The sequence below is a fragment of the Sphingomonas rustica genome, assembly GCF_039652585.1.
Classification (GTDB): domain Bacteria; phylum Pseudomonadota; class Alphaproteobacteria; order Sphingomonadales; family Sphingomonadaceae; genus Sphingomonas; species Sphingomonas rustica.
Window position 1 is genome coordinate 1 of sequence record NZ_JBDIZK010000017.1, and the last position, 57,671, is coordinate 57,671.

General features: G+C 67.5%; 50 protein-coding genes and 1 tRNA gene (1 of these 51 running past the window's edge). 25 read left to right on the forward strand and 26 right to left on the reverse strand.

What is annotated here, in order from left to right:
- Window positions 1–119 precede the first annotated feature (119 nt).
- From TPR58_RS21435 to TPR58_RS21450, 4 genes are read right to left on the reverse strand one after another with little or no spacing between them, the layout of a single operon-like run.
- Complete coding sequence (locus TPR58_RS21435; protein WP_346248815.1) at window positions 120–338, reverse strand: DUF2093 domain-containing protein; 219 nt, start codon at window positions 336–338, stop codon at window positions 120–122.
- Between the two features lies 1 nt (window position 339).
- Entirely contained in the window at window positions 340–525 is a 186-nt protein-coding gene (locus tag TPR58_RS21440) for a hypothetical protein (protein ID WP_346248816.1), read from the reverse strand.
- Window positions 522–695, reverse strand: a complete 174-nt coding sequence (locus TPR58_RS21445) for a hypothetical protein (RefSeq protein ID WP_346248817.1) — start codon at window positions 693–695, stop codon at window positions 522–524. Before TPR58_RS21445 ends, TPR58_RS21440 begins: the two co-directional genes overlap by 4 nt.
- A gap of 10 nt (window positions 696–705) precedes the next feature.
- Window positions 706–1,674, reverse strand: coding sequence for a threonine ammonia-lyase (locus TPR58_RS21450; protein ID WP_346248818.1), 969 nt, complete (start codon window positions 1,672–1,674; stop codon window positions 706–708).
- 152 nt (window positions 1,675–1,826) lie between these two features.
- Here TPR58_RS21450 and TPR58_RS21455 point away from each other — a divergent pair, with 152 nt between their 5' ends.
- Complete coding sequence (locus TPR58_RS21455; protein ID WP_346248819.1) at window positions 1,827–3,011, forward strand: type III PLP-dependent enzyme; 1,185 nt, start codon at window positions 1,827–1,829, stop codon at window positions 3,009–3,011.
- Window positions 3,012–3,154: 143 nt separating this feature from the next.
- Complete coding sequence (locus tag TPR58_RS21460) at window positions 3,155–4,207, forward strand: 1,9-bis(guanidino)-5-aza-nonane synthase (RefSeq protein WP_346248820.1); 1,053 nt, start codon at window positions 3,155–3,157, stop codon at window positions 4,205–4,207.
- A gap of 73 nt (window positions 4,208–4,280) precedes the next feature.
- Here TPR58_RS21460 and TPR58_RS21465 read toward each other — a convergent pair whose 3' ends face one another.
- From TPR58_RS21465 to TPR58_RS21475, 3 genes are read right to left on the reverse strand one after another with little or no spacing between them, the layout of a single operon-like run.
- Window positions 4,281–5,159, reverse strand: coding sequence for a DUF1444 domain-containing protein (locus TPR58_RS21465; RefSeq protein WP_346248821.1), 879 nt, complete (start codon window positions 5,157–5,159; stop codon window positions 4,281–4,283).
- Window positions 5,160–5,215: 56 nt separating this feature from the next.
- Entirely contained in the window at window positions 5,216–6,235 is a 1,020-nt protein-coding gene (locus TPR58_RS21470; RefSeq protein WP_346248822.1) for a glycosyltransferase family 2 protein, read from the reverse strand.
- Window positions 6,236–6,237: 2 nt separating this feature from the next.
- Window positions 6,238–8,751 carry a DegT/DnrJ/EryC1/StrS family aminotransferase gene (locus tag TPR58_RS21475; RefSeq protein WP_346248823.1) on the reverse strand — a complete coding sequence of 838 codons (2,514 nt, stop codon included), beginning with the start codon at window positions 8,749–8,751 and terminating at the stop codon, window positions 6,238–6,240.
- A 142-nt stretch (window positions 8,752–8,893) separates the two neighbouring features.
- Between TPR58_RS21475 and TPR58_RS21480 the strand changes: the two genes are divergently transcribed.
- Genes TPR58_RS21480 through TPR58_RS21495 form a run of 4 tightly spaced genes read left to right on the forward strand, consistent with a single transcriptional unit; the run spans window position 8,894 to window position 14,824 of the window.
- Window positions 8,894–10,597 (forward strand): Hsp70 family protein, encoded by a 1,704-nt coding sequence (locus TPR58_RS21480; RefSeq protein WP_346248824.1) that lies wholly within the window; start codon window positions 8,894–8,896, stop codon window positions 10,595–10,597.
- Complete coding sequence (locus tag TPR58_RS21485) at window positions 10,594–11,766, forward strand: hypothetical protein (protein WP_346248825.1); 1,173 nt, start codon at window positions 10,594–10,596, stop codon at window positions 11,764–11,766. The genes TPR58_RS21480 and TPR58_RS21485 overlap by 4 nt, the downstream gene beginning before the upstream one ends.
- The gene (locus TPR58_RS21490; protein ID WP_346248826.1) at window positions 11,763–12,707 is read left to right on the forward strand and encodes a hypothetical protein; all 945 of its coding nucleotides are present in this window, start codon (window positions 11,763–11,765) and stop codon (window positions 12,705–12,707) included. The genes TPR58_RS21485 and TPR58_RS21490 overlap by 4 nt, the downstream gene beginning before the upstream one ends.
- Window positions 12,695–14,824 (forward strand): hypothetical protein, encoded by a 2,130-nt coding sequence (locus TPR58_RS21495; RefSeq protein WP_346248827.1) that lies wholly within the window; start codon window positions 12,695–12,697, stop codon window positions 14,822–14,824. The genes TPR58_RS21490 and TPR58_RS21495 overlap by 13 nt, the downstream gene beginning before the upstream one ends.
- 31 nt (window positions 14,825–14,855) lie before the next feature.
- Here the strand turns inward: TPR58_RS21495 and lepA are convergent, their stop codons facing one another.
- Window positions 14,856–16,667, reverse strand: coding sequence for a translation elongation factor 4 (gene lepA, locus TPR58_RS21500; protein ID WP_346248828.1), 1,812 nt, complete (start codon window positions 16,665–16,667; stop codon window positions 14,856–14,858).
- 80 nt (window positions 16,668–16,747) lie between these two features.
- Here lepA and TPR58_RS21505 point away from each other — a divergent pair, with 80 nt between their 5' ends.
- Window positions 16,748–17,233, forward strand: a complete 486-nt coding sequence (locus tag TPR58_RS21505) for a SixA phosphatase family protein (protein WP_346248829.1) — start codon at window positions 16,748–16,750, stop codon at window positions 17,231–17,233.
- A 23-nt stretch (window positions 17,234–17,256) separates the two neighbouring features.
- Here the strand turns inward: TPR58_RS21505 and TPR58_RS21510 are convergent, their stop codons facing one another.
- The 3 genes from TPR58_RS21510 to pnuC are packed head-to-tail and all read right to left on the reverse strand — an operon-like array spanning window position 17,257 to window position 19,405.
- Window positions 17,257–17,826 (reverse strand): DUF4291 domain-containing protein, encoded by a 570-nt coding sequence (locus TPR58_RS21510; protein WP_346248830.1) that lies wholly within the window; start codon window positions 17,824–17,826, stop codon window positions 17,257–17,259.
- Window positions 17,823–18,821 carry an AAA family ATPase gene (locus TPR58_RS21515; protein ID WP_346248831.1) on the reverse strand — a complete coding sequence of 333 codons (999 nt, stop codon included), beginning with the start codon at window positions 18,819–18,821 and terminating at the stop codon, window positions 17,823–17,825. The genes TPR58_RS21510 and TPR58_RS21515 overlap by 4 nt, the downstream gene beginning before the upstream one ends.
- A complete protein-coding gene (gene pnuC / locus TPR58_RS21520; protein WP_346248832.1) occupies window positions 18,785–19,405 on the reverse strand; it encodes a nicotinamide riboside transporter PnuC in 621 nt (206 codons plus the stop codon). The genes TPR58_RS21515 and pnuC overlap by 37 nt, the downstream gene beginning before the upstream one ends.
- A 187-nt stretch (window positions 19,406–19,592) precedes the next feature.
- On the opposite strand from pnuC, the gene TPR58_RS21525 reads away from it, so the two are divergent.
- From TPR58_RS21525 to TPR58_RS21555, 7 genes are all read left to right on the forward strand, one after another.
- Window positions 19,593–20,570, forward strand: coding sequence for a beta-propeller fold lactonase family protein (locus tag TPR58_RS21525; protein ID WP_346248833.1), 978 nt, complete (start codon window positions 19,593–19,595; stop codon window positions 20,568–20,570).
- 16 nt (window positions 20,571–20,586) lie between these two features.
- A complete protein-coding gene (locus tag TPR58_RS21530; RefSeq protein WP_346248834.1) occupies window positions 20,587–21,891 on the forward strand; it encodes an FAD-dependent oxidoreductase in 1,305 nt (434 codons plus the stop codon).
- 101 nt (window positions 21,892–21,992) lie between these two features.
- Window positions 21,993–22,069 (forward strand) — tRNA-Pro (locus tag TPR58_RS21535).
- A gap of 504 nt (window positions 22,070–22,573) precedes the next feature.
- Window positions 22,574–25,222 (forward strand): hypothetical protein, encoded by a 2,649-nt coding sequence (locus tag TPR58_RS21540; RefSeq protein ID WP_346248835.1) that lies wholly within the window; start codon window positions 22,574–22,576, stop codon window positions 25,220–25,222.
- Window positions 25,223–25,860: 638 nt separating this feature from the next.
- Window positions 25,861–28,242: a hypothetical protein gene (locus TPR58_RS21545; RefSeq protein WP_346248836.1), complete on the forward strand. Its 2,382-nt coding sequence runs from the start codon at window positions 25,861–25,863 to the stop codon at window positions 28,240–28,242.
- A gap of 1 nt (window position 28,243) precedes the next feature.
- On the forward strand, window positions 28,244–30,640 hold the full coding sequence (locus TPR58_RS21550; protein ID WP_346248837.1) for a hypothetical protein: 2,397 nt from the start codon (window positions 28,244–28,246) through the stop codon (window positions 30,638–30,640).
- Window positions 30,641–30,702: 62 nt separating this feature from the next.
- Window positions 30,703–31,980: a serine hydrolase domain-containing protein gene (locus TPR58_RS21555; protein ID WP_346248838.1), complete on the forward strand. Its 1,278-nt coding sequence runs from the start codon at window positions 30,703–30,705 to the stop codon at window positions 31,978–31,980.
- Between the two features lie 16 nt (window positions 31,981–31,996).
- Here the strand turns inward: TPR58_RS21555 and TPR58_RS21560 are convergent, their stop codons facing one another.
- The gene (locus tag TPR58_RS21560; protein ID WP_346248839.1) at window positions 31,997–32,848 is read right to left on the reverse strand and encodes a DUF1444 family protein; all 852 of its coding nucleotides are present in this window, start codon (window positions 32,846–32,848) and stop codon (window positions 31,997–31,999) included.
- 202 nt (window positions 32,849–33,050) lie between these two features.
- Between TPR58_RS21560 and dinB the strand changes: the two genes are divergently transcribed.
- On the forward strand, window positions 33,051–34,139 hold the full coding sequence (gene dinB, locus TPR58_RS21565; RefSeq protein WP_346248840.1) for a DNA polymerase IV: 1,089 nt from the start codon (window positions 33,051–33,053) through the stop codon (window positions 34,137–34,139).
- A 45-nt stretch (window positions 34,140–34,184) separates the two neighbouring features.
- Here the strand turns inward: dinB and TPR58_RS21570 are convergent, their stop codons facing one another.
- From TPR58_RS21570 to TPR58_RS21580, 3 genes are read right to left on the reverse strand one after another with little or no spacing between them, the layout of a single operon-like run.
- Window positions 34,185–35,066: a type II secretion system minor pseudopilin gene (locus TPR58_RS21570; protein ID WP_346248841.1), complete on the reverse strand. Its 882-nt coding sequence runs from the start codon at window positions 35,064–35,066 to the stop codon at window positions 34,185–34,187.
- A complete protein-coding gene (locus TPR58_RS21575) occupies window positions 35,063–35,617 on the reverse strand; it encodes a type II secretion system protein GspJ (RefSeq protein WP_346248842.1) in 555 nt (184 codons plus the stop codon). The genes TPR58_RS21570 and TPR58_RS21575 overlap by 4 nt, the downstream gene beginning before the upstream one ends.
- The gene (locus TPR58_RS21580; protein ID WP_346248843.1) at window positions 35,614–36,672 is read right to left on the reverse strand and encodes an ABC transporter substrate-binding protein; all 1,059 of its coding nucleotides are present in this window, start codon (window positions 36,670–36,672) and stop codon (window positions 35,614–35,616) included. The genes TPR58_RS21575 and TPR58_RS21580 overlap by 4 nt, the downstream gene beginning before the upstream one ends.
- Window positions 36,673–36,755: 83 nt before the next feature.
- Between TPR58_RS21580 and gspN the strand changes: the two genes are divergently transcribed.
- Window positions 36,756–37,385 carry a type II secretion system protein N gene (gspN, locus tag TPR58_RS21585; RefSeq protein WP_346248844.1) on the forward strand — a complete coding sequence of 210 codons (630 nt, stop codon included), beginning with the start codon at window positions 36,756–36,758 and terminating at the stop codon, window positions 37,383–37,385.
- A 21-nt stretch (window positions 37,386–37,406) separates the two neighbouring features.
- Here the strand turns inward: gspN and TPR58_RS21590 are convergent, their stop codons facing one another.
- From TPR58_RS21590 to gspL, 4 genes are read right to left on the reverse strand one after another with little or no spacing between them, the layout of a single operon-like run.
- Window positions 37,407–38,630 carry a type II secretion system F family protein gene (locus tag TPR58_RS21590; RefSeq protein ID WP_346248845.1) on the reverse strand — a complete coding sequence of 408 codons (1,224 nt, stop codon included), beginning with the start codon at window positions 38,628–38,630 and terminating at the stop codon, window positions 37,407–37,409.
- Window positions 38,631–40,112 carry a type II secretion system ATPase GspE gene (gene gspE / locus TPR58_RS21595; RefSeq protein ID WP_346248846.1) on the reverse strand — a complete coding sequence of 494 codons (1,482 nt, stop codon included), beginning with the start codon at window positions 40,110–40,112 and terminating at the stop codon, window positions 38,631–38,633. It abuts the gene before it with no gap.
- Complete coding sequence (gene gspM, locus TPR58_RS21600) at window positions 40,109–40,603, reverse strand: type II secretion system protein GspM (protein ID WP_346248847.1); 495 nt, start codon at window positions 40,601–40,603, stop codon at window positions 40,109–40,111. The genes gspE and gspM overlap by 4 nt, the downstream gene beginning before the upstream one ends.
- Window positions 40,600–41,709 (reverse strand): type II secretion system protein GspL, encoded by a 1,110-nt coding sequence (gspL, locus tag TPR58_RS21605; protein WP_346248848.1) that lies wholly within the window; start codon window positions 41,707–41,709, stop codon window positions 40,600–40,602. Before gspL ends, gspM begins: the two co-directional genes overlap by 4 nt.
- A 9-nt stretch (window positions 41,710–41,718) precedes the next feature.
- On the opposite strand from gspL, the gene gspG reads away from it, so the two are divergent.
- From gspG to gspD, 5 genes are read left to right on the forward strand one after another with little or no spacing between them, the layout of a single operon-like run.
- Window positions 41,719–42,189 carry a type II secretion system major pseudopilin GspG gene (gspG, locus tag TPR58_RS21610; protein WP_346248849.1) on the forward strand — a complete coding sequence of 157 codons (471 nt, stop codon included), beginning with the start codon at window positions 41,719–41,721 and terminating at the stop codon, window positions 42,187–42,189.
- A 5-nt stretch (window positions 42,190–42,194) separates the two neighbouring features.
- Window positions 42,195–42,671, forward strand: coding sequence for a GspH/FimT family pseudopilin (locus TPR58_RS21615; protein WP_346248850.1), 477 nt, complete (start codon window positions 42,195–42,197; stop codon window positions 42,669–42,671).
- Window positions 42,668–43,027, forward strand: coding sequence for a type II secretion system minor pseudopilin GspI (gspI, locus tag TPR58_RS21620; RefSeq protein ID WP_346248851.1), 360 nt, complete (start codon window positions 42,668–42,670; stop codon window positions 43,025–43,027). The genes TPR58_RS21615 and gspI overlap by 4 nt, the downstream gene beginning before the upstream one ends.
- On the forward strand, window positions 43,024–43,857 hold the full coding sequence (locus tag TPR58_RS21625) for a type II secretion system protein N (protein ID WP_346248852.1): 834 nt from the start codon (window positions 43,024–43,026) through the stop codon (window positions 43,855–43,857). The genes gspI and TPR58_RS21625 overlap by 4 nt, the downstream gene beginning before the upstream one ends.
- Before the next feature lie 11 nt (window positions 43,858–43,868).
- On the forward strand, window positions 43,869–45,995 hold the full coding sequence (gene gspD / locus TPR58_RS21630) for a type II secretion system secretin GspD (protein ID WP_346248853.1): 2,127 nt from the start codon (window positions 43,869–43,871) through the stop codon (window positions 45,993–45,995).
- On the opposite strand, the gene TPR58_RS21635 is transcribed toward gspD, so the two are convergent.
- From TPR58_RS21635 to TPR58_RS21645, 3 genes are read right to left on the reverse strand one after another with little or no spacing between them, the layout of a single operon-like run.
- Window positions 45,989–46,447, reverse strand: coding sequence for a hypothetical protein (locus TPR58_RS21635; RefSeq protein ID WP_346248854.1), 459 nt, complete (start codon window positions 46,445–46,447; stop codon window positions 45,989–45,991). The two genes, gspD and TPR58_RS21635, sit on opposite strands and share 7 nt — an antisense overlap.
- A complete protein-coding gene (locus TPR58_RS21640) occupies window positions 46,444–46,890 on the reverse strand; it encodes a hypothetical protein (protein ID WP_346248855.1) in 447 nt (148 codons plus the stop codon). Before TPR58_RS21640 ends, TPR58_RS21635 begins: the two co-directional genes overlap by 4 nt.
- On the reverse strand, window positions 46,887–47,492 hold the full coding sequence (locus tag TPR58_RS21645) for a hypothetical protein (RefSeq protein WP_346248856.1): 606 nt from the start codon (window positions 47,490–47,492) through the stop codon (window positions 46,887–46,889). The genes TPR58_RS21640 and TPR58_RS21645 overlap by 4 nt, the downstream gene beginning before the upstream one ends.
- Before the next feature lie 122 nt (window positions 47,493–47,614).
- Between TPR58_RS21645 and TPR58_RS21650 the strand changes: the two genes are divergently transcribed.
- The gene (locus TPR58_RS21650) at window positions 47,615–50,083 is read left to right on the forward strand and encodes a PhoX family protein (protein WP_346248857.1); all 2,469 of its coding nucleotides are present in this window, start codon (window positions 47,615–47,617) and stop codon (window positions 50,081–50,083) included.
- 131 nt (window positions 50,084–50,214) lie between these two features.
- On the opposite strand, the gene TPR58_RS21655 is transcribed toward TPR58_RS21650, so the two are convergent.
- The 3 genes from TPR58_RS21655 to TPR58_RS21665 are packed head-to-tail and all read right to left on the reverse strand — an operon-like array spanning window position 50,215 to window position 53,385.
- Window positions 50,215–50,622 carry a hypothetical protein gene (locus TPR58_RS21655; RefSeq protein ID WP_346248858.1) on the reverse strand — a complete coding sequence of 136 codons (408 nt, stop codon included), beginning with the start codon at window positions 50,620–50,622 and terminating at the stop codon, window positions 50,215–50,217.
- Window positions 50,623–50,671: 49 nt separating this feature from the next.
- Entirely contained in the window at window positions 50,672–51,979 is a 1,308-nt protein-coding gene (locus TPR58_RS21660) for an amidohydrolase family protein (protein ID WP_346248875.1), read from the reverse strand.
- Window positions 51,979–53,385: an amidohydrolase gene (locus tag TPR58_RS21665; RefSeq protein WP_346248876.1), complete on the reverse strand. Its 1,407-nt coding sequence runs from the start codon at window positions 53,383–53,385 to the stop codon at window positions 51,979–51,981. Before TPR58_RS21665 ends, TPR58_RS21660 begins: the two co-directional genes overlap by 1 nt.
- A 185-nt stretch (window positions 53,386–53,570) precedes the next feature.
- On the opposite strand from TPR58_RS21665, the gene TPR58_RS21670 reads away from it, so the two are divergent.
- The gene (locus tag TPR58_RS21670) at window positions 53,571–55,961 is read left to right on the forward strand and encodes a PAS domain-containing sensor histidine kinase (RefSeq protein WP_346248859.1); all 2,391 of its coding nucleotides are present in this window, start codon (window positions 53,571–53,573) and stop codon (window positions 55,959–55,961) included.
- Complete coding sequence (locus tag TPR58_RS21675) at window positions 55,958–56,566, forward strand: response regulator transcription factor (protein ID WP_346248860.1); 609 nt, start codon at window positions 55,958–55,960, stop codon at window positions 56,564–56,566. Before TPR58_RS21670 ends, TPR58_RS21675 begins: the two co-directional genes overlap by 4 nt.
- A 15-nt stretch (window positions 56,567–56,581) precedes the next feature.
- Here TPR58_RS21675 and TPR58_RS21680 read toward each other — a convergent pair whose 3' ends face one another.
- The gene (locus tag TPR58_RS21680) at window positions 56,582–56,935 is read right to left on the reverse strand and encodes a hypothetical protein (RefSeq protein ID WP_346248861.1); all 354 of its coding nucleotides are present in this window, start codon (window positions 56,933–56,935) and stop codon (window positions 56,582–56,584) included.
- A gap of 294 nt (window positions 56,936–57,229) precedes the next feature.
- Between TPR58_RS21680 and TPR58_RS21685 the strand changes: the two genes are divergently transcribed.
- On the forward strand, window positions 57,230–57,671 hold the 5' portion of the coding sequence (locus tag TPR58_RS21685) for a nucleoside/nucleotide kinase family protein (RefSeq protein ID WP_346248862.1). It continues 227 nt past the right edge of the window; the window shows 442 of its 669 coding nt (coding positions 1–442); the start codon lies at window positions 57,230–57,232; its stop codon lies off the right edge, out of view.

Here is a 57,671-nt window from a genome sequence, read left to right on the forward strand (position 1 = left end):
CGCTCCAGATCGATCCGCCAGGTCTCGTTCACCGCCATCGCAAAGGATCCGTCAGCCTACACTGACACATCCGAATCAATGACGATTCCTGTCGGTTCCTTCAACCTGCCAAAGTAGTGCTAGGCCTTGTTCACATGCTTCGCGCCGCCCGCGATCAGCGCGGCGGTCGCCTCTTCCGCGCCGCGATAGGCTTCCTGGAACTCCGCACTCCAGTAGATCAGCGTGTCCAGCGGGATCGGCTGGCCGCTGACGGCGCACAGGACATAAGAGCCGCGCCGCACTACTTCGAAATCGGATGCGCCGTACAGGAGGTGCGCGGGACCTTGGTTGGAAAGCATTTCAGACCGTCCAGATCAGAACATTGACGAGAAGGACGAACGCGCAGGCAAGCATCAGGATGCCCTTTCGCCGATCGCCCTGGCGCGTGATCATCCGCCACCCGCCCCAGGCGAGGACGATCGCCGCGATCACCAGCACGCTCAGCAGCGTCGCGGCAAGCGCACCAAGCTGGCCCGTGCCGATCACAGGACCCACTCGACCAGCAGGACCAGCACCAGGATCGCGGCGGCGAACACCGCCATCATCCGCACATCGCGGTGATAGATCATGATCAGCAGGCCATAGATGACATGGGTGAACACCCAGGCCGCACCGCTCAACATGTTCGCCAGGATCGTTCCGGCCACCTTGTCCATCTTCCCGTCTTCAGTCCGTTCCGGCCAGCACCCGGGCATAGGCCGCGGGATCGGCATTGCCGCCGGAGAGGATCACTAGCGTCCCCGGCGTCACTTCGACCTTGCGCGCCAGCAGTGCCGCCAGTGCGGCGGCACCGCCCGGCTCCACCACCAGTCGCAGCGTGCGTGCGGCCCAGCGCTGGGCCTCGCGCACCTCCGCCTCGCTCACCGCCCGACCCGTCGCCCCGCGACGCGACAGCACGTCGAAGGTCAGCGGCGAGACGCGCGGCGTCTGCAATGCGTCGCAGGCGGTCGGCGGCGGACTGGCGCCCACCGGCTCGATCCACCCCGCCTCCAGGCTTGCCCGCATATCGTCCCAGCCTTCCGGCTCCGCAAGGACCAGTTCGACATCGGGCAGGGCCAGCGCGATTCCGGCCGCCAGTCCGCCGCCGCCGCACGGGACGATCACCTGATCGGGATCGGGCAGCTTCATCTCGACCATCTGGCTCAGCGACTCGATGCCGACGCTGCCCTGCCCCTCGATGATCCAGGGATCGTCGAAACTGGGCACCAGCGTCGCGCCGCGCGCATGCGCCAGGTGCGCCGCGATCTTCTCCCGGCTCTCGGTCGCGCGGTCGTACTTCACGACTTCCGCGCCCAGCGCCATGGTTGCATCCAGCTTCACCTGCGGCGCGTCCGCCGGCATCACGATCACCGCCGGGATCCCCAGCCGCTTCGCCGCCCACGCGACTCCCTGCGCATGGTTGCCGGACGAGAAGGCGACGACGCCGCGATCGCGGGTTTCTGCATCCAGTGCGGTCAGTCGATGCCATGCACCCCGGATCTTGAACGCCCCGACCGGTTGCAGCGTCTCGGCCTTGAACGAAACCCGCGCCCCGTGGATTTCTGCTGTCAGCAGAGGCGTTTGCGGCAGGATGGCCGCAACCTTGGCCGCCGCATCGCGCACCCCGGCCCGGGTCGGTTGTCGCACAATAGTCACTATTCACCCCCGACGGAAAAATACGGTGCGAGAATCACTTTACACAGGGAGTCACCGACCCTAAATGCCCGCTTCCCGCTGCCCCATGGGACTTCCAACCGCAAGGCAGCTTTGTTCAACGACAGCCGTAAGGCACTTGGAGGTCCCTTGAATTGCACAAGCACCATAGCGCGCTGGGGCTAGCGACTGCCCTCCGACCGGTCCAGCCGGTCACGCTCATCCGTCCGCATGCCGCATCGCGTGCCGCCCGCTTCTTCGTGGAGAAGTTTCCGGGGCGCTCGATGTATGCCGTGAAGGCGAATCCGAGCCCGGAACTGATCCAGATCCTCTGGGACAACGGCATCACGCACTACGACGTCGCCTCGATTGCCGAGGTTCGTCTGGTCGCGCGGACGCTGCCCGACGCCACCTTGTGCTTCATGCACCCGGTGAAGGCGGAAGAGGCGATATCTGAAGCGTATTTCACGCATGGCGTGCGCGTCTTCAGCCTGGACAGCATGGAAGAGCTGGACAAGATCGTACGTGCCACCCGCGGCGCCGAAGACCTGACATTGTGCGTTCGCATCCGCGTCTCGTCGGACCTGTCGAAGCTGAGTCTCGCGTCGAAGTTCGGCGCGATGCCGGGCGAGACCAAGGACCTGCTGATGGCCGCGCGCCAGGCAGCCGATGCCCTGGGCATCTGCTTCCATGTCGGCAGCCAGGCGATGTCGCCGGACGCCTATGCCCAGGCGATGGAGCGCGTCCGCGCCGCGATCGTCGAGGCGGGCGTGACCGTGGACGTCGTCGATGTCGGCGGTGGCTTTCCCTCGACCTATCCCGGCATGGAGCCGCCGCCGCTCGAGCTGTATTTCGAGACGATCCATCGTGCCTTCGAAAGCCTGCCGATCAGCTATTCGGCCGAGCTGTGGGCCGAGCCGGGCCGTGCGCTGTGCGCCGAATACAGCTCGCTGATCGTGCGCGTCGAAAAGCGCCGCGGGTCCGAGCTGTACATCAACGACGGCGCCTATGGCGCGCTGTTCGATGCGGCGCATATCGGCTGGCGCTTCCCGGTTCAGCTGCTGCGCGAGCCGGACTCGAATGCCCGCGACATGGAGTTCAGCTTCTACGGGCCGACGTGCGACGATCTCGACCATATGGCCGGGCCGTTCATGCTCCCCGCGGACATGGCTGCCGGCGACTATATCGAGATCGGCATGCTCGGCGCCTATGGTTCGGCCATGCGCACCGCGTTCAACGGCTTCGGTTCGGACGAGACGATCATCGTCGAGGACGAGCCGATGGCCAGCCTCTATGTGCGGATGGAACGGGCTCCGGCCTCGAACGTCGTCAAGCTGTAACGCCTATCTGCTCCACACCCCGTCATCCCGGCCGCGTGCCGGGGTGACGGCTGGCATTCGGCGCATCGCATCGCTATGCGCCGCGACCATCGGGTTTCCGCGTCCCCATTGAATGACGGCGGCCATGTAGGAAATGGATCGACATGACCGACTCCACGATCAACGACACCCGCAAGGCGGAGCTTCTCTCGAAGACCGTCAAGCATATCGACATCAAGAGCTTCGACGCGCGTCCGATCGTCGACGCGATGGCCGACATGAGCTTCACCAGCCGCGACCTGGGCCGCGCGACCAACATCTACAACCAGATGCTGGCCGACAAGGACTGCACCGTGTGCCTGGTGATCGCCGGGTCGACCTCGGCCGGCGGCTGCATGGACCTCTATGCCGAACTGGTGCGCAACAACATGGTCGACGTGATCGTCGCCACCGGTGCCACGATCGTCGACATGGATTTCTTCGAAGGGCTTGGCCACAAGCACTATCAGGCGCAGGAAATCCCCGACGACGACACGCTGCGTTCGCTCTATATCGACCGCATCTACGACACCTACATCGACGAGCAGCAGCTCCAGGACTGCGACTTCACGATCAACAAGATCGCGAACGAGCTGGAGCCCAAGGCCTATTCGTCGCGCGCCTTCATCCGCGAGATGGGCAAGTATCTCGTCGAGCACGGCAAGAAGGAGAACAGCCTCGTCAAGCTCGCCTATGAGCATGACGTGCCGATCTTCTGCCCGGCATTCGTCGACAGCTCGGCCGGCTTCGGTCTGGTGAAGCACCAGGTCGACCAGATGAAGGCAGGCAAGCCCTATCTGATGATCGACGCAGTGGCGGACTTCCGCGAACTGACCGACATCAAGATCAAGGCTGGCGAGACCGGCCTCCTGATGATCGGCGGCGGCGTGCCGAAGAACTTCATCCAGGACACGGTCGTATGCGCCGAGATCCTGGGCCACGAGGATGTCGCGGTCCACAAGTACGCCGTGCAGATCACCGTCGCCGACGTGCGCGACGGCGCCTGCTCGTCCTCGACGCTGCAGGAAGCCGCCAGCTGGGGCAAGGTGTCGACCGCGATCGAGCAGATGGTGTTCGCCGAAGCCGGCTCGGTCATGCCGCTGCTGGCCAGCGACGCCTATCACCGCGGCCTGTGGAAGGACCGTCCGAAGCGCGCCTGGGCGAAGCTGTTCGCCTGATCGCGCGACGCGGTTTGGAACAAGAAAGGGGCGGCCGGGCAGATGTCCGGCCGCCCTTTCTGTTGCGGCCGGCTCAGTCCAGCACGGCCCAGCCGTTGCCGGTCCAGCGATAGATGCGGGTCGAGATCGAACGCTGCGCATCGTGGTAGATGCTGCCCACAAGGTCGCGAAACGCGGGAAGGTCCGCCGTCGAGCGGCGCTGGACCAGGACGCTGACATCCTCGGGCACCGCGACCAGGATTTCCCCGCCCGACCGGCGGGCAAGCTGGTTCCACCCGTCATGGTCGAGCATCAGGCTCGACATATAGGGATCGTCGATCAGCGCGACGACGCCGTCCTTCAACTCGACTTCGCGACCGACCTTCGGCAGCCCGGCCAGCGCCTGTTCCCGGCCGATCAGCCAGGCACCGGCGACCCCAAGCTCCAGCGTTTCGAGCTTGTCGGAGGTGACAACCCCTATCAGGCGCGGATAATCCGCCACCAGCACCGCGCAAAGGCCCGGCGCCAGCGCCTCGATGATCGGCGTGCCTTTACCGTTCTCGAACATCTTGCCGAGTTGGTCGCAATAATCCGATCCGCGCACCACCACGCGAAGGCGCTCGCGCGTCAGCGGCGGCGGGCCGTCGCGCTGCGCAAGCATCGCGGCGATGTAGTTGGCCTTGGTTTCCTCGCACGCATCGGCGGGATTTCGTTCGCAGAATTGATGGATGCGATCGAGATAGAGCGTCGCCGGCTCGTTAGTCCGCTCGCCCGTTTCGGCCGGGTCGGGATCGGGCGAACCGACTCTCAGCTCCAGCCGGCCGGCCACGCTGACCTTGCCGGCCCCCACCTCCGCCGCAATCCGCTTCGCGATATCCTGGGTGAACACCGTCGGGTCGATCTTCGTCTGGGCGGCGGCGCAGGCAGGTGCCAGCAACGCCATTATCCAGAGCGCGGTTTTCCATGCGTTCATTGATGCCCCCTCGCCCCTGGTCTAGCCGGGATGCGGGCCTCCTGCGAGCCTGCTGATCAGCCGGCGACGGCCCGCCTGATCGCACGGATGCCGCCGATCGCCTGGCTGACGACCAGATCGGCAAGCGCGGCCGGTTCGATCGACGCGCCCGAGGGGCGGTCCGCCATTGCCCGGTGAAGCGCGATCCGGCCCGAGCGGACACCCGCTCGGCACAATCTGTGCCATAGCGTGGCAATCTCGCGGTGGACCCGGTCGAGCGTCTCGGTATCGCGACCCGGCGCGAATGCCTCGTTCAGGCGGGCGATACCCGCGAAGAGCCGTCCCAGCGTCGCGATGTCGGGCACGGGCCGGCGCGACATGACATGCGCCACCAGCAGCGGCGCGATGTCGGGCGCATGGCGGCTGAGCAATTTCGCTGCATTGGCGCACATCGTGTCGTTGAACACGTTCGACGCGCCGCCGTCATGGATGCGGTATAGCAGCAGTTCCTCGTCGATCTGCGCCAGCTCTCCCAGTGCGCGGATGCGGTGGTAGAAGTCGAAATCCTCGACATAGCGCATCTCGGGCCGCTCGAACGGATCCAGCCGGCGGGCAGCGTCGGTGCGGAACATCACCGACGACCAGGCAAAGGGATTCTGGACCAGCATCAGCCAGTCGATCAGCCCCGGCGTCAACTGCCGCGGCCAGCCGCCCGGCGAGAGTCGGCCATTCTCCAACAGCCTGGCCGCGGTGCTGACCAGCACCGTTTCGGGATGGGCGTCGAGAAACGCGACCTGCTTTGCGAAGCGTTCGGGCAGGCAGAGATCGTCCTGGTCGAGCCCCGCGGCATAGCGCCCGCGCGCCGCGGCGAAGGCCAGGTTGCGCGCGACCACCGGGCCGCCATTTGCCGGCGCACGGATCACCCGGATCCGCTCGTCTCCCCATCCCTCCAGCATCGCAGCGGTGCCGTCGGTCGAGCAATCGTCGACCGCGATCAGTTCCCAGTCGGTCATCGTCTGCGCCTGGAGGCTGACCAGCGTCTCCGGCAGGAAGGCCGCCCCGTTATAGGCGGCCATGATCACCGACACCGTCGCCATCGTCAGGCGACCCGACGCGCCGCGTTGCTGTCCAGGACCTGGTCGACGATCATCTGGCCGATATCATTCTGCCACAACCACAGGCCGTTGGCCTTGCCGCTGAAGCTGCTCTCGCCGCCCAGTTTTCCGTCGGGGACATGGCCCGAGGCCAGGCCGATGCCATAGACGCCCGGGACCGGCCGGCCCGCGGCATCGATGACCCGGCAGTGCTGATCGACCAGCCGTGGCCGTCCCGGCGCATCGGCCATCAGCGCGATGCGCCGGCCCTGCTCGTCGAACAGCGGCAACGCGCGCGGGCGATAGCCGAGCGCGCCGATGACCACATCGGCCTGCTCGATCGCGGCGCGCGTGCCCGCCTCGTCCTGCGGGATCATCCTCAGCGCCAGCCGTGGATCGGGTGCGCGGCCGCCGATCGACAGCATCCGCAGCACCAGCTCGCGGGCCTCCAGCCGGAAGCCGGCCAGGCGATAGACGAACCCGGTGCCCGGGCAGACATCGTCCGGCCCGAAATCGGTGAAGCCGTCGTCCCACGCCGCCTCCGCCGAATGATAGAAGGGCCGAAGCGGGCGCCGGTGGTGGAGCGTCACCGCCCCGGCCCCCAGCGGCAGCGCCGGCGCCGCCTTGAGCAGCAGGGCAGCCGCCGCCATCGCGCTGGTCGATCCGCCGACAATGGCGATCCGCGGCGCGCGCATGTCCGCGGTGCGGACGCGCAGGCGATCGACGCCGCCCAGCGACAGGAAGTCGTCGCCGGTCACCAGCCGGTTTCCGGCCAGGGCGCCGAGCGGGCTGCCCGCAATGACCTCCGCGGCAATATCGTCACGCGACTGATAGCCGCCGGTGGCGATCACGATGCTGGCCGCGCGCATCACCCGCTCCTGCCCGGTCGTCAGGTTGCGCACTCGCGCGGCCCAGATGCCGTCCGCCTCGCGGCGCGCCTCGACCACCTCGCTGCGCGTCGCGACATGCCCGCCATGATCGATCACGATCCGGCCGAGCTGCGCGCCGGTCGCCTCGATGAAGGCGGTGGCGCGATACAGCGGGACGCCGATCCGGCCGCCCTTGTGCAGCGCGATCTCCTGGCCGGAGACATGGTCTTCCAGCGCCGCGACCGCCTCATGGACATTGTCCTTCACCGCGGTGAGGAACGTCTCTGCGGTGCTGTCCGAGGTGATCGCATAGGAACCGATGCTGCCGCGGCCGAGCACCGCATCGCGCTCGACGATCGCCATCCCGCCAGCGGCGAGGTCGGCCAGGCGGCCCTGTTTGCTCGCCGCGGTCAGCAACGCGGTGCCCGCCGGGCCGCCGCCGACGATCAGGGTCGAATGGACGAAGGTCCCGCGCCGCTCCAACCCCTCGAGTCCGTCCCGGCCCAGCCGCGCGCACGCCTCCATCAGCGCGGCGCAGACCCGGTCGACATCGGCCGGCATCATCGCATCGGTGATCGGCAGCGACAGGATCCGCGCCGACAGGTCGTCGCATACCGGCAGCGGCTCGATCACCGCATTGGCGCGGAACCAGGGCTGCTCGCCCAGGTGCGGGCTGAAATAGCAGCCCGTGCCGATCCCCTGCGCATCGAGCGCGGCCATGATCCCGCGGCGATGGCCGGCAAAGGCGCGCGGCAGCAGGATCGACTGGCACTGCACCGCCTGCCGCCGGCCCTGCTGGACCTGGAATTCGAAGCCGTTGTCGCTGGCGAAGCCGCCCAGTTGCTCGCGGTAACGCCGGTCGAGCATCGCCCGGTGCTCGGCGACCGCCTCGAACGCCTTCAGCTTCTCGGCGGCCAGCGTGCCCAGCACTTCGGGAAGCTTGGCATTGATCCCCGGCCCCTCGGCGGATCGCGCGCCGGCGAACCCGAAATTGGTCATCTGGCGCAGCCGTTCGATCAGCGCCGCATCGCCCGAATGCACCACCCCGCCCTCGGCGGTGGCGAACACCTTGGTCGCATGCATCGAATAGACGATCGCGAACGGCGCGCCGGTGCCGAACGCCCTGCCCTGCGCATCGAGCGCACCCAGCGACGCGGCCGCGTCGATCACCACGCCGGTGCCCAGTCTCGCGTATCCGGCATAGCGGTCCAGGTCGATCGACGCGCCGAAGGTCGCGTAGGGCACGACCACCGCGATGCGATCGCCGTAACGCGCGAACGCCGCCGCCTCGGCGGCTTCGGCGGCGGACCAGTCGCCCGGATCGACATCGCAGATCAGCGGCGTCAGCCCTGCCCATTCGGCGGCATGGGCGGTCGCGGCGAAGGTGAAGCCTGGCATCAGCGCGAACATGCCGCGCCCCGCGCGCGGTCCCGCCGCCTGGCGGATCGCCAGCATCAGGCCCAGCGTGGCGTTGCCGACCGCCAGGCAATCCCCCGCCCCGCCGAACACCCGGTCGCGCAGATCGGCCTCGAACCCGCGCACCACGGGGCCGCCGTTCGAGTAGATGCCCCGATCCTCGATCGCGCGCAGCGCGTCCGAAAGATCGCTCAACCGCGGCGGCCGCGGGGCGATCAGCGGCAGCCGGTCCAAGTCCGTTCTCCTCGATCTTCCATCGATCGCACGGTTAGCGGGTCGATCTTGGAAAAGGGTAAATAGGCGTTCGCCAATCGTTCGCGCGGCTGGAAAATCGCAAAGTCCCTCGCTACCGTGCCCGCAAACGGGGGATGCATTCGTGATCATCGGTATCGACCTGGGCACCACCAACAGTGCCGCAGCAATCTGGCGCGACGGTGAATCCGTGCTCGTGCCCAACGCGCTGGGCGACCTGCTGACGCCATCGGCGATCAGCATGACCGAGGCGGGCGAGATCCTGGTGGGCATGGCCGCGCGCGAGCGCCAGCCGACCCATCCCAGGGATACGGTGACCGCCTTCAAACGCTATATCGGCACGCAGCAGAGCGTGACGCTGGGCAAGCGCAAGTTCGATGCCGAGGAACTCTCGGCGCTGGTGCTACGCCAGCTCAAGGCGGATGCCGAGGCCTTTACCGGAGAGACCGTGACCGGCGCGGTCATCACCGTCCCGGCCTATTTCAACGACCGCCAGCGCAAGGCCACCCGCCGCGCCGGCGAGATTGCCGGGCTCGAGGTCAAGCGGCTCGTCAACGAACCGACCGCCGCCGCGCTCGCCTTCGGGATCCAGACGCGCGAGCAGGAACCGTTCCTGGTGTTCGACCTGGGCGGCGGCACCTTCGACGTGTCGATCGTCGAGGTGTTCGAGGGCGTCGTGGAAGTGCGCGCCTCGTCGGGCGACAACCGGCTGGGCGGCGAGGATTTCAACGCGGTGCTGATCGATCTGGTCCGCCGCCGGATCGATCCCGAAAAGGCGCTCGACAAGGCGGACCCGATCGTCCTGGCCGAACTGCTGCGCGCAGCCGCCGAACGGACGCGTCGCAAGCTCAGCGAGGCCGACGAGGCCGAATTCGCCATCGTCTGGAACGAGCAAAGGTTCGAGACGATGGTGACCGCCGCCGAACTGGAAACCGCCTGCGCCTCGCTGCTCCAACGGCTGCGCGATCCGGTCCTGCGCTCGCTGCGCGATTCGAACATCCGGGTCGAGGCGCTGAGCGAGGTCGTGCTGGTCGGCGGATCGACGCGCATGCCGATCGTGCGGCGCGCGATCACCCGCATGTTCGGCCGATTCCCCAACGCGACCGTCCACCCCGACCATGCCGTCGCGCTGGGCGCCGCGGTCCAGGCCGGGCTGCTCGCCAAGGACGCCGCGCTCGACGAGATCCGCCTGACCGATGTCTGCCCCTTCACCCTGGGCATCGAGGTGGCGGAGGAGGATGGCCGCGGCGGCATCCGCTCCGGCCTGTTCTCGCCGATCATCGATCGCAATACGCCGATCCCGGCCAGCCGCGTCGGCAGCTACAGCACCATGTCGGACCAGCAGCGCGAGATCCATCTGGTCGTCTATCAGGGCGAGGCGCGCGACGTCGCGTCGAACGTCCGGCTGGGCGACCTGCGGGTGCAGGTGCCGCCCAAGCCGCGCGGCCATGTCCATGTCGAATGCCGCTTCACCTATGACACCAGCGGCATGCTGGACGTCGACGTGACGGTCCCCGCCACCGGCGTCACCCGCAACCTGGTCATCATGGACCAGGCCGACACCATGACCGAGCGCGAGATCGCCGAACGGCGCGACGCGCTCGCCGCGCTCAAGATCCACCCGCGCGAGGAAAGCGAGAATGCCGCGGTCCGCGCGCGAGCGGCCCGCTGCTACGAGAGCTTCCTGGGCGACTCGCGCGACATGGTCGGCCGCTGGATTACCCAGTTCGACTCGGCGCTCGACACCCAGGATCCGCGCATCATCCGCGAAGCACGCGAGCAACTCGTCGCCGCACTCGATCAGCTCGAGGGTGAGCGCTACCTGTGAACGACGCCCGGATCTGGGCGACGCTCGGCATCGAGCCGACCGAGGACGCACGCGCGATCCGCACCGCCTATTCGCGGCAGCTCAAGGCGATCGACGCGGATGCCGACGCGCAGGCGTTCATCGCCCTGCGCGAGGCCCGCGACATCGCACTCCGTCTCGCAACCTCGGTCGAAATCGCGGGTGAAAGCGACGCGGAACTAGACGCGCCATTGCCACCGTCGGAGTCACAGGCCGAGGATGTCTCCCTCGGCCTCCACGCCTCAGGGCCGCAATGGGCACCCGAGGATCTTGCCGACGCACGCGGCCGCGAACTGTCCGCCCTGCTCCATTCGGAACGCGATCCGGAAAATCCCTGGCCGACCGAAGCCGAGCGTCGGCACATGCTCGACCTGTGGACTGCGATTATCCACGATCCGCGGCTGGAAGAGGTCGGCTTCTACGGTGCGTTCGAGGCGTGGGCGATCAACCAGATCGCCTATACCACGCCGGTCTCCGACCCGTTGGTCATCCCCGCGACCGAGATGTTCGGGTGGACCGCGTCGGACGGCACGGTGCATCAGTCGCGCGAAGTGGGCCACATCACCTATCGCTACGGCCTGCTCAAATTCCTCGAGGACGTGCGCGAACCCGATCATTCGCATCACGGCGCCTGGGTCGAACTCAACACGCCGGCACCGCCAGGATCGAAACGGAATTCGGTCGGACCCCGACGCATCCGCGAGTTGATCAGCGTGATCCGCTTCATCCGGCCCGATATCGAACGCGGCTTCGATCCGGGCCGCGTCGCGCTGTGGGATGCGAAGGAGGAATTCGAGGCTTCGGATGAACCAACCGAGCAACGCTCGACCTTCATCGACAGCACGAGTGGAATTCTGAGCGTCGGAACACTCGTTGTCTGGGCGGTGCTGATTGCGATCAGGTTGCCCGGCTGTCTTCCTGTATCGGAGCCCACGCCGAAGCCGCCCGTGTACGAGCCGGCGCGATCGACGACCCTACCGCGCTATCTAGTTCTTCCACCCGACGAAAGCGGCAAGTCCGTAGTGGTGCCGCTACCGGCTCAGACATCTTCGCCGTGGGTGTCGGCCCCCAAGCGCGAAGAACCTCGCGAGTTCACTCCCGAACAACTCGAGGCCATCGAGCGGGCCTACAGAAATCAGAGCACGCCATGAGCTGGCGTCATCCCTGCTGGGCCGAACTGGGGATCGAGCCGACCAGCGATCAGCGCGCGATCCGCGTCGCCTACACGCGCAAGCTCAAGACGATCGATCCGGAGCGTGATCCGCAGGCGTTCATCGCGCTGCGCGAGGCGTTCGAGGCTGCAAACGAGGGGGCGCCTGCGTCCATCGCAGCGCCGATGGTCGAGGAACAACCCGCAATGTCTCCCTCGGGCGAGACGATCGCGCGCGAACGCCCCAGGGGGACGTCGCAGCCTCGACCGTCAACGGGACCTACACTCGACGCGCTATCTCATGCCCTTTCGGAGGTGCTTGGCTCGCACCGCGGGCCGCAGCACTGGCTCTCCGACGAGGACAAGCAGCGCCTGCTCGATCGCTGGGAAGCGCTGAGGGATCACAAGGACATGGCGCTCGTCGCGGGCCATGCCAATGTCGAGCGCTGGATCAGCAAGCTGATCGCGCAGACCTTGCCGCTCTCGCAACCGCTGGTGGTGCCCGTTGTGGATTATTTCGGCTGGTCGACCAGCGACGGGACGCTTCATCAGACCGACGAGATTGCGGACGTCTCACGCCATTACCGCCTCGACACGTTTCTGCGTCTGGCACGCACACCATGCGACACCTATTACCCGGCATGGGCGGAGCTTCGCCGGCCGATGACCGAGAACGCGCTTCTTGGCCACGTCAATCCGGACCAGATCCGCGATCTCCTCACCACGATCCGACACGCCCAGCCCGAACTGGAGCATGAGCTCGACCGGGCGCGCGTGGCGCGGTGGATCGAGCATCTGCGATCGATGCACGATCGCCGGAGCCGGGGATTCGAAGATGGTCCGACCGGAGATACCAGTCGGGCTTTCATCTGGGTAATCTGCGCCGTCGCATTCTTCGTCGTCGGACCGATTGTGAACAAGCTGATCGGGTGGCTCCTTTGACCTGGCGCCATCCCTGCTGGGCCGAACTGGGGATCGAGCCGACCAGCGATAAGCGCGCGATCCGCGTCGCCTATACGCGCAAGTTGAAGACAATCGATCCGGAGAGTGATCCGCAGGCGTTCATCGCGCTTCGCGAAGCCTATGAGCACGCGCAGCAGCAGGCCGAGTGGGTCGATCTGGCCGACGAGGACGAGGACGACGAGGGCGAAGGCGACGATGCCAGCTCGCCCGCGCTGTACGATGAGGACGACGGCACCGGCTATGCCTATAGCCCGGTCACCGGCGCGCGGGTGCCGATCGACGACAGCCGCCCCGATCCCGACGCACCCTGGCGCACGCTTCACGAGCTGCTCCTGCCCGACGGGAATCGCCGCCAGCCGCCTTTCGACGAGGCGTGGCACTGCGAACTGGGCGAAGCGGTCGATGCGGCGCTGGCCGATCCGCGGCTGGAGCAGGTCGGCTTTCTGGCAGATGCGGATCGCTGGTTCGCCGAGACCCTGGCACGTTCATGGCCGGCCTCGGGAAGCGTCCTTCTGCGCGTTGCGAAGGTGTTCGGGTGGTATCACCCCGACGACGCTCAGCTTCGCACCACGCCCGCGATCGATTTCATCAACGCCCGGCTGCGCGACGCCGACTCGGCGCCCGATCGCGGCACCGCTCACCTGACTGGGGACGGACCGCCGCCAGCCGCCGAACGCTTCGAACAGGAGTGGGCCGATACGCCGGCCGTACCGGCAGGAGAGCCGGCACCCACGCCGCCGCCGCCGTCACCTCCCTCGCCGAAATCCCCCTGGGCCCCGATCAGCCCCGCCGATGCGGATGCGGCCGCCGAGGCGCTGTCCGCGCTCCTGGCCCAGCGTGAGCGGACCAACGTGAGTTGGCCCAGCCCGCGCCAGAAGGAGGCGATGCTCACCCATTGGCAAACCATCATCTCCGATCCGCGGATGGACGACATCTCGTTCTACGGCGATGCCGACCGGTGGTTTGCCCGCCAGCTTGCCCATGCGATCCCCTGGTCCGATCCCCTCATCATCCCGGCGGCCGAGTTTTTCGGGTGGATGGCCTCCGACGGGACGATCCGTCAGGACTGGTCTGACAATGAACTGACCCGGCGTTACCGCACGCTGAAGTTCATGGGAGAGATCGAACAACGCTCGCATCCACTGAACCCGGCCTGGCGCGATCTCGTCACCCCGGATCGATCGAAGACGCGCTCCCGCGTGCCGAAAAGCGAAGTCCGCGAGCTGCTGATGCTGGTCCGGCGCGACTATCCCGATCTGGAGGGCTGTTTCGACTCGAAGCGGCTCGATTATTGGGAACGGGTAAGAGAGGTGAACCGGGTCTCGGGCGGCCGAGGCAGCACGTTGGCCGGCTGGATCGTTCCGATCCTGCTGATCGTCTTCCTGGTGATCCGTGCCATGACGAGCAGCCCCGCCGGGGATGCGACGCCGTCACCGGTGGTCAAGATATGGCCCGGGGAAGCGGTGCTTGCCGACAAGGGCGCGGACATGAACCATGCGTTGAAGGGCTATGACGATGCGCTGACATGGTCGGCGATCCAGTCGAAAAACCCGGCGCTCGCCAAGGCGATGAACGCGCTGTGGGATGCGGATCGCAAGAAGAAGACGACCCAGTCGGACTTCCGCATCGATGTCTCCGAGTTGCTCGATCAGTGGTCGAGGGACGGCCGGCATCACGCCCCGTTCGAGGTGCTGTCTGACGAGACCCGGCTGACCCTGGAGACGGCCAAGCGGTTGGGCGCGCAGGACCTGCAGCAATGTTCCGATTTCTTCAGCGGGGACCTGAAACTGCCCAATGCGATCGTGTCCGAGTTCGCTCCTCGCCGATACGCGCTCTATGCGAGGCGCCTGCTCAGCACCGGCGACTATCGGAAACAGGCCGCGACCCCGAAGTCCATGGAGCGGACCTCGTTTTCGCTGCCCGACGACGTCGTGACGACCGCCATCCGGCGTGCGGGCTTGTCGCGCGAACGCTTTTTCGCAGCGCTGACCTTCAAGGGGAGTGCAACCGACCAGTGCACCGGTCGCATCGCGCTGATGGAAACGGTGCTCGAGCTACCCCGAAAGCAGTCCGAGGCATTGCTGCGCGTCATGTAGGGGCACCGCCCGGCACCCCCACCCAACAACCTTAGTTGTCGTCGCCCATCCGCAATGCGGCGATGAAGGCTTCCTGCGGAATCTGCACCGAGCCATATTCGCGCATCCGCTTCTTGCCTTCCTTCTGCTTGTCCAGCAGCTTGCGCTTGCGGCTGATGTCGCCGCCATAGCATTTGGCGGTCACGTCCTTGCGCAGCGCGGCGATGGTCTCGCGCGCGATCACCTTGCCGCCGATCGCCGCCTGGATCGGGATCTTGAACAGGTGGCGCGGGATCAGGTCCTTCAGCCGCTCGCACATGCCGCGGCCGCGCGCCTCGGCGCTGGCGCGGTGGACGATCATGCTCAGCGCGTCGACCGGCTCGTTGTTCACCAGGATCGACATCTTGACCAGGTCGCCCTCGCGGTGGCCGATCTGCTCGTAATCGAAGCTGGCATAGCCGCGGCTGATCGACTTGAGCCGGTCGTAGAAGTCGAACACGACTTCGTTGAGCGGCAGTTCATAGGTCAGCTGCGCGCGGCCGCCGACATAGGTCAGGTTCTTCTGCACGCCGCGGCGGTCCTGGCACAGCTTCAGGATCGGGCCGAGATACTCGTCGGGCACATAGATCACCGCGTTGATCCACGGCTCCTCGATCATGTCGATCCGGTTGGGATCGGGCATGTCCGCTGGATTGTGCAGCTCGATCTGTTGCCCGGCCGCCTCGCCCGCCGCCTTGGTCAGCTGAAGCTGATAGACCACGCTGGGCGCGGTCGTGATCAGGTCGAGGTCATATTCGCGGCTCAGCCGTTCCTGGATGATCTCGAGGTGCAGCAGGCCGAGGAAGCCGCAGCGGAAACCGAAGCCCAGCGCCGCCGACGTCTCCATCTCGAAACTGAACGAGGCGTCGTTCAGCCGCAGCTTCTGGATCGATTCGCGCAGCTTCTCGAAGTCGTTGGCGTCGACCGGGAACAGGCCGCAGAACACCACCGGCTGGACTTCCTTGAAGCCCGGCAGCGCCTCGGCCGCCGGCTTCTTCGCATCGGTCAGCGTGTCGCCGACGCGTGCCTGCGCCACTTCCTTGATCTGAGCGGTAATGAAGCCGATCTCGCCCGGGCCGAGATCGGGCAGCTGCTCGATCTTGGGGCGGAAACAGCCGACCCGGTCGACCAGGTGCAGCGTGCCGGTCTGCATGAACTTGACCTGCTGCCCCTTGCGCAGCGTGCCTTCCATGACGCGCACCAGGATGACGACGCCCAGATAGGGGTCGTACCAGCTGTCGACCAGCATCGCCTTCAGCGGCGCGTCGCGGTCGCCCTTGGGCGCCGGGATGCGCTCGACGATCGCGTCCAGCACTTCCTCGATGCCGATGCCGGACTTGGCGCTGGCCAGCACCGCGTTCGACGCGTCGAGCCCGATGATCTCCTCGATCTCGTTGCGCACCTTTTCGGGCTCGGCCGAGGGCAGATCGATCTTGTTGATGACCGGGATGATCTCGTGGTCGTGCTCGATCGACTGATAGACATTGGCCAGCGTCTGCGCCTCGACGCCCTGCGCCGCATCGACCACCAGCAGCGCGCCCTCGCACGCCGCCAGGCTGCGCGACACCTCATAGGCGAAGTCGACATGGCCCGGCGTGTCCATCAGGTTGAGGACATGCCCCTTCCATTCCAGGCGCACGGTCTGCGCCTTGATGGTGATCCCGCGCTCCTTCTCGATATCCATGTTGTCGAGCACCTGCGCGCTCATCTCGCGCTCGGTGAGACCGCCGGTGCGCTGGATCAGACGATCGGCGAGCGTCGACTTGCCATGGTCGATATGCGCGATGATCGAGAAGTTGCGGATCTTGGAGAGTTCTGTGGCCATGATTCCGGGCGCGTTAGCAGGGGTGAGCCCCATTGCGAAGCCCTGCCCGCTGCGGCACCCTGCGGCCAAGGGAGAGAGCGATGCGGATCTGGGCAGTAATCGTGGCGGCGGTGCTGGCGCTGGCGGGTCCGGGCATGGCGGTGACCGGGCCGGAAAGCGCGCCCGTCTATGTCATGCGTCATCTCGACACGCCCGAGGGCCAGCGCGATCCCGACCTGACCGAGCGCGGGCAAAAGGGCCGCCGCGCGCTGGCAGAATGGTTCCAGGGCAAGCCGCTGTCCGTCATCTATGTCAGCAACTTTCGCCGTACCCGCCAGACGATCTCGGCACTGAACGGCGAACGCCAGATCCGCCTGCGCCTCTACGACCCCGCCGATACGCCGGCGCTGGTCGCTCGGGTCAAGGCCGAGACGGGTCCGGTCCTGATCGTCGGACACAGCAACACCGTGCCCGACATCGTCGAGCAGCTCGGCGGCGAGCGCCCGGCCGCGCTGACCCATCCCGATTTCGGCGATGTGTGGACCATCGACGGCAGGACCACCAGGCGCGACCGTCTGACCTATTGAAAGCGCCTCGCCCCGGATGACGGCTAGACGTCGAGCGGATAGGCGCGCTCGACCGGCAATCTGGCACGCGCCTCATCCAGTTCGCACCGCTGCACCAGCGCGTGGATCTCGTGTGCCAGCGGCGTCACGTCGCTGATCGCAACGGTCCAGTCATCGACATAGCGCCCGACCGCCTCGCCCCCCAGCCCGATCTGGATCGCCCTGTGGGGCAGCGGCTGGTGATGAAGGTCGCGCTCCGGATCCCATTGGACCCGGACCGGCCGCTCCTGCTTGAGCCGGTCATAGGCCTCGCGGCTCATGCCCGGTTCGGGATGACTGGAGCAACTGTTCGCCAGCGCCCATTCGAACCCCTCACGGCTGATATCGACTGCCAGGATGCGCGCCTGGCCAGCATCCTTGAACCCCCATCCGGCGCGGTACATCATCCACAGGAAGGACGGCTTGATCCACGTCATCCGCTCCCGCTTGAACGGCGCGACGAAGCGGCCTGCGGCCAGTGCGGCATCGGCGATCTCGTGGCTGTAGGCCTGATAGACGCGGATCGTCGCATCGTCGAACTGCGCGCGAATCTGCTGCGCCGGTATGTCGCTCATAATCCTGCCTCCTCGATCGCCCTCAGCGCGGATTCGACCCTTGCCTCCCCCTCGCCCCGAACCAGTGCCCAGCGCACGCCGCGCGCGTCCAGCCGGGCACGGGAGATATCGAAAAAGCGCCGCCGCTCCTCCGCATCCGCGAAGAAGCGGGTGCCGTCGTCGACCCAGGGCAGGTCGATATCGAGCAGCAGATAGAGGTCGGCGGTCCGGTCCCAGCCGGCGAACCAGGGGTCGACGCTGCCGAACAGCATCTCTGCCCAGGCCTCGGTCATCAGCGGGTCGGTGTCGAGGATCAGCCGCCGATCGCACTGCCGCAGCAGCGCCTGGGTCATCGCGTCGTGCGTCCGCGCAATCTCGATCAGGTCGGCCATGACAAGGTCGTTGCCGCGAACCTCGCACCAGGTCCGGCCATATTCGGGCACCATCCGCGTGCCGAAATGCTCGGCAAGACGCGCGGCCAGCGTCGACTTGCCCACGCTCTCCGGCCCGTGAAGGCAGATGGTGCGGGCATAATAGGGTCGCACCGGGATCGGCAGGTGGCGCCAATTGCCCCAGGGATCGGCGCGGATCGCGCTGGCCGAGACCGGAACGGCGTCGCGCCCGGGATCGACCGGGTGGAACACCGCGTCCAGTTCCGCAGCCAGCCGCTCGCCATAGGCTTCGGACGCGAACACCCGGTCGATCGGCTCGGGGTGCGCCGCGCGCGAGATGCCGCGCCAGATGTCCCAGAAGCCGGGATGCTCTTCGGGCGTCTGCGGCACCACCGCGTCATGGCCGACCACGCGGCAATCGGGAAACAGCTCGCGCATCCATTGCAGCCGCAGCGGCCCCGGGATCGGATCGTCGGGCAACCAGCACACCAGGATCGTCAGCTGATCGACCAGCGCCCGCGCCGTCTCGCACATCAACACATGGCCGTTATGCGGCGGCATGAACTTGCCGAGCAGGAACCCCCGGGTCACGCCGCGGCCCGCGCCCGCGCGGCGCTGCGCCACTGGAAGAAGCCCGCCACCGACAGCGCGAGGAAGATCACGTACAGGCCAGTCGTGGGCAGCAGCCCCTTCACCGCGAACAGCGGGATGGCGAGCAGGTCGACCATGATCCACAACAGCCAGCTTTCCAGATAGCGCCGCGACTGGAGGATCTGCGCCGCCACGCTCAGCATCGCGATTCCTCCATCCCACCAGGGGAAATGCGCATCGGTTAGCGCGTGCATCATCGCGCCCCACAAGGCGGTTGCGACCAGGCAGCCGAGCAGCCAGGCGTGCCAGGCGCGCGGGGCCAGACGCCGCACCGCCACCTCGCCCGCCTCGGCGCGCGACCGCTGCCAGTTCCACCATCCATAGATCTGGACGACGAAGAAGAAGATCTGAAGCAGCGCATCCGAATAGAGCCGCTCGCCCAGGAACACCCAGCCATAGAGCGCGACCATCGCCAGCCCGAACGGATAGTTCCAGATGCTGCGCCGGACGATCAGCGCCACGTTCGCCAGACCCAGCACGGTGGCGACATATTCGATCGGGCTGAACCCGACCCAGTGCACGAACTGGGAAAGCATGTCGGTCGGGGAAGCGCTCACCCGGCGTGCCTAGCAGGCAGGTTCGCATGGGGTCGAGAGCCATTGCGGCTGCCCGGCCGCGCGCGCCGGCTCGTCCGGCCGGTCGATCCACGCGGCGAAGCCCCGGCGGCATCACGTCTTTCCCCGATCGGGGGTTGCGCCCCGCCCGACGCCCGTTACCATCCGGCACAAAGAACGGGAGAGGCCGATGCGTGTCTGGTTTCCTGTCCTCGTCGCGGCGATGGCCGCAACGCTGACCCCGGCGGCGGCCCAGCCAACCGGCACCTTGCTGGTCGGAAACAAGGGCGAGAATACGCTTAGCCTGATCGACCTGGCCGACGGCAAGGAGCTCGCGCGGCTCCCCACCGGCCCGATGCCGCACGAGATCGCGGTATCCCCCGATGGCAGCCAGGCCGCGGTGGTTGCCTATGGCGGATCGACCATCGACGTGTTCGACCTGGCCGGCCGGACGAAGCTGCGCAGCATCGAGCTGAACCCGAACCAGCGCCCCCATGGTCTGTTGTGGCTCAGCGACGGGCGCATCGTCGCGACCGCCGAGGGCAGCAGGTCGGTCGTGATCGTCCAGCCCTCGGGCGAGATCCGGGCGATCGCGACCGATGCCGAGGGCTCGCACATGATCGTGGTCGCCCCCGACCTGCGCCATGCCTATGTCGCCAATATCGGCTCTGGCACGGTCAGCGTGCTCGACCTGACCGCGGGCCGCAAGCTTCGCGACATCGCCGTCGGCGGCAAACCCGAAGGACTGGCGCTGGCGCAGGGCGGCAAGGACCTGTGGGTCGGCGACCTCTCCGCCCCGCGCGTCCAGGCGTTCGACACCGCGACCGGCGCGAAGCTCGCCGAACTGGCGGTCGACCCGGTCGCGATCCGCGTCCTGGCCAGCCCCGATGGCCGCTGGATCGCCACCAGCAACATCGCCAGCGGCACGGTCAGCCTGATCGACCCCGTCACGCGCAGGCTGGTCCGCAGCTTTCCGGTGTCCGGGTCGAAGGATGCCGGTCAGGTGACCCTGCTCTTCTCCGGCGACGGCACGCATCTCTACGCCGCCGAGACCGGTCGCGATCAGGTTGCCGAGATCGACCTGGCCCGCTTCGCGGTGACGCGACGCCTCGCGGCAGGCAAGAATGGTGATGGCCTCGCCATCGCCCCAGCGAAACGCCGACCATGAAACCAAGGAGCCAGCCATGCGCCATATCGCGGTAATCGGATCGGGACCGGCCGGCTATTACACCGCCGAAGCCTGCCAGAAGGAGTTCGGCGACGCCGTGCGCGTCGACATTCTCGACAAGCTGCCGGTGCCCTATGGCCTGATCCGCACCGGCGTCGCCCCGGATCACCAGTCGATCAAGGGCGTGTCGCGCCGCTACGAGACGACCGCGCTGACCGACAATGTCCGTTTCGTCGGCAATGTCTCGGTCGGCAAGGACGTCTCGGTCGACGAGTTGCGCGGATTGTACGATGCGGTCGTGCTGGCGACCGGCGCGCCGCTCGACCGCCCGCTCGAGATACCCGGCGCTGACCTGCCCGGCGTCGTCGGCTCAGCGGCGTTCGTCGGCTGGTATAACGGCCATCCCGACTTTACCGGCCTGGCCCCCGCGCTGGGCGGCACCGGCGCGGTGGTGATCGGCAACGGCAACGTCGCGATCGACGTCGCCCGCATCCTCGCCAAGACGCCGGCCGAGTTCGAGGGCACCGACATTGTCGGCTATGCCCTGTCCGAACTTGCCGAGTCGAAAGTCGACACCGTCACCCTGCTCGGCCGGCGCGGACCGCATCAGGTCGCGATGACGGCGAAGGAGTTGAGCGAGCTCGGCCATCTCGCCCGCGCCCAGCCGATCGTCGACATTGCCGACCTGCCCCCGGTCGAAACCGACGCGCCGCTGGACATCAGCCACCGCAAGGCATTGTCGCACCTGCGCGAGTTCGCTGCTGCGCCGCGCGCATCGGACAAGCCGTTCCGGATCGTGTTCGACTTCTTCGCGATGCCGATCGCGATCGAGGGCGACGGCCGCGCCGAACGCGTCATCGTCGAGCGCACCGCCCTCGACGAGACCGGCCATGCCGCCGGCACCGGCGAAACCTATGCCATCCCTGCCAGCCTGGTGGTGAGCTGCATCGGCTATCGCACGCCCCCGATCGAGGGCATTCCCTATGACGAGGCCGCGGGCCGTTTCGCCAATGACGAGGGCCGCATCCTGCCCGGCCTCTATGCCGTCGGCTGGGCCCGGCGCGGGCCGACCGGCACGATCGGCACGAATCGGCCGGACGGCTTCTCGGTGGTCGAGAAGATCGCATCGGACCTTCGCGACGGATCGGACAAGGCGGGCCGGCCCGGACTCGATTCGCTGCTGGCATCGCGCGGCGTGGAGGTCGTGACCTTCCGCGACTGGCAGAAGATCGAGGCTGCGGAGAACGCCGCCGCGCGCAGCGGAGCCCCCCGAGAGAAATTCACCAGCATCGAGGCATTGCTTGCCGCGCGAGAAAGCTGATCCGAACCGCTTGCACGACGCCGCGGGCCTCGTTATAGGCGCGCCTCCAGCATCGATCCGGCCCTTCCGAAGGGCCCGCATGAAAAGGATCGATACTCCGTCGGGGAGTAGCTCAGCCTGGTAGAGCACTGTCTTCGGGAGGCAGGGGCCGGAGGTTCGAATCCTCTCTTCCCGACCATTTTCTTGAAAAGCTGGCAGCCACGCGGGATGACCCTCCCGTGCGGCCGCTGCTTCTTCCCCTCATCGCGATTCTCGCCCTCGCCGGATGCCGTCCGGCGACGCCGCAGTCGCAGCTGATCGTCTGGGCCTGGGAACGGCCAGAGGATTTGCGATTCGTCGATCCCTCGGTCGAGGTCGCCGTCCAGCACGGCTTCATCGAGTTGCGCGGTACGACGCTGTTCGTGCGCGGCCGGCGGTTCCCGCTGAAGGTCGATCGCCCGCCATCCACCGTCACCGTGCATGTGCAGATCGACCATGAGCGTCCGCTGGTCTGGTCGCCCGAACTGCGCCGGCGGCTGGTCTCGGCGATCGTCGACCACGCCACGCTGATCCCCGGATCGCGCGTCCAGCTCGACTTCGAGGTCCGCGAATCGGAGCGGCAGGTGCTGCTCGACACCCTGTCCGACCTGCGCCGCGCCCTGCCCGCCGGTACCTTCCTGTCGATGACCGCGATCGCCTCGTGGTGCGACCACGAGACCTGGTTGAAGGACGCGCCGGTCGACGAAATCGTGCCGATGCTGTTCCGCATGGGACCGGGTGGCAAATATCTGTTGAAAAGCCTCGAAAACGGGCGAGATTTCCGCAATCCGCGCTGCCGCACCGCATTGGCGATCTCCACCGACACGCCTATCGTCCGGGCACCGCCAGGCCGGCGAGTCTATCTCTTCAATCCCGGCAGCTGGACCCCGGCGGATCTCGACAGGGCACGGCAGACCGTGGAGGCGTGGCGATGACGGCGTGGCGTCGGTGGCGTGTGGCGATTGCAGCGGCGGCCTTGGTGCCGGCGGCGCCGGCGCTCGGGTCGGGTGGCGATCCGGAGTGGTTCCCGACCTATATCGACATCAATGGCGGCAGCCCCGCTGAGCAGCGCCAGTTTTTCAGCGGCCGACTGGGCGTGGTGTTGCCTGCCGCATCGGACGGGATGCTGTTTGCGCAGTGGCGCCTGCTACATGGCCTATCGGTAGGCACCGAGGCGGGCGCGGGATTGGCGGAGCGATGCTGCGATTTCGAAGCCTATGGCCGTGAGGAGTCCGGCTTCGACAAATGGATGACCGCGCGCAAGCTTATCCGCACCGCGCCGCAGATCGATTACATTCGTACGGAACGATATACCGACGACTATCGATGGATCGCCGCCTGCCACAGCGACGCGATGGATAGGGCCGCAGCGACGTTGCGGGACCGGGTGAGGTCCCATGGCGCGGGCTCGCCCTATGTCAGGGCATGGCTGGGAATTCAGGATGCCGTGTTCGACGCATGCGCGAATGAAAAGGCCACCCTTCCCGCTCTCCCTTCAAACGCGCCGGTCTGGTTGCAGAAAGACTATGCGTATCAACACGCCGCCTTCACCTTCTACAGCCAGCGCTTCTCGCAGGCTGCCGACTTGTTCGGCGCGATCGCCCGCGACCCGCAATCGCCCTGGCAACCGCTCGGGCTCTACCTGGTCGCACGATCCCGCTATCACGACCAGCTTGCCGCTCCCTCCCCTGAGCACCTCAGGCTGGCGCGCGAGGCGTTCCGCAGCGTCCAGTCCCTCCCCGCTGGCAGCGATGGCCCGGCCGAGGTCAGAGCGTTCGTTCGGGCGATTGATTATCGGGAACGTCCCGACGAACTGATGCGGGAACTCGACAGCGAACTGGCCGAGCCGGCTTTACGCAAGGACACCGTCCTCGCGCTGCGCGACTATATGAGCCTGAACCGGAAACGGGACATGTACGGCGACCTTGCCGACTGGATCATCACGATAAGAACTTCGGCGGCGGCCGGCGATGTCGAAGAGGCGCAGCGCAACTGGAGCCAGACGCTCGATCTGGGCTGGCTGATCGAGGCGGTCGAGCGCGCCGAAGCTGGCCAGGCGCCGGGGCATGCGCGCGACCGATGGACCAAGACCGGCGATCCGGCGTGGCTGATCGCTGCCCTCGCTCTGACCCGTACGGATGATCGGTCCGCCGGGGAGATGGCGCGCGAGGCCGAGCGGATCCCGCCCGACCATCCGGGATGGCTGACCGGGCAATATCATCTGATCCGACTGTCGATCGCCAACGCCGACCCTGCCGCGCTGCGCGAGCGGACAGATCGGGTGCTGGCACGCCGCGATCTATCCCGCAGCGACCGCAACCTCTTCCTTGGGGTCCGTGCGCAACTCTCCGCGTCGATCGACGAGTTCGCCCGCCTTGCGCAACGTCAGCCGGACTGCAAGGCGACGAAGCCCGGCTTCTGCGCCAGCAGCCATTCCCGGTTGGACGACCGCTATGTGGCACTGACGAGCAATGGCTTTGTCGGGCTGGGCGAGGAATCGCGCGCCGTGATCGACCGGATGCCGGTCTCGACACGCATTGACCTCGCCAGCCGCGCGGATCTCCCGGCGGATCTGCGCAAGGACATCGCCCTCACAAGCTTCGCCCGGGCAGTGCTGCTGCAGGATGAGGCGGCAATCGATCGGCTGGCCGTCATCTTGCCTTCGCTGCATCCAACACTCGCCCAGGAGTGGAAGCGGATCGCGACCACCAGGCCAGGCGCAACGCGGCGATTTGTCGAGATACTTGCGATGGCGAAGATGCCGGGACTGCGACTCGATCTTGCCGACTATCAACGTCCTCGGGGTCTTCACCGGGACCGGGCCCCCTGGTCGCAATGGATCATGCCGCCCGGCGGCAATGCCCTCGATCAGCCGCGCTATGCCCCCGCGGGCGCCTATTCATCCGATGGAATACGGGGGCGCTATGGCTATGGCTATGGCTATGACCAAGGCGCTGAAGCGGATCTGACCTGTCGCGGCAAATGCGGTGCTGGCGGATTCCCTCTCCACGTACCGCCTTTTGCGGCGCCCGGTGTCGCGCAGGCCGATCGCGAGCGACTGCGGACTTATCCGGCAGGGGTCTATTGGGAACTCCCGCCGCCTCCGCCCGGGAGCATCGAGCTTTGGGAGGAGATGTTCTCCTATGCAAAGGCACATCCCGACGACCCGGCAACACCCGAAGCCTTTTACTGGCTCATCCGGATAAAGCGCTGGGGCGGTAGCAATACCGATGTCGGCGAGCGCGCCTTCAACATGCTTCATCGCCATCATCCCCAGTCCGAATGGACGCGGAAGTCGCCCATATGGTTCTGAACATCTTCGATGAGGCCGGTGATTTATGAATAAGATCCAAAGGATCAATTGATAGATATCATGAGAAGACTTTGAAATTGATAGATTAACGAATAGTAAAAACTGAATTCGAGCCTATCTTTAGTCTATATCAAAATTGCAACTTCTCCGTGGAATTAAAAATTTATCCCTTCATTCAGCGAGGGCAAAAAAACAATGCCTAGGTCGAACACTACGCAAACGTCAGCATCCACGCGTTTGTGCCCTCGTTCAAAGTCCGTGATCAAGGGTGCGATATGCATGTCTGCCCTGACATTGTCTTTGAATCCCGGTCACCCACGCGCGCATCCCCGCTGCGATGTCGCTTCACCGGAGGGTTACGTTACAAAGAAATACAACCACAAGATCAGTGCAAAAGCAACGCTGACCTCGAAATCGGTAACGGGCAATATTGAACATGGATTGATAACATTCTCATCAATTAAATATAAAAAGTGGCCAAAAGACGAATCAAGGAATGAAGTCATAACAGTATCATATCAATATGACTCAGATTCCGAATGTGATTGGTGGCCAAATACCCGAAAGAAAGTTTTTATACTGAGCAGGCGGCAGGATGGAAGCTTGCTTGTAATTAACGCCTACTAGGAGTTTTTCTTTTGCCCACGCCAGCCGAAGCGCCACACGCCCGCGCACGCTATTGGTGGCGTCTCGCGTTCATGGCGGCTGCTTTGGTCCCGGCCGCGCCGGCGCTCGGATCCGGAGGCCCCGCCCCCAGTCCTACCTTCATCGACCAGACGGGCGGCAGCGAGGCGGAGCGAAGGCGGCTCTTCGACGGGCAGATGGGCGTGTTGCTCGCCTCCGCATCCGACGGCATGCTGCTGATCAACTGGCGACTTCTTCATGGTCTTCCGGTAGGCGTCGAGAACGGCGTACGCCTGACCAGCAGTTGCTGCGATTGGGAGCCCTATGGGACACCCGATGCCGGGATTGAAAGATGGCGGGCTGCCAGAAGGCAGGTGGCCGGCGACGCACCCAGTTGGATCAATCCCGAACGGCGGGTCCAGGTCGATTATTACCAGTGGCAATTGGCCTGTTTTCGCAGCGCGTTCGATACCGCAACGTCGGCGCTCGAGCGACGCGTCGCGGCCTATGGCCCCGCCTCGCCATGGATCCGCGCCTGGCTTGCGGCTCAGGATGCCGTGTTCCAGGCATGCGATGGCACCAGCGTCGAGTTGCCTGCACTGGCGTCGAATGCGCCTGGATGGCTGAGAAAGGACCGCGCCTATCAGCAGGCGGCGCTCGATTTCTATTCCGGCCGCTATCCACAGGCAGCGGACCGCTTCGCCGCCATCGGCCAGGATCGTCACTCCCCCTGGCGCCGCTATGGCCTCTATCTCGCCGCTCGCTCGCTCTATCGCGATGCCCTGCAAAATCCCGACAAGGTGCATTATGACCGCGTGTCCGTTGCGGTGAATGCCGTGCTGTCGTCGAAGGACGATCTTTTCGGCAAGGATGATGCGCGTGGCATTCGGCGCGCGATCGACTTTCGGCAACGTCCCCTCTCATTGCTCGCAACGGTCGAGCGCGAGCTGAACGCGCCCAGCCTCCCATCGGACGCCCCGGTCGCTCTTGTCGATTACATGCGAACGGCGAGAGCAAACACCTCGCCCCCTTCTTTCGCCGACTGGGCGATGACGTTGAACGACGAGCGGGGATGGCCCGACGTCGAAGTGGCCAAGGCGCGTTGGGCTGAAACGCTGGACCTGGGATGGCTGTTGATCGCGGCTCAGGAGCCGACCGGCGGCGACGCGGTGGCGCGCGCGCGTAGCCGCTTTGCGGAAAGCGGTGACGTCGCATGGCTGCTCGTGGCCCTTGCCATGGCTCCCGCCACGGACCCCACAGTCTCTTCGCTGGTCGCGGACGCGGAGGCGATCCGCGAGGGTCACCCGGGTTGGCTCACCGCGCAATATCACATCGCCAGACTGACGATCTCGACCGCCGACCCGGCAAGGATCAGAGCGCGCATCGATCCGATCCTGGCACGCCGGAACCTGAGCCGGACGGATCGGAACCTGTTCCTTGGCATCCGGGCGCAGGTCGCAAGTTCGCTGGACGACTTCGTGCGCTTCGCCCTTCGCTATCCGATTTGCGAATCGACCAAGCCCGACACCTGCGTGGTGGAAAACTATCCCGGGAATGACTCGTCACTGGCGCGCAGCGATCGGGGATTTGTAGGACTCGGCGAAGATGCTCAAGCGCTGATCGACCGGATGCCGCTTGCGATGCGTGCCGGCCTGGCTCGCCATCCCGGCCTTCCGGCCCCACTGCGTCTCGATATCGCCCTGACGAGTTTCGGTCGCGCCGTGGCGCTGCACGAGGACCGGATCGTCGATCAGCTGGCGAAGGACCTGGTCGGGCTGATGCCGGAAATGCGCGCCGACTGGCAGCGTATCGGTCGCACGCCCTCCGGTGGGGCGAAGCGATTTGCAGAGCTTGTGACGATGTCCCGCCTGCCTGGACTGACGACCGATCTGGCCACGTATGAGCGCACTCCGCCGATGGGCTATTATGGCTATTGGCAAGCTTGGGCTGTTCCGGCTCCCGCCTCGCGTCCGAAGGCGTCCTACCCCAAGGATCACCAATATAGCTCTGACGGGATTTGGCGCTTCGGGGATGCGCCAGATTATATCTGCCGGGGCAAATGCGGCGCGGGAGGATTTCCGCTTCACCTCCCTCCGTTTCTTGCCCGGACGGCAGCACAGGCCGATCGCGAATATGCGAGCACCATTCTGCCGCGCCCCGATTACGGCGAGGTCTATCCAGCAAATGCGAGTTTCCTTTGGGACGAGCTGCTCGATCATGCTCGCGCCAATCCCCGCGACCCGCGATCTCCCGAAGCGCTGTACAGGTTGATCCGTATCGCGCGCTGGGGCGGCGATCACGATCTGCTGGGGAAGCGCGCCTTCGACCTGCTGCATCAGCGCTATCCCGGCTCCGGCTGGGCAGCCAAGTCGCCCTATTGGTACAAGGGACTATAAGATGGCGCTGGCCTGGCGCGGCATCGCCCTTGGATCTCCGGTCTTGTCGGCGGCGCTGCTGCTCGCCGCACCAGCACTCGGGTCGGGCGATCCGATTGCGGGCCCCACCTATGTCGACGAGCGCGGCGGGACACCGACCGAACAGGAGCGCTTCTTCGCGGGGCGCGTCGGGGTCGTGCTGGTCACCGGCACCGACGGCATGCTGTTCGCGAACTGGCGTCTGCTGCACGAGCTTCCGGTCGGATCGGTCGCCGGGGCCAGGCTCGCGCGAAAATGCTGCGACTTTCAAGCCTATGGCGTTGAAAACAAGGGCGCCGCGCGCTGGGTCGAGGCGCGCAAGCTGGTGCCCGGCGGTGCGGCGCTGGACGAGTATATCCGCGTCGGCCGGATGAGCGCCGATTATGTCTATGTCCCGACCTGTCTCAGCGATGCATTCGATACCGCCGCCACGACGTTGACCGACCGGGTTCGGCGCTACGGGGCCGACTCGCCCGGGGTCCAGGCGTGGTTGCGGGCCCAGAATTCGGTGTTCGAGGCGTGCGGCGGAGACGCCGGATCATTGACTCCGATCCCCGTGGACGCGCCCGAATGGCTGCGAAAGGACCATGACTATCAGCAGGCGGCGTTCGCCCTGTACAGCCGCCGCTTCGACGAGGCGGCGCAGCGGTTTCGCGCCATCTCGCAGGATCCGGCATCTCCGTGGCGCTCCTATGGGCTGTATCTGGTCGCGCGATCACTGTTCAACGCGGCGATCGATCCCCCCAACCCCGACCGCTTTGCCGCCACCCGCGCCGCGGCCGAGGCCGTTCTTGCCGCGCCAACCGAGGTCTTTGGCAAGAACGCCGCGCGGTCGATCCTGCGTGCACTCGATTATCGCGAACATCCTGCCCAGTTGCTGCTTCAACTTGACCGAGAACTGACCGCCGGCACCCTGCCCGACGACGTCGATGTGGCGCTGCGCGATTATGTGACGTTGCAGCCGGGCGGTGCGCCGGAGCCGGACCTGGCCGACTGGATGCGGACGATGCGAAGCGAGACGCTGAGCCCATCATTGCCCTTTGCAAACGATCCCTGGCTCATCGCGCTCGGCCTGGATGCGATTGTCGACGCCGTCCTCACCGTGCCGGTGGAGACGCCCGCCGAACGCGCTCGGCGGAGATGGACGGAAAGCGGCGACGCGGCGTGGCTGGTCGCCGCGCTGGCAGTGACGCGTACTGGCGATCCGCACGCCGCCGCGCTTGCGGCCGATGCGGCGCGGGTGAAGCCCGACAATCCCGCCTGGCTGACGGCACAATACCATCGCTTCCGGCTGACCCTCGACACGGAGAATCCGGCGGATCTCCGGCGCGGGATCGACGCCTTGCTCGCGCGGCGTGACCTGACGAGATCGGATCGCAATCTGTTTCTCGGCTTGCGAACCCAGGTTGCTGCCGACCCCGCCGACCTGATCCGTGCGGCACTCCGCGAGCCCTATTGTCGCGATCTGGTGCCCCGCCCCTGCACCTCGATCTACGATCCGACCGGCGACATCACGCTGGGTAACGGCCCGGGCGGCCTCCTCGGCTTCGGTGAGGATGCGCGGGCGATCATCGATCGCATGCCGCTGACGATGCGTGCCGCGGTGGCACGCGATCGCACCCTGCCGCCCGAATTGAGGCTGGACGTTGCGCTGACCAGCTTCGCCCGGGCGGTCGCGCTTCGCGATGACGGGATCGCCGATCAGATGGCGGGTGATCTCGTGCTGCTGCTCCCTCAGCTTCGCGCCGACTGGCAGCGTATCGTCGCCAGCCGCGGATCGGCCAAGCGCTATGCGCAGCTCTTCGCCATGGCCAAATTGCCGGGGCTGCGCCCCGATCTCGCCAGCTATTACCGCCCGCGCGGCACGGTGCGGCAGTTCGGCGGATACTGGACGCGCTGGACGACGCTGCCACCGGGTGCAGCAACCAGCGACGCCGGAGTTCCTGCCGCGAGCAGCTATGCCGCCGACGGCATCAGCGGACGGCACGACGATGCGCTCGACATGGGTCAGGGCGAGGACGACCTGGTATGTCGCGGAAAATGCGGCGCCGGCGGGCGCCCCGTCCACCTGCCGCCCTTCGTCGCCGGGGCCCAGGCCCGCGCGACGGCAGAGCGCGGCCGATACCAGGCGGAGGGCCGTTATCTGGATAACGAGACGGAGACCTATCCCGCCGGCACCGTCTTCCTGTGGGACGAGCTTCTCGACCATGCCCGAGCCAATCCCACCGATCCGCGATCTCCCGAGGCACTCTACTGGCTGATCCGGATCGGCCGATGGGGCGGCAACTATAATCACATGAGCAAGCGCGCCTTCCAGCTGCTGCACCGGCGCTACCCGGGATCGGTTTGGGCGAAGCGCTCGCCCTATCACTACGACTAAGAGCGGCGTTCCCCATACGCCGGCAAGAGGATAAGCTCGGACAAAATCAGGAGGGGATTCTCATGCTTCAGCCACGCCTTGCGCTCGCGGCCCTGTTGCTCGCGCCGGTGACAGCGTTGCCGGTACCGGCGGCTGCGCAGACGGTCGCCAAGCCGGTAAAGATCGACAAGGCCCGCATCGACCGGATGCTCGCCGCGATGGTGAAGGATAAGCGCGCGGTCGGCGTCTCGGCGATGGTGTGGCAGGGCGGGCGCGAGCGCTATTTCGGCGCTGCCGGCCTCGCCGATCGCGAGGCGAACCGGCCGATGACGCGCGATACGTTGGTCCAGATCTTCTCGATGACCAAGCCGGTGACCGGCGTCGCGCTGATGCAACTGTGGGAGCAGGGCAAGTTCGGCCTCGACGATCCGGTGTCGCGCTACATCCCCGAATTCGCCGACGCCCGCGTCTATGCCGGCAAGGATGCGGCCGGCGTCCCGCTCTATCGCCCCGCCGCACGTCCGATGACGATCCGCGACCTGCTGCGCCATACCGGCGGCCTGACCTATGGCGGCGACGACAATCCGGTCGACGCGCTGTTCCGCACCGCCGACCCCCTCAACCTCGACAACGACCTTGCCACGCTCACGAAGCGCATCGCCGGCCTGCCGCTGGCCTTCGATCCGGGCACGCAGTGGCGCTACAGCGCGTCGGTCGACATCCAGGGACGGCTGGTCGAGATCTTCTCCGGCCAGACGCTGGAGGCCTATGTCCGCCAGCATGTCTTCGACCCGCTGGGGATGAAGGATTCGGGGTGGACCCAGCCTGCGGACCGGTTCGGCCGGCTGGCGATCGGCTATGAAAAGACCAAGGACGGCGCGCTGGTCCGCCTGCCCGAGGAGCGGGTAAAGGCGAACAACTTCGCCGGCCACCGGCTGACCATGGGCGGTGCCGGCATCGTCGCGCCGATCGACGATTATATGCGCTTCGCCCGGATGCTGCTGAACCACGGCACGCTCGATGGGGCGCGAGCCCTGAAACCATCGACCGTAAGGCTGATGAGCACCGACCAGCTCGATCCGCGCATCACCGAGCGCTACTGGCTGCCGAACAAGGGGGCGGTCGGGTTCGGCTTCGACTTCGCGGTCCGGGTGTCGCCGCCGAAAAGCGCCGAGGAAGCGCGCGGCGCGGTCGGCGAATTCTTCTGGGACGGCGCGCTGTCGACGCTGTTCTGGGTCGATCCGGCCAACGACCTTGCCGCGGTGTTCTTCGTGCAGCGCTTCCCGTTCGACGGCACGCTCCACCACGATATCCGCGAGGCGGTGTACGGTGCCGGCTATCAGGGGCCGCCGGGCGACTGAGCCCGGCAGTCGCTTGTCAATGCGCGTCGGCGGGCACGAGCCTGCCGCCGCTCCACCGCAACACCCGGTCCGACAGCGGATAGGCAGTCTGCGCGGCGATGGTGCGGGCAATCTCCGCCAGCGACGCCAGCATGTCCGGATCGTCGGCAGCCCCCAGCAGGACCGTATCGCGCGAGGGCGCGGCGACCAGGATCGGGCCGTCCATCGGCACCCGGTCACGCCACCGGTCGAGGACCAGCAGCATCGACGCGTCGTAATTGCTGTCGAGGCGCATCGCATAGCGGCCGTCCCCGCCCTCGATCGTCAGTGCCGTCAGCCTGTCGGCCAGGTTGCCGAGCGCCGTTTCATGAAGCTGCGCCGCGTCCAGTCCCAGTTCGTCCAGCAATTCCGCGGTGACGAAGTGCATCGAACTCTCGGTATCGACGACATAGGTGACGATCAGGTCGGCGACAAACGGACGCGTCACGAACGCCGCGTTCGTGGTGTCGAGGCCGCTGCCCTCGAGCTGGCGGCGCGTCGTTTCCGCCCATGCGGCGGACTTGATGACCGGCAGGATCTGCCGCAGCTCGGGTGCGCCATGGACGGCATCGAGCGCCAGCGCCTCGTCCAGCTGCGCCGCCATCAACAGGTCGATATCCTCGCCGCCCGCAAGGCGCGAATACCAGTTGCCGAAATATTGCCGTGCCACGGTCCCGCCTGGCGTCGTCCATATGACGTGGCTGGCCGCCGCATCCGCGCCGATCTTCGCCTCGACGGAAATATCGGGAAAGCGCCGCCGGACATGCTCGGCATAGCGCCGCGCATAATCGCCATGCGACAGGACCCGGTCCGACCTGTCCGAACCGAACAGCTTCTTCAGCAGCGACATGCCCGTCTTCTCCCCGATGGCCGGTACGATCGATCGGAAGTAAACGCCCGGTCCCGCCGGGAGTGCCCGCATGCCACCGCGTCGCGATCTCGGGTCACCGCCCTTGACCTTCAGGCGAATTCGCGGTTTGTTCCGCCCCGCGCGCGCCCTGATCGGCGCCCGACACGCCGGCGCGATCCGGCAGCGACGACGACACGGACGAGTGACCGAGCAAGCCTCACCCTATGCGGACAGCCGCAAGATCATCCATGTCGACATGGATGCCTTCTTCGCGTCGGTCGAACAGCGCGACTTTCCCGAGTTGCGCGGCAAGCCGGTCGCGGTGGGCAGCGCCAGCGGGCGCGGCGTCGTGGCGGCGGCCAGCTATGAGGCGCGCCGGTTCGGCGTCCGCTCCGCCATGCCCTCGGTCACGGCGCAGCGGCGCTGTCCCGACCTGATCTTCGTGCCGCATCGCTTCGACGTCTATCGCGCCGTCTCGCGCCAGATCCGCGAGATCTTCCTGGACTATACCCCTCTGGTAGAGCCGCTGTCGCTGGACGAGGCGTATCTCGACGTGACCGCCAACCTGCGCGGCCTGCCCTCCGCGACCGCGACGGCCAGCGAGATCCGCGCGCGCATCCTCGAGGCGACGCAGCTGACCGCCTCGGCCGGCATCTCGTACAACAAGTTCCTCGCCAAGCTGGCGTCGGACCAGAACAAGCCCGACGGCCAGTTCGTCATCACCCCCGCCACCGGCCCCGGCTTCGTCGCCGCCCTGCCCGTATCGCGCTTCCACGGCATCGGCCCGCGCACGACCGAGAAGATGAACCGGCTCGGGATCCAGACCGGGGCCGACCTGCGCGACAAGGATGTCGCCTTCCTCCAGGCGCAGTTCGGCAAGGCAGGCCGCTGGTATCACGCCATCTCGCGCGGCGAGGATCACCGCGAAGTAACGCCCGACCGGCCGCGCAAATCCTCGGGGTCGGAGACGACCTTCGCGACCGACCTGACCACCCCCGAGGCAGTCGAGCCTCCGCTGCTGGTCCAGGCGGATTCGGTGTGGGAGTGGTGCGAGCGTACCGGCGGCCGCGGGCGGACCGTGACGGTCAAGGCGCGCTATTCCGACTTCCGCATCGTCACGCGCAGCCGGACGCTGAACGCCCCGGTGCAGGACCGGGCGACGCTGCATGAGGTCAGCCTGGCGCTGGTGCGGACGCTCTACCCGCTGCGGCTGGGGGTGCGATTGCTGGGCGTGACGCTGTCGGGGTTCGGCGAGGGGGATGCGGAGCCGCAGCTGAGCTTGCTGGGGTAACCCCTTTCCTCCCCCGGATGCTGCGCATCCGGGGGAGGAAAGGGCTTACTTCTTCTCCACGAACGGCGGCGCGTCCGGTGGCACCGCGGCGTTGCGCCAGCGCTCGATCGGCACCACCTGCGCCGTGCCCTCCTGATCGAAGCCGCGCTTCATCAGCGTCGCCACCTGCTGCGTCGTGCCGCCGATCCGCACCCGGGTACGGACCCAGAAGGTGTTCGACCGGAACGAGGTGCCGAACGGGATCGTCGCCTTCTGGTCGACCAGATCGGCGGCGTCCAGGAACCCCTTGCGCGCGCGAAGCTGGACCAGCCGCTGCGCCACCAGCGGATCGTTGAACAATATGGTCAGCAATTCCTGGTCGGCCGAATTCAGATTCACGGTCGTCTTGCCCGGCAGCGCGGTCAGTATCCGCTCCAGCCGCTCGCGCACCGCCGGCTCGATCTCGAGCAACCGCAGCGGGCGCAGGTCGGTCACCGGACCCTGCAGGCGGACCAGCTGGATCAGCAGGTCGATCTGCTCGTCGGGTACGCCCACCCGCGCCGCGATCGTCTGGAACAGGATCAGCGACGCCGCCTCGCCATTGCGCACCGAATTGATGTTGAACCTGCCCTCGGCATCGGAAATGGCGAGGTCGAAGGTGCCGCCCTCGATCGGCGCGCCGCTTTCGGACAGCTTGCCCCAGGGTTCGGCCGGGTAATCGGCCTCGGGCGACTTCTCCAGGTCGCGGCGCAGGCCGACGATCGCCGACAATTCGCCGCCACGCGCCACCGCCAGCGCCCGGGCCGCCTCGCGCGCGCGCAGCCCGCGGTCCAGCGCGACTTCCTCGCGCGTGATCAGCAGCAGCACCATGCCTGCCGCGATCGCGACGAACATCAGCACGTTGATCAGGATCATGCCCTGTTCGTCCTGCGGCACCTCGCGCGTCACTGGCCGTCTCCTCGCGTCGGCAGCACGACGATCCGGCGCAATTTGCCCTGGGTTCCCCCGCGGGTCCCCGGCGCCAACTCCAGTTCGACCTCGATCGCGCCGGGCCAGCGATTGGCACCTTCCTCGTTCACCGGCCAGCGATCGACCCAGCGCCCGTCGTCATAGAAGCGCCAGCGCGCGGCGGCGATCCCGGTCAGCAAGGGCTGCTGCGCCCGCCCGATGCCCCGCACCAGCGCGCCGTCATTCAGCGTATAGAGCACTTCGGCCGATTGCCCGCCGGTGCCGGGCGCGACCCGGCTGAACTTGACCTGCCCGCCCTCGCCGCTGACCTGACCGGCCGAGATCTGGTCGATATCGCTGGTGATCACGAACATCGTGCGCTGCAGCTCGGCCAGCCGGTCCAGCCGCACCTCGGTCCGACCCTGCACGTTCAGCACGCCCTGGACGAGCGCGAGCCCGGCCGTCGCGATCAGCGCGAACAGGCCGAGCGAAATCATCAGTTCGATGAGCGTGAAGCCGGACTCGCCGGCTTCACGCGGATCGTCGGTCATGCGCCCGAGCTCACCGCCACCGTCTCATAGCCCGATGCGCGGGCTCGCAGGATCGCGAAGTCGCGCGCCACGCTGCCGTCGGTGCGGAACCGGACCGGGCCCGTAACGCACTGGAAGCCCTGCGCGCTGAGCAGGCCCGCGGGCGTCAGCGTGTTCGAATTGCGCAGCGAATTGGCGATGCCCGCCGCGTCATAGGCAAGCGCCGCGATCGTCCCGGGATCGCCGCCGACCCGGCCCGAGAATTCGCTGGCGAAGGTCCCGAACGCCTTCGGATCGGGGCTGGCGATCCAGGCCCCGTCCAGTGCGGCCAGCGATTGCGGGCGATGGTCGAGCCCCTGGAGCGTGCCGAGCAACTGGACGCCGCTGTCCTTCAGTGCGCGCGCCGCTGCCACCACCGTCTCGCCATTGCCGGGTAGCAGCACGCCGTCGGGCGCCTCGCCGACATCGGGCAGCGGCTGGCCCGCCTGGATCTCGACCGACCGGATCGTCATCGCCAGTTCGCCTTCCAGCTTGCTGGCGGCCAGCGCCGCCGCGCTCGACCAGGGCGAGTGATCGTCGATCACCACCACGCTGCGCACCCCGCGCGACCGGGCATAGCGCAGGATCGCGCTGGTCACCTGGGCCGCGGTGATGCCGAAGATATAGGTGCCCGGGCTGCGCAGCACGCTGTCGTTGCTGAACGCGACGATCGGCACGCGGCCGGCGACCGTCGCCGAGACCGCCGGCACTTCCTCCGCCAGCAACGGGCCCAGGATCATCGCCGGGTTCTTCTTCAACGCCAGCGTCGCCGCAGCCGCGGCTCCGGCGGCGGTGCCCTGGGTGTCGAACGCCTGCACATAGGCGCTGTTTTCCGCGAGCAATGCCGCGGCCCGCATGCTAGTGCCCAGCCGTGCCCGCTCACCCGAGAGCGGAACGAGCAGGGCGATGGGGCGCTTGTCCTTCTTCTCGCCCGCTGCCAGGGCCAAAGAGGGAAATGCGACCGATGCCGCCGATGCGACCGCTCCCGATGTCAGGAGGTTCAGCAGGTCCCGCCGATGCAGGGATTCAAGTGGCACTGGCGACTCCGATCGAACGTCAAACTGTTCGACGCGACATTATCCGCTTCGCCGTCCTCGGCATAGCCGCTTACGCGGTCGCGATGGTCGCGACCATCCCGGCGAGCGCGGTGTTCAAGAACCGGCCGTGGCGATCGGGTGTCTCCGGCACGATCTGGAACGGCGAGGTCGGCGTCGCGGGCGGCAGCACCGCGCGCTGGAACTGGTCGCCGCTGCGCTCGCTGCTCGGCCTGGGCTTTGCCGCCGACTGGAAGCTGACCGGCCCCGATACCGAGCTTGGCGGGCGGGTGATCGCGCATCCGGGCAGCACGACGTTCGACAAGGTCAGCGGATCGGCCAATGCCGGGCTATTGTCGGTGCTGAAGCCCAACATGCCGTTCAGCTGCGACATGACGGCCCAGGTCGACATGCCGCGCGCGGTGACGGGCGGTGACGACCAGATGATCCAGGCACGCGTGCTGACCGATCCGGGCAGCTGCGGCGCACGCGGACTGGCCGCCCGGGCGCAGGTGCCCTCGTTGCTGTTCACCGCGGAAACGGTCGGCGACGTCACCCGCATCCGCCTGGCGCCCGCGACCCAGCGGATGACGACGCTGATGAGCGGGACGCTGAGCGAAAGCGGCGATCTCGAACTGAACATGACGCCCGAAGGCGCGCGGACGCTGCCCTTCCTGCCGCTGCCGCCGGGCACGCCGATGCGGATGAAGCTCTGACCGGCGGTCGCCCGCCGCGCGTCAGACCCCGACGAGATTGTTGAGGTTGATGATCGGCAGCAGGATCGACAGCACCATCAGCAGCACCAGCCCGCCCATTACCAGCAGCACCAGCGGCTCGACCAGCGCGACAAGCGCCGTGACCAGCCCGTCCAGCTCGCGCTCCAGCTCGCCCGCGGCGCGGCCCAGCGCCGGCGCCAGCTTGCCCGAGCTTTCGCCCGACGCGACGATCGCGATCAGCATGCTGGGGAACACCCCCGCCTCGGTCATCGCCGCGCGCAGGCTGATGCCTTCACGCACGCGCTGGGCGACATGGATCGCCCGCGCACGCACCCAGTGGTTGGGCGTCACCGCCGCCGCCGCATGGATCGCCTCGACCAGCGGCACCGCGCTGCCGACCAGCGTCGCCAGGCTGCCGGCGAAGCGCGCCGCGTTCAGCTGACGGCTGAACCGGCGCATCGGCCGGCGATCGATGAATCCCTTGTGCAGCCGCAAGGTGTTGGCCGGCACCCGCCGCCAGCGCTCGAACGCCAGCAGCACCAGCGCGATGGCCAGCAGCAGGTACAACCCGAAATCCTGCAGGAAGGCGCTGACCGCGATCAGCGCGCGGGTCAGGAACGGCAATTCGGCGCCGCGCGACACGAACACCTTCACGATGTCCGGCACGACATAGACCATCAGCAGCACCATCATGCCCAGCGACACCAGCGCCAGCAGCGCGGGGTACAGCAGGGCGAGCTGGAGTTTCTGGCCATTGGCCTGCCGGTTCTCGACGAACTCGGCCAGGTGGTACAGCACGTCGGGCAGCTTGCCCGAGGATTCACCCGCCGCGACCGATGCGCGATAATATTCGGGAAAGGCCTTGGGATATTGGCTCAGCGCCGAGGCGAAGCTGCGCCCGTCCAGGATCGCCCCGCGCACGCCCAGCAGGACCGAACTGACCTGGGGCTGTTCCGACTGCGCGCCGACCAGCCGCAGCGCTTCCTCGATCGAGATGTCGGACCCCACCAGGGTCGAGATCTGCCGCGTCACCGTCGCCAGCGCGCGCGCGTTCATGCCGCGGTTGAAGCTCGGCAGGCTGATGCGACCCAGCGACGCCCGGCGCTCGCCCGCCGGCTCGACCGACAGCGGCAGCAGGGCCTGTTCGCGCAGCATCGCCCGCGCGGCGGCGGGCGACGACGCCTCGATGATGCCCTTCTTCGCCGCGCCGGTACGGTCCGCGGCCTTGTAGGCGAAGGCGGGCATTTACGCCTCTTCCCTCACCACGCGCGCGACTTCCTCCACGGTGGTGACCCCGGCGCGCACCTTGGCGACCCCGTCGTCGACCAGCGCCGGATTCTCCCTGCGCGCATGCGCCTCCAGATCGGCTTCGGAGGCGCCGTCATGGATCAGCTTCTGGAACCGGTCGTCGACCGCGACCACCTCGTACAGACCGGCACGGCCGCGATAGCCCTCGCCGTGACACTCGGCGCAGCCATTGGCGCGCCACAGCGTCTCGCCGGGACGGATCGCATCGCCCAGCAACAGCGCGTCGCCCTCGCTCGCCACGTCCTGCGTCCGGCAGCTGGGGCACAGGCGGCGCACCAGCCGCTGCGCGCACAGCCCGACCACCATCGGCGCCAGCAGATAGCGCTCGACCCCCATGTCGATCAGGCGGGTGACCGATCCCACCGCGCTGTTGGTGTGCAGCGTCGACAACACGAAATGGCCGGTCATCGACGATCGCACCGCGACCTGCGCGGTTTCCTGGTCGCGGATCTCGCCGACCATGATGACGTCGGGATCCTGGCGCAGGATCGCGCGCAGCCCGCGCGCGAACGTCATGTCGGTCCGCGTATTGACCTGGGTCTGGCCGATCCCGCCCAGCTCATATTCGATCGGGTCCTCGACCGTCATGATATTGCGCTTGCGGTCGTTCAGCCGGTTGAGTGCCGCATACAGCGTCGTCGTCTTGCCCGATCCGGTCGGGCCGGTGACCAGCAACATGCCATGCGGCCGTTCCAGCAGGCGGGTGAACACGGTGCGGTCGCGCTCGCTCATGCCCAGCACTTCCATGTCGAGCCGCAGCGATCCCTTTTCGAGCAGGCGCATCACCACCCGCTCGCCATGCTGGGTCGGGATCGTCGACACGCGCGCATCGACGTCGTGGCCGCCGATGCGCAGCGTCACGCGGCCGTCCTGGGGAATGCGCTTCTCGGCGATGTCCAGCTTCGCCATCACCTTGATGCGGCTGACCAGCAGCGGCGCCAGCGCGCGCTGCGGCTCCAGCATGTCGCGCAGCACGCCGTCGACGCGGAACCGCACCACCAGGCGCTTTTCCTGCGTCTCGATATGCACGTCCGACGCGCCTTCCTTCACCGCCTCGAGCAGCAGCGCGTTGATCAGGCGGATGACCGGCGAATCGTCACGGCTGTCGAGCAGGTCGTCGACCGCGGCGGCGCTGTCTGCCAGCGCGGCCAGGTCCATGTCGCCCATGTCGAGTTCGGCCGCCGCGCCCGCACTGCCGCTATAGGCGGCGCTCAGCGCGGTATCGAACTCGGCATCGCTCAGCGGCACGAAGGCCGCGGCCGGCGCCACGCGCTTGACCTCCAGCATCGCATCCAGCGTGATGCCCGGCCGGTGGAGACAGGCGACGCCGCTGCCTTCGGGGCGAAGCAGCACGCCCTGGCGACGGGCATAGCTGTAGGGGAGCAGCGGCACCGTGCCGGCGACGACATCCTCGATCATTGTGCGAAATCCACCACCGCGCTGATCCGGCCCGGGGCGGTCTGGCGCTTCATCTCGACCCGCTTCACTTTCAAGCGGCTGGTCGCGCCCAGGTCGGCGAGCCAAGACATGACCGCGTCATAGGGCGCATCGGCGATCGTCGCGCGGACGCCGCCGGGGATCGTCGCGACCTGCACCGGGACCGACATGCCGGCGGCGGACGTGTTCACGACTTCGGCCGCACCGCCGCTGCGCTGGGGCCGCTGCGGCGACAGCGTGCCCGCCGCGCGGATGCGGGCATTGATCGTCTCGTAGGTGCGGATGTCGGCATAGGCCTTTGCCCGCGTATTCTGCAGCGGCAGCAGGATGCCGTAGAACAGCACCACCGCGCCGATCAGCGTGGCCATGCCGGCGAACAGCGCGCGCTCGCGCTGCGACCGGGCGTTCCACCAGGCATCGAACCGCGCGATCCGCGATTCGATGCCGCTGCGCTGGATGATCCGGACGATCACAGCGCAGCCGCCGAGATGCGGACGGATCCGTCGGTGGCCTCGGTGACCGTCGCCTTGATCCCGGCATTCTGCAGCGCCCCGCGCACGCGCGCCGCCTGCCCCGGCTGGCCGTCGATATCCATCACCAGCGTCTCCGACTGGAATTGAACGCTGCGCGCGTTGATCGCACCCAGCGGGGCCAGCGCCGACGACAGGCGCGACACCAGCGGAATGAAGGTCTGCGGCGCCGGCCCCGACCCCGCCGGCAGCAGCGCCGCCACGCTGGTCGCGATGTCGCCCTGCAGCGAGGTGCCCGGCGCGACCTGCTGGATCAGCGCACGGGTATCGGCTTCGCGGCGATCGGCGATCATCCGGAGGGCGACCGTGTCGGCCAGCGCGATGCCGGCATGCGCGACCGCGCCCGCCGCGACGATCCAGGCCGTGCGGCGCCACGCGTTCGACACCGGCCGCCCGCGCCGCGCATAAAGGCCCTGGCGCAGGTCGATCGCCGGCTTGCGCAACCGCTGGCCCAGCGGAATGCTGTCGATGACCGTACCGGTGACCGGCAGGTCCCCGGGATGGCGATCGTTATAGGAATGAAGATTGGGCCTGCCTGCGGCCTGCCAGGCGGGCTCGAACATCGCCTCGTCGCAGGCGAAGCCGGTGCCGTCGGCGGCGCGCACCAGTGCCCGCTGCTTCCACAGCTCGACCGTCCAGCCGGCGTCGCTTTCCGGCTTCGGCAGCGACAGCGCATCCGGCACCATTGCGGCGTGCGCCAGTCCGGCATCCTCGGCCGCCAGAACCCACCCGGCCATCACCTCGTGCCGGACGACCGCGACCAGATAGCGTTTCGGCCCGACCTCCTCGCCGATCGACAGATGGACCGAATCGATCGGGTCGGCGATCCGGTCCTCGATCGCAAAGGGCAGCGCCTCCATCCGCCGGGCGCGGTTCGACAGCGGCAGGTCGACCGCCAGCAGCAGCACCTGCTCCGTCGGCACCAGCAAGGTTGCGGGGCCGTCAGGGTCGTTTATGATCGGACCGCTGCCGGCGAGCGTCCACACGCCCTCAGCACGCCGGTCGGCATGCGGTTCGACTGTAACATTGCTTTCATGGACAGAACGCATGGGATCGCGATGCGCATAGAATTACGACAGTTCAAGGACAGCGTGACATCACGCGACGATATCCGCAAGCCGGTCCCGCAATCCGAGGCCGGCCTGACCCTGATCGAGATGATGATCGTGCTGGTCATCATCGCGGTCGTCGCCGGCCTGGTCACGGTCAACGTGATGGGCCGCCCCGACGAGGCCCGCGTCACCACCGCCAAGGCCGACATCAAGACGATCTCCAGCGCGCTGGCGATGTACCGGCTGGACAATGGCGATTACCCGACGTCCGAACAGGGCCTGAAGGCGCTGGCGGTGCAACCCTCCCCCGCCCCGCCGGCGTGGCGTCAATATGTGCCGGAGCCGCCCAAGGATCCCTGGGGCCGCGACTATGTCTATCAGAACGACAATGGCAGCTTCACCATCACCTCGCTCGGCAAGGACGGCAAGGCGGGCGGCGAGGGCGTCGACGCCGACATCAGCGGCAAGGGCCAGTAGGACAAATGCGGGGGGGCCGCGCCATCCGGCCCGGAGAAACCGGGCTGACGCTGATCGAGATGATGATCGTGCTGGTCATCATCGGCATCTCGACGGGCGCGGTCGTGCTCGGAATCGGCAGCGCCACCCGCGCGCCGACGGTCGAGAGCGAGGCGCGCCGCCTGGCGACGCGGCTCCAGTCGGCGTCGGACGACGCGATGCTGGGCGACCGGATGATGGCCTTCACCGTCGCCGATGACGGCTATGGCTTCGCGACGATCGGCGGCGACGGCCAGACCGTCGTGCGCACCGACAAGGCCCTTGCCTTTCACCAACTGCCCGCCGGCATGGTGATGACGGTCAACGTCAAGCCGCCCGTGATCCTCGGCGCCGACGGCGCGGGCGAGCCGATGACCGCCAGCATCCAGAGCGGGCGGCAGAATTGGGTCGTCACCTATGACGGCATGACTGCCGGCGTGATCGAGGGACAACCCGCCAGGTGAACGAGGATGACGGTTTCTCGCTGATCGAGGCGATGGTCGCGCTCGCGATCCTGGCGATCGCCTCGGTCGGGCTGATGCGCGCGGTCGAATCGCACATCGATTCGACGCGCGGGCTGGAACGGCGGACGATCGCCATGTGGGTCGCCGAGAATCGCCTCGCCGAGATCGAACTCGGCATGGCGACGGGAAGCGAGGCTCAGCCGGTCGATATGCTGGGCCAGCAATGGCGGGTCGACGTCCAGCGCACCCGCACCGACGATGCGGAGATCAACAAGGTCCGGATCCGCGTGTTTCAGGGCCAGGACAAAGCAGCGCTTGCAACGCTGGACGGCTTCGTTGACGGAAGGCGCGGATGATCCTGCCCAGCCTGACCCCGCGCCAGACGCGAACCGCGCTCAACCTGCTGACCGCCGGGATGGTGATTTCCGTCGCCTGGGCGCTTGCGGGCCTCACCTGGCGACTTGCCGGCCATGCCGGAACCGGGGCGATCATGGTCCCCTCGGGCCGGACATCGCCGGGCACCTCGCCCGATATCGCGCCGGTGCTGGCGCTTTCCCCCTTCGGCAAGGTGACGGTCAGCGACGCGACTCGTCCGACCGCGCTGCCGCTGGTGCTTCAGGGCGTCGTCTCCGCGCAGCCCTCGGAACTGTCGACCGCCTATATCATCGTCAGCGGCGCGGCTGCCGCGCCCTTCCATATCGGCGACAATGTCGGCGGCGGAACGATCCAGGCGATCCTGCGCGACCGGGTGATCCTGTCGAACGGCGGCCAGGCCGAATATCTCGCCTTCCCCGATCCCAATGCGCCGCCGCCCGCCGACGGTGCGAATCCCAGCCTGCCCGGCGGACCGCTGCCCTCGGCGACCGGTGCGCAGCCTGCGCCCCCGACCAATCGGGCGCCCAATCTGCTCGACGGCCCGCCGCGCGGGGGCACGCCCGCCGCGCCGTCGACGGCCGCGATCATGCAGCGATTCAACGCGACACCCGTCGATGGCGGCTACCGCGTCGGCAATGCCGCGCTCCCCGGGCTGAAGGCCGGCGACGTGCTGATGTCGGTCAACGGCACGCCGCTCAGCGATCCTTCGGCGGCAGGGGCCGCCTTTACCGCCGCACAAGGCAGCGGCTCCGCCACCATCCAGGTCATGCGTGACGGGAAGCCGATGACGCTGACCGTGCCGCTGAAGTAAAGAGAGCATCCGTGACTGCGATTCGTTCGACTTTCGCCCTGATCGGGCTCGCCGCGCTGGCGCTCGACGCGACTGCGGCTGCAGCCCAGTCGGTGCAGGCGCCTGCCCCTGCCCCGCAGGATGCCGATGTCGTCATCAACATGCGCGGGGTCGAGATCGCAGATGTCGCCGACCAGGTGTCGCGCATCACCGGCCGCACACTGATCCTCGATCCCGCGGTCAAGGGGCCGGTCACCGTCACGTCGGCCACCCCGCTGTCGCCCACCGGCGTCTGGGAATTATTCCAGTCGGTGCTGCGCGCCAACGGCTTCGCCGCGGTCCGGTCGGGCCGGGCGTGGCGCATCGTGCCCGCCGCCAATGCGGTGCGCGAGGGCGGCGTGCCGTCGCGCGGCGCCTCCGGCCAGGCGCTGGTGACGCGCATGGTCCGGCTCAGCAACGTGCCCTCGGCCGAGGTCGCGCGCGTCGTGCGCCCCCTGGTCGCGACGTTCGGCAGCGTCGAGCCGCTGACCAACCCGAACGCGATCGTCGTCACCGACTATGCCGACAATGTCCGCCGCATCGAATCGATCGCGCGCCAGCTGGACAGCGGCAGCGGGTCGAGCTTCGCGAGCATTGCGCTGCGCAACGGCAATGCCCCCGATGTGGCGCAGACGCTGACCACGGTGCTGGGCGACGGCGTCCGCGTCGCCTCCGACGTGCGCAGCAACACCGTGATCGTGCGCGGCATGCCTGCCGTCGTTTCCGAGGCGCGGCGCATCGCCGCATCGCTCGACCAGCCGGGCGGTGCCACGCCGATCACGCGGATGTTCCGCCTGAACTATGCCGATTCCGAATCGGTGACCGAGGTGCTGCGCGGTCTGCTGGGGCAGGAGGGCGAAGCCTCCAACCCCGTGGCACGGTCGCTGCGCCAGCAGGGCGGCAGCCGCCTCAACCAGCTTGGCCGGCGCAACTCGTCTCCGCTGAACTCGCTCGCGACCAACAACGCCAACGCGAATGCCGCCAGCGCCGCGATGACCGCCAACGCACTGGGCGGCAATAGCGGGCTCGGCAGCAGCCTGGGAGGCCAGTCGCAGGGTCAGGCGGGCGGCAACGGCAGCTCCGGCGGCGGCAGCGGCGCGACCACGCCGCAGGGCTTCTCGACCCCCGACATCACCATCCAGCCCGCGCCCGAACTGAACGCCATCGTCGTGCGCGGCACGCCGGCGGTGATCGCCTCGATCGAGCCGCTGATCACCGATCTCGACGTGCGCCGGCCTCAGGTGGTGATCGAGGCGGCGATCGCCGAGATCACCGGCGACACCGGCGAACAGCTTGGCGTCCAGCTCGGCTTCGGCGGCGCCCAGATCGGGCTGCGCAGCGGTGCGGGCACCTCCTTCTCGACCGCGGGTTCGTCGCTCGGGACGATCCTGACCGCGCTGGGCGTCCCCGCCGGCCGGGTACTCGGCGAGGGGCTGGCCGCGAACATCAACATCACCGACGATTTCGGCGTACTGGTCCAGGCGCTGGGCACCTCGAGCAAGTCGAACCTGCTCTCGGTGCCCCAGGTCACGGTGCTGGACAACGAGGCGGCGGAGATCGTCGTCGGCCAGAACGTCCCGTTCGTCACCGGATCGATCCTGACCAACAGCAACTCGGCGACCCCCTATACGACGATCGAGCGCCAGGATGTCGGCATCACGCTGCGCATCATCCCGCGGATCAACGCCGGCGACACCGTCCGGCTGGAGGTCAGCCAGGAAGCCTCGACCATCGCCACCGGCCTGACGGTCCAGGCGTCCGACCTGATCACCAATACCCGCACGATCACCACGACGGTGCTCGCGGATAACGGGCAGACGATCGTGCTGGGCGGACTGGTCGCCGACGATTATCTCGAGGCGCGGCGCCAGGTGCCGATCATCGGCGACATCCCGATCGTCGGCGAATTGTTCAAGAGCCGCCGCGAATCGCGCTCGAAGCGTACCCTGTTCATCTTCCTGCGCCCCACCATCCTGCGCGACAGCCTGGATGCGGAATCGGTCACCGCCAGCAAATATGCCCGGCTGCGCGCCGACGAGCTCGACAATGGCCGCAACACCAGCCTGTTGCTGAAGCCGCAGGCGCCGCGCCTGACGGTGGAGATCGACGGAATCTACTGAGCGGGGGGCGGTTCGTCGGCTGCCGCCGCGGCGCCGTCCGCGGTCGGCAGCGGCACCCGCACGCGCTGTGCCCCGCGGGTGAAATAGCCCGCGTCGATCGACAGGCTCTCCAGCTTCCACCCGTCCACGCTGGCGCCGACCGCCAGCGTCCGCGTGCTGCCCTCGGCGGTCTTCACCAGCGCGACCGCATCCTGGTCCAGCCGGCCGACGATACCGACCAGCGCCGGCGCATCCTGCGGCGCCCGCTCCGCCGCCAGCCCGGCCGGCGCGGCGAACAGCGTGCGCTCATAGGCCGAGGACAGCGCCGGGGCCGGCGGCGCGGCGATGGGCGCGCCCGGCTGCCGCCGCGGCGCCTCCGCCTGCCGATCGCCGCGCAGCACCAGCGCCAGCGGCATCGCCACCGCGAACAGTCCCGCGACCGCCAGCGCGATCCGCTCGCCCCGCGCGATCACGGCTTCACCGCCACGGCATCGCCGCTCAGCCGCACCCCGCCCTCGATCGCCGCGATCCGCCAGTCGCGCAGCCGCACCAGCGGCGCCTCGCGCTCCAGCGCATCGGCCAGGGCGATCACCGCCTTTTCGGGCCCGGAGATCCGCAGGCGGATCGCGATCAGCGCGCCGCCGCCCTGCACCGGTGTCGCTTCCTCCACCAGCACGCCGCCGCTGCGCGCCCGCTCGCGGATCTGCGCCACCAGTGCCTGCGGATCGCGCAGCGCCAGTCCCCTGGCGACCAGCGGCCCGCGCGCCGCGGGCGGTGCCGCCAGCGCAGCGGTCAGCGCCGCCCGTTCCTCGCGCGCCGTCGCCAGCCTGCCCAGCGTCGTCCCCACCGAAGGCGCCAGCGCCAGCACCAGCGCCAGCCCGCCGCCCAAGCCCCAGGCGATCGGCGAGCCCCTCATTCGCCCCGCTCCTTCAGCGAGACGATCATGCCCTGGTCCGACTGGCGCTGCCCGGCATCGCGCAGCCCGGCCAGCACCGGCTCGCGGCGCAGCGCCTCGCGCAGCCGGTCGGGATCGGCCGCAGCCACCTCGACCTCCAGCCGTCCGGCGGCGTTGCGCTCGACCCGGACCAGCGACGATTCGGGCGGGATCGCGCGCGCCAGCGCGTCCAGCGTGACGCCCGCCCCCGGCCGCCGCACCAGGGTCACCAGCGTCTCGCGCTCCGCCGCCGCCTGGCGCTCGGCCGCGATCCGCGGCGCCAGCGTCCGGCGCAGTGCCGCCGCCTCGCCGCGCGCCGACGCACTGGCCCAGCTCGCCGCCGCGACCGTCAGGATCGGCCCCAGCGCAATCACGCCCGCCAGCGCCGCGGCAACCCGCCAGTCGCCACCCCGCGGCTCGCGCTGGGCCCGCGCCTTCGCGTCGCTCGCCACCGGCGCGCCGCGCCGCACGGCGATCCGCGCGCGTGCCGCGTCGGCGATGCGGCCGCTCAGGCTCGTGCCGGGTCCATCCTCGCTCATGCCGCGCCGCTGACGCAAAGCCGGGGCGATGGCAAGTACCGTCATCAACCTGTCGCCATACCGTCATCGTAACGACTTCGCGCAGGCATCACCGCGCAATCCGCGCCTCGCAAAGCGGCGGTCGATTCGGGCGCGCATGCCCGGAACGCAAAGGGGACCTGCATCCAATGACCGAGATCAGCTTCGGCTATACCGACGGCGACGTCGACACCAATCAGAGCGCGACCGAATCGCTCAACGACATGGTCGCCCAGCGCTATTCGCGCCGCGAGATGATCCGCAACGGCAGCGTCGCGCTGACCGGCGCCGTGTTCGGCGGCTCGGTCCTCGCCGCCTGCGACAGCCCCTCGATCGACAGCGATCCGGCACCGGTCGTCACTGCCGGCACCAGCGGCAACACCAGCGCCGGCCGCATCGTGACGCTGACCAGCACCGCGATCGACAACACCGCGGTCACCGGCCACGCCTGGACGCAGACCGGCGGCCCGACCGTTACCCTGACCAACCCGACGACCCCGACCGCCAGCTTCGTCGCGCCGGCCGTCGCCGCCGCCACCGTGCTGACCTTCGCCTATGCCGCGACCGACGGGTCGGGCAATACCAGCAGCGTGACGACCACCGTCACCATCTCGCCCGCCGCGCTGGGCTTCACCGCCGTCGCGAAGAACAAGAACGACGTCGTCACCGTCCCCGCCGGCTACAGCGTCCAGATCGGTGCGCGCCTCGGCGATCCGATCGCGAACGGCGTCGCGGCCTTCGCCAATAACGGCACCGACACCAACTATGCCCAGCGGATCGGCGACCACGGCGACGCGCTCTACTGGTACGGCCTCAGCGCCGCCGGCGCGCGCGACGACAACGCCTCGACCCGCGGCCTGATCGTGCAGAACCACGAGAACATCAACCAGCAGTATCTCCACGTCGCCGGCGCGACCTCGACCGGCGGCATCCGCCCCGAGGCCGAAGCGCTCAAGGAGATCGAGTGCCACGGCCTGTCGGTGATCGAATATGCCGAAGGCGCGAACCGCCAATGGGCCTATGTCCAGGCGAGCAGCTTCAACCGCCGCATCACGCCGAACACCCCTGCGGTCTTCAACGGCCCGGTGCGCGGCACCGATTTCCTCAAGACCGCCTATTCGAAGGACGGTACCGCTGGCCGCGGCACGATCAACAACTGCGCTAACGGCCACACGCCCTGGGCGACCAACCTGACCTGCGAAGAGAATTGGGCGGGCTATTTCCGCCGCTCGGGCGACAATGCCGCGCGTAGCGCGAAGGAACTGACCGCGCTGAGCCGCTACGGCGTCACCAGCGGATCGGGCAGCTATGGCTGGTCGACCGTCATCGCCTCGGACGCCGCCAACACGACCTTCCGCCGCTGGGACGCGCGCGCGACCGGCGCCGATGCGCTGGCCGATTTCCGCAACGAACCCAACCAGTTCGGCTGGGTGGTCGAGGTCGATCCGTACAATCCGGGCGCCGCGCCGCGCAAGCGCACCGCGCTGGGCCGGATGGGCCATGAGGGCTGCTGGCCGGGCAATTTCGTCGCCGGCCGCAAGCCTGCCTTCTACATGGGCGACGATTCGCGCCGCGAATATATGTACAAGTTCGTGTCGGCCACGGCCTGGGTGGCGGCGGACGCCACCAATGCGGATCGTCTCGCAATGGGCGACAAGTATCTCGACGCCGGCACGCTCTACGTCGCGAAGTTCAACGCCGACGGCACCGGCACCTGGCTGCCGCTGGTGTTCGGCACCGGCCCGCTGACCGCCACCAACGCGACCTATCCCTTCGCCAGCCAGGCGGACGTGCTGGTCAATACCCGCCTCGCCGCCGATGCGGTCGGCGCGACCCCGATGGACCGTCCGGAATGGACCGCGGTCAATCCGGTCACCGGCGAAGTCTATCTGACGCTGACCAACAACAATGCCTCGCTGCGTCCGCTGAATGGCACCGACGCCGCCAACCCGCGCCATTATAACGACCCCTATGGCACGGCGGGCAGCGCGCAATATGGCAACCCCAACGGCCATATCGTCCGCCTGCGCGAGGACGGCGACACCACCGAGGCGCTGACCTTCAAGTGGGACATCTACCTGTTCGGCGCGGGTGCGGATCTCGACCCGGCCAACATCAACCTGTCGGGCCTGACCGCGGACAACGACTTCTCCAGCCCGGACGGCCTGTGGTTCGGCCGCCCGCAGAACGCCTCGGGCCTGGTCAAGCCGGTGCTGTGGATCCAGACCGACGACGGTGCCTATACCGACGTCACCAACTGCATGATGCTCGCGGCGATCCCGGGCACCGTCCAGGACGGCGCGACCAAGACGATCACCAACACCGGCTCGGGCGGCGCCACCGCCACCCAGGCGACGCGCGTCGGCGCACCGGCAACCGCCGCGACGCTGAAGCGCTTCCTGGTCGGCCCGGTCGAATGCGAGATCACCGGCGTCGACTCGACCCCGGATGGCCGCACCCTGTTCGTCGGCATCCAGCACCCGGGCGAAGGCGGCACCCCGGCCGCCCCGACCAGCCACTGGCCGGCCAGCCAGTCGGGTTCTGCCGGCGCGACCGTGCGCCCGCGCTCGGCGATCGCCATCATCACCAAGAATGACGGCGGCGTCGTCGCGCTGTAAGTTCAGCTGATCGAACGAAGAGGGGGAGGCCGGGCAACCGGCCTCCCCCTTTTCTATTCCTTTAATCTCCTCCCCAGGAGCCTGCGGCTCCGGGGGGAGGAAACGTATCTAACGGTCGGCTCCAGTTCAGATCATGAATCCGTCCGGCTGATGATGTTCACCGTCCCGTCCGGCTTGACGGTCAGCAGGTGCAGCGTCCCGTCCTTGCAGGTGGCGCGCCAGGCCGGCTGGCCCTGGTAATCGGCGACCCGCTCGGACTTGGTCACGCCGTCGCAGCGAAAACCCGAATCCATGATCGCGCGCACGAACGGGATGTTGCGCTGGCTCTCGGTCATGCCCAGCACGGTGGCCAGCGCATTGTCCGGCTCAGCATCGTTGCCGACCATCGCCTCTTCATTGCCCATGGTCTCGTCCGCCGGCACCACGACGTCGCCCGGCTGGGCGAGGTCGTTGGCGACCGTCTGGTTGTTGGTGGTGCCCGACGAACAGGCCGTCGCCATCAGCCCGGCGGCGACCACGCCGATCCATGCTTTCTTCATGGGTATTCTCCTTCCTCAACTGAATGCCTTGCCCGCAAATGCGGTTCCGTCAGCGCTCATAGGCCTTGGGCAGGCCCTTCTCCTTGGGATCCCAGTACCGGTCGCGCAGCCGCGTCTGGCGGTTGGTCAGCGGCTGCTCGACGCCGTCGATGAACACGCTCACCGCCGCGGTGCCGACCTCCAGCGGATCGCCGTCCCAGATCACGACGTCGCCGCGCCGTCCCGCACGCAGCGATCCGAACTCGCCGTCCATTCCGATCGCCTCGGCCGGCTTCGAACTGATCGTCGCGAACGCCGCGCCCCAGTCGAGCCCGCTCGCCCCGGGAATGCGATTCAGCGCCACCAGGTTGCCGGCATATTGCTTCACCAGCCGCGCCTGTCGCGCCTCGTCGTCGTTGATCATGCCGATGCCGACGGTCACGCCCGCCGCCTTCAGCCGGCCGATGTTCGACTGGGTCGCCGCCAGCGATTCGAACGTCGCGGGCAGGTCGGCCAGCGCGCTGGCGATCACCGGCACGCCCGCCGCGGCGATCTCGCGCGCCACGGTCCAGCCCTCGGTCGCGCCGACCAGCACCATCCGCAGCTGCGGCATCTCGCGCTTCAGTCCCAGCATGACCAGGATGTCGGATCCCCGCTCGACATGGACCACCAGCGGCACCTTGCCCTGGATCACCGGCTGAAGCGCCTCGGCATCGGCGCGGGTCAGGAACGCGTCCTTGCCGCGATCGGTGTAGCTGGCCGGGTTGCGCGCATAGTCGCGCGCCTCGAACAGCGCGTTGCGCAGCGTGGCATAGGCCGCCGGGCGGCTGCCCCCGCCATTGCCGGCGCCCGTCTCGCCATATTCCAGGAACTGGAAGGCACGCGGCCGGGTGACCGCATCCATGTCCGCGCCCAGGTCGATGATCGCACCCTGCCCGCCGAACATCGATCCCGAATCGCCCGGCGCCACCACCGCACGCGTCACGCCCTCGGCGCGGTTCAGCGCGATCGCGCTGGTCTTCGGATTGACCGCCGGCGCCACGTCCAGTGCCGCATGGAAGGGCGAGCTTCGCGCATTGGCGTCGTTGGTCTCCGACACGCCGTCGACCTCGACGATACCCAGGCGGGAAAAGCCGGCGAAGATGCCGGGCGAGACCCATTTGCCCTGCGCGTCGATCACGCGGACGCCCGCGGGCACGGCAACGCCCTGCCCCGCCGCGACGACGCGGCCGGCCCGGATCACGACGGTGCCGCCATCGACCGGGGCGGCGCCGTCGCCGATCACCAGCTTCGCATTGGTGATCGCGACGTCCTGAGCGAGCGCGGGGGATGCGATGGCGACGGCCGCCGCCGCGGTCGAGAGGAACAGAGCCTTCATCACTTCACGTCCCCTTCGCCCGGCTGGCCCAGTTCGAAGTCGGACACCGGCCGCAATTTCGGATTGTTCGCATCGTACAGCAGCGCACCGTCGACCCACACCATCTGCGGGCGGGTGTAGACGCTGAACGGATTGCCGTTCCACAGGACGACATCGGCCATCTTCCCCGCCTTCAGGCTGCCCGTGGCCTTGTCGATGCCCAGCGCGCGCGCCGGGTTGATCGCCAGCCATTTCCACGCGGTCTCCTCGCTGATCGGGAAGCCGGCACGAATGCCCGCCTGGCGCGCCTTGGCGACTTCCTGGTTCAGTCGCTGGATGCCGTTGGCGTCGTCCGAATGGATCATCGCGCACGCGCCTTCCTTTTCCAGAATGGCGAGATTCTCGGTGATCGCGTCATAGGATTCCATCTTGAACCCCCACCAGTCGGCCCACACCGCGGCGCAGGTGTTGTTGGCCTTCAGCAGGTCGGCGATCTTGTAGGCCTCGGTCGCGTGATGGAACGCGGTGACGCGGTATCCGAACTCCTTGGCCATATCCATCACCAGCGCCATCTCGTCGGCGCGGTAGCAATGGTTCTGGACCAGGATCTCGCCGTCCAGCACGCCGCGCAGCGTGTCCATCTGGATATCGCGGGTGGGCGGTTCGCCGCCCTTCTCCTCATATTTGTCCCAGCGGCGGCCATATTCGACCGCCTTGGCCCAGGTCGCGCGATCGACCGCGATATTGCCCATCCGCGTCGACGGCGCGCGCTGCCGGCCGCCATAGACGCGCTTGGGATTCTCGCCGCACGCCATCTTCAGGCCATAGGGCGCGCCGGGAAACTTCATGCCCTGCGCGGTGCGGGCATAGACATTCTTCAGCACGACCGACCGGCCGCCGAACAGGTTCGCCGATCCCGGCAGGATCTGCAGCGTGGTGACCCCGCCATTGGTCAGCGCGCGCGAAAAGCCCGGATCCTGCGGCCAGACGCTGTGCTCGGCCCAGACTTCGGCGGTCACCGGCGCGGTCGCCTCGTTGCCGTCGGACAAAGCCTGCACGCCGGGCGAGGGATAGTCGCCCAGATGACTGTGGATGTCGATCACGCCGGGTGTCACGTAATTGCCCTTGCCGTCGATCACCGTCGCGTCTTCCGCGGCCAGGTCGCGGCCGACCGCAACGATCTTGCCCTCGCGGAACAGCACCGACCCGCCCTCGATCCGGCCGCCTTCGCCGTCCAGGATCGTCACGTTGGTGACCAGGGTCGGCCGCCCCGGATAGGGTCGATAGGTCGAGGGGAAGGGATCGTGATTATAGCCCTTGCCCTTGCCGGGTCCCTTGGCCGACGGCTCGGACGACGCCATCCGCGGCTTCGAGCCTTCGCTCGCGCAGGCGGCGAGCGACATCGCCGCTCCCGCCATCAGGATCATTCTGACCACTTCTGTCTCTCCCCCTGGGATCCCCGACGGATCGGGTCCGTCATGATCGTCCTTGATGGCGGGTCGGGCAGGCGCTTTGCAAGCGTGAAGGCGCGTCGTGAAGGATTTCCAGCGGCGATTTTAAGCGCTACCATGGGTAGTCCACCGGGGGAGCACGCGACGTGGCTGTACGGCGGATGACTGCACCGGGGGACGACGCCCGGGTTCGAGGCGACTGGCCGCAGGGCAGAGCGCTCGCCATCGCCTTCGCCGCACTCGCTTGCGCCTGCGCGTTGCTATCCCTGAGCGGCTGGGTGGTCGGGTCGCGCGTGATCGCCGGGCTGGGCGATCCGCTGCATCCGCCCTGGCCCTGGACCAGCATCGGCTATATCGCACTGTCGCTGGGGTTCGTCCTGGCGATCCACGGCCGCACCACCGCCGCGCGCACCCTCTGGCTGGTGCCGATCGCCATCGCCCTGACCGCCCTGATCCAGACGGCCTGGCATATGGACCTGGGCGTGGATCGGATACTGCTTCCTGAGCCGTTGCGCGACATGGCCCCGCCCAATGCCGGCCGTCCCGGCGCGACCCCGACCAGCCTGCTCCTGATGTTCGCCGCCGCGGGGCTGATCGCCAGCAGCCGGCGGCTGCGCCACGATGCGCTGGCCAGCCTGCTCGCCAGCGGGGCGCTGGGCCTGGCGACGGCGGCCGGCGTCCTGCTGATCTTCGCCTTTCCCGACGATCCGCTGGCGCAGCTCTATCGCCTCTCGATCCCCTCGGCGATCATCGCCCTGTGCCTGATGGCGTCCTTCACCTTCTGGCAGAGCAGTTTCGGCTGGGTCCAGGCGCTCACCGAGAAACAGGCCGGGACGCGGCTGTTCCAGATGCTGTTGCCGGCCGCGCTGACCTTCCCCGTGCTGCCGTTGCTGATCCAGGCCATGTTCGAGCGCAGCGGCGTCATGTCGCCCTTCGCCGCCGCGTCGCTGGCGATGGTGTTCAACATCCTGGCGATCGGCCTCGTCTCCTATTGGGCGGTGCGCCGGGTGAGCCAGGAGCACGCGGCGCTCAACAACACGCTGCAGGCGCTGCGCTCCAGCCAGGAGCGCCTGGCCAGCGCCACCAGCGCGCACAAGCTCGGCGTGTTCGAATGGGATGCCGCGACCGACCGGTTCGACTGGTCGCCCGGGGCGGAGGAGCTATTGGGTCTCGTGCCCGGCGGCATCTCGAATTTCGAGGACTGGCGAAACCAGACCGATCCCGAGGACGCCGAGTCCCTGGTCGCCGCGCTCCGGATCGCGGTTGCCGAGGGCGCCGAAACCTTCAGCTTTCGCTATCACCTGACCCAGCCGAACGGCCCCCGGCGCGCGCTCGAGGGCTCGCTGCGATGCTTCTACGACGACAGGGGGCGGCTGACCCGGACCGTCGGCGTCGTCATGGACGTGACCGAGCGCGACGCGAGCGAGGCCGCGCTGCGTGCCCGGGCGGCCCAGCTTCGATCGATCCTCGCGACGGTTCCCGATGCGATGGTCGTGGTCGACCAGCAGGGGGCGGTCCGGCAGTTCAGCGCGGCGGCGGAGCGGTTGTGGGGATATCACGCCGACACGGTGTTGGGACAGGACATGGGCATGCTCGCGCCCGAGGAGGACCGCGAACAGAATATCACGTCGCTGCGGCGCTTCATCGCCGATCGCGACACGGGGGCGGTGGCGCCGACCCGAACCGTCCTGGGATTGTCAGCCGCCGGGGACCGAGTCCCGCTGGAGGTCCGGTCGGGCCTGGCGCGGACCGACGAAGGGCCGCTCGTCACCATGTTCTTCCGCGACATCACCGCCCGGCTGGAAACCGAGCGGCGCATGGTCGATCTCGGCACCGATCTCGCCCATGTCTCGCGCCAGAGCGCGATGTCCGAACTCGCATCGGACATCGCGCATGAACTCAACCAGCCGCTGACCGCAACGGCGAACTTCCTTGCGGCGGCACGGATCCTTCTCGAACAGGGCAAGACGGGCGAGCGCGTCGAGGACATGCTCCAGCTCGGCATCGACCAGACCCAGCGCGCCGGCCAGATCCTGCGTCGCCTGCGCGACTTCGCGTCGGGCGGCGATGTCGAGATGCGGCCCGAATCCGTCGAGCGCACGGTTCGCGACGCCGTCGATCTGGCGCTGGTCGGCTCCAGCCAATTCTATCTCGATCTCGTCTGCGAATTCGATCCGCAGGCACCGCAAATCTTCGTCGACCGCATCCAGATTCAGCAAGTCCTGGTCAACCTTCTCAGAAATGCAAATGAAGCTTTGAAGGCCATTCCGCGCGACAAGCGCCGCCTTGAGATCACCTCGAACAGTATTGATCAGAGCTGGGTCGCAATCGAGGTTAGCGATAACGGCCCCGGAATCCCGGAAAACATCCTAAATCAACTATTCTCTCGATTTACCACAACAAAGGGTGGTGGCGGCGGGATGGGGATTGGTCTATCAATAAGCAGAAGGATAATTGAATCGCACGGCGGGACCTTGACTGCCGAGAACAGGATGGAGGGCGGCGCGAAATTTCGCTTCACCTTGCCTGCCGAGGAACAGGGGGAAGAATGACTCGAGCAGTTTACATCGTCGACGACGACGACGCCGTCCGGGCCTCGCTGCACAGCCTGTTGTCGGTCCGGTTCGACCTGGTCATCCGGAACTACCGATCTGGGGACATCTTCCTCGAGGACGTGGACGAGCTCGATCCCGGCGTAGTGCTCCTCGACTTCCACATGCCCGGCGCGACGGGGCTCGACGTCCTCAATGCGATCCAGGGCAAGAAATTCGTCTCGGTCATCCTGACCGGACAGGGCAATGTCACCCTCGCCGTCCAAGCGATGAAGGCGGGCGCGCTCGACTTCATCGAAAAACCCTATGAAGCCGATCAGCTGATGGCGGTGCTTCAGCGCGCACTGGCGACGCTGGAGGAAACCAGCGAGGAGCGCGACCGGACCGAGAGCGCCAGGGCGAAGATCGACAAGCTTTCGCCGCGCGAGACGGACGTGCTTCGCGGACTGATCGAGGGCCGTTCGAACAAGGTCATCGCCTATGAACTCGACATCAGCCCCAGGACGGTGGAGATCTACCGGGCGAACCTGATGGACAAGCTCGACGTCCGCAGCCTTTCCGAAGCGCTGCGCGTGGCCTTCGCTGCGGGCCTGTTCAAGGCCTGACCGCGCACGCCGCCGTCAGCGGAGGGCCAGTTCCGCCTTCCAGGCCGGCATCGCCGCCATGATTTCGTCGTGAGCCGTCCGGCGGTCGAGATAGATGAATCGTGGGTCCCGATCGGCGCACCCCTCCGGTCCGATCAGCAGGACCAGCTTGCCCCAGTGCGGCTGGTCGAGCAGGCGATCGAGCCGGACCGGATCCTGAGCCGAGGCCCAGTCATGGTCGAGGACCAGCACCGCGGGCGTCCGGACGCTGCGAGTCAGAACCGGGCTATCCAGATCATGTGCCGTAATCAGCTTGGCACCCAACAGCGACATGCGGGCAACCAGCCCGCTTTGCTGACCATTGTCCTGGACGATCAAGACTAGCAACATCGTTCCGAGTATCCCCCGGGAAACAGAGTGCGGACACGGGTTGTCCAGGGAACGCGCCCAACTCCTACTCAGTCAGGGCCAACGACCCTTACGCCCGCATGTGTCGATTCGCATTGATCCAGATCGGTATCATTACCAAAATGGTGGTACCTACATAAGATACGCACTATCACCGACTTGCTCCTCTCTCTCAACTATGCGCGCGCTTGATCGGATGCGTGCGAACCGGGCGCACCCGTGACAATCACGCCCCCCCCGCCTAGGGGGGAGCAAGTGTAACGGGAGACGAGGCGCGTGGGACAGCTGATCGCGATCGAGGGCGCCGACGGCGTGGGCAAGGCGACCACGGCGGGGATGCTGTGCGAGACGCTGAACGCGATGGGGCACAGCGCGGTCGTCATTTCCTTCCCGCGCTATGGCCACACCGTCGGCGGCGTGACGATCGGGCGCTTCCTCGCCGGCGACATGCCCGTACCCGTCACGCCGAAGGCGGCTGCGGTGCTGTATGCGCTCGACCGGCTGGAATCGCGCGACGAGATCCTGAAGGCCCGGGCGACGCACGACGTGGTCGTCTTCGACCGCTATGTCGCCTCGAACATGGCCTATCAGGGGGCGAAGCTGGACGGCGATGCCGGCGATCTGCTCGCCTGGATCGCGGCGCTGGAAACCGGGCAGTTCGCCCTGCCCGTCCCCGATCTCAACATCTATCTCGATACGCCCTGGGATCTGGCGCGCG

Excerpts from the sequence above, each read along its gene's own strand:
- TPR58_RS21435 (WP_346248815.1), bottom strand. The coding sequence starts at position 338 with ATGCTTTCCAACCAAGGTCCCGCGCACCTCCTGTACGGCGCATCCGAT.
- TPR58_RS21445 (WP_346248817.1), bottom strand. The coding sequence starts at position 695 with ATGGACAAGGTGGCCGGAACGATCCTGGCGAACATGTTGAGCGGTGCG.
- TPR58_RS21460 (WP_346248820.1), top strand. The coding sequence starts at position 3,155 with ATGACCGACTCCACGATCAACGACACCCGCAAGGCGGAGCTTCTCTCG.
- TPR58_RS21465 (WP_346248821.1), bottom strand. The coding sequence starts at position 5,159 with ATGAACGCATGGAAAACCGCGCTCTGGATAATGGCGTTGCTGGCACCT.
- TPR58_RS21470 (WP_346248822.1), bottom strand. The coding sequence starts at position 6,235 with ATGGCGACGGTGTCGGTGATCATGGCCGCCTATAACGGGGCGGCCTTC.
- TPR58_RS21490 (WP_346248826.1), top strand. The coding sequence starts at position 11,763 with ATGAGCTGGCGTCATCCCTGCTGGGCCGAACTGGGGATCGAGCCGACC.
- lepA (WP_346248828.1), bottom strand. The coding sequence starts at position 16,667 with ATGGCCACAGAACTCTCCAAGATCCGCAACTTCTCGATCATCGCGCAT.
- TPR58_RS21505 (WP_346248829.1), top strand. The coding sequence starts at position 16,748 with ATGCGGATCTGGGCAGTAATCGTGGCGGCGGTGCTGGCGCTGGCGGGT.
- TPR58_RS21510 (WP_346248830.1), bottom strand. The coding sequence starts at position 17,826 with ATGAGCGACATACCGGCGCAGCAGATTCGCGCGCAGTTCGACGATGCG.
- TPR58_RS21525 (WP_346248833.1), top strand. The coding sequence starts at position 19,593 with ATGCGTGTCTGGTTTCCTGTCCTCGTCGCGGCGATGGCCGCAACGCTG.
- TPR58_RS21530 (WP_346248834.1), top strand. The coding sequence starts at position 20,587 with ATGCGCCATATCGCGGTAATCGGATCGGGACCGGCCGGCTATTACACC.
- TPR58_RS21550 (WP_346248837.1), top strand. The coding sequence starts at position 28,244 with ATGGCGCTGGCCTGGCGCGGCATCGCCCTTGGATCTCCGGTCTTGTCG.
- TPR58_RS21555 (WP_346248838.1), top strand. The coding sequence starts at position 30,703 with ATGCTTCAGCCACGCCTTGCGCTCGCGGCCCTGTTGCTCGCGCCGGTG.
- TPR58_RS21560 (WP_346248839.1), bottom strand. The coding sequence starts at position 32,848 with ATGTCGCTGCTGAAGAAGCTGTTCGGTTCGGACAGGTCGGACCGGGTC.
- TPR58_RS21575 (WP_346248842.1), bottom strand. The coding sequence starts at position 35,617 with ATGACCGACGATCCGCGTGAAGCCGGCGAGTCCGGCTTCACGCTCATC.
- gspN (WP_346248844.1), top strand. The coding sequence starts at position 36,756 with ATGGTCGCGACCATCCCGGCGAGCGCGGTGTTCAAGAACCGGCCGTGG.
- TPR58_RS21590 (WP_346248845.1), bottom strand. The coding sequence starts at position 38,630 with ATGCCCGCCTTCGCCTACAAGGCCGCGGACCGTACCGGCGCGGCGAAG.
- gspE (WP_346248846.1), bottom strand. The coding sequence starts at position 40,112 with ATGATCGAGGATGTCGTCGCCGGCACGGTGCCGCTGCTCCCCTACAGC.
- gspL (WP_346248848.1), bottom strand. The coding sequence starts at position 41,709 with ATGCGTTCTGTCCATGAAAGCAATGTTACAGTCGAACCGCATGCCGAC.
- gspG (WP_346248849.1), top strand. The coding sequence starts at position 41,719 with ATGCGCATAGAATTACGACAGTTCAAGGACAGCGTGACATCACGCGAC.
- TPR58_RS21615 (WP_346248850.1), top strand. The coding sequence starts at position 42,195 with ATGCGGGGGGGCCGCGCCATCCGGCCCGGAGAAACCGGGCTGACGCTG.
- TPR58_RS21625 (WP_346248852.1), top strand. The coding sequence starts at position 43,024 with ATGATCCTGCCCAGCCTGACCCCGCGCCAGACGCGAACCGCGCTCAAC.
- TPR58_RS21640 (WP_346248855.1), bottom strand. The coding sequence starts at position 46,890 with ATGAGGGGCTCGCCGATCGCCTGGGGCTTGGGCGGCGGGCTGGCGCTG.
- TPR58_RS21645 (WP_346248856.1), bottom strand. The coding sequence starts at position 47,492 with ATGACGGTACTTGCCATCGCCCCGGCTTTGCGTCAGCGGCGCGGCATG.
- TPR58_RS21650 (WP_346248857.1), top strand. The coding sequence starts at position 47,615 with ATGACCGAGATCAGCTTCGGCTATACCGACGGCGACGTCGACACCAAT.
- TPR58_RS21655 (WP_346248858.1), bottom strand. The coding sequence starts at position 50,622 with ATGAAGAAAGCATGGATCGGCGTGGTCGCCGCCGGGCTGATGGCGACG.
- TPR58_RS21660 (WP_346248875.1), bottom strand. The coding sequence starts at position 51,979 with ATGAAGGCTCTGTTCCTCTCGACCGCGGCGGCGGCCGTCGCCATCGCA.
- TPR58_RS21665 (WP_346248876.1), bottom strand. The coding sequence starts at position 53,385 with ATGATCCTGATGGCGGGAGCGGCGATGTCGCTCGCCGCCTGCGCGAGC.
- TPR58_RS21670 (WP_346248859.1), top strand. The coding sequence starts at position 53,571 with ATGACTGCACCGGGGGACGACGCCCGGGTTCGAGGCGACTGGCCGCAG.
- TPR58_RS21675 (WP_346248860.1), top strand. The coding sequence starts at position 55,958 with ATGACTCGAGCAGTTTACATCGTCGACGACGACGACGCCGTCCGGGCC.
- TPR58_RS21680 (WP_346248861.1), bottom strand. The coding sequence starts at position 56,935 with ATGTTGCTAGTCTTGATCGTCCAGGACAATGGTCAGCAAAGCGGGCTG.